General features: G+C 73.5%; 44 protein-coding genes and 1 pseudogene. 23 read left to right on the top strand and 22 right to left on the bottom strand.

Translation table 11 applies throughout. The features are described 5' to 3' along the window. Positions 1–289, bottom strand: a pseudogene (locus tag ACIRFH_RS09095) (hypothetical protein); the annotation flags it as partial. 335 nt (positions 290–624) lie between these two features. Further along, positions 625–1,824, bottom strand: a complete 1,200-nt coding sequence (locus ACIRFH_RS09090) for a YncE family protein (RefSeq protein ID WP_403518380.1) — start codon at positions 1,822–1,824, stop codon at positions 625–627. 85 nt (positions 1,825–1,909) lie between these two features. On the opposite strand from ACIRFH_RS09090, the gene ACIRFH_RS09085 reads away from it, so the two are divergent. The 11 genes from ACIRFH_RS09085 to ACIRFH_RS09035 all read left to right on the top strand — a co-directional run bounded on the left by ACIRFH_RS09085 (position 1,910) and on the right by ACIRFH_RS09035 (position 14,574). After that, positions 1,910–2,887: an ABC transporter substrate-binding protein gene (locus ACIRFH_RS09085; RefSeq protein WP_403518378.1), complete on the top strand. Its 978-nt coding sequence runs from the start codon at positions 1,910–1,912 to the stop codon at positions 2,885–2,887. Positions 2,888–2,955: 68 nt separating this feature from the next. Then, entirely contained in the window at positions 2,956–4,098 is a 1,143-nt protein-coding gene (locus ACIRFH_RS09080) for an iron chelate uptake ABC transporter family permease subunit (RefSeq protein WP_403518695.1), read from the top strand. Then, complete coding sequence (locus ACIRFH_RS09075; protein WP_403518376.1) at positions 4,095–5,102, top strand: FecCD family ABC transporter permease; 1,008 nt, start codon at positions 4,095–4,097, stop codon at positions 5,100–5,102. Before ACIRFH_RS09080 ends, ACIRFH_RS09075 begins: the two co-directional genes overlap by 4 nt. A gap of 20 nt (positions 5,103–5,122) precedes the next feature. After that, a complete protein-coding gene (locus tag ACIRFH_RS09070) occupies positions 5,123–5,944 on the top strand; it encodes an ABC transporter ATP-binding protein (protein WP_403518374.1) in 822 nt (273 codons plus the stop codon). Between the two features lie 57 nt (positions 5,945–6,001). Further along, on the top strand, positions 6,002–6,115 hold the full coding sequence (gene amiA, locus ACIRFH_RS09065) for a streptamidine family RiPP (protein ID WP_403518372.1): 114 nt from the start codon (positions 6,002–6,004) through the stop codon (positions 6,113–6,115). Between the two features lie 91 nt (positions 6,116–6,206). Then, complete coding sequence (locus tag ACIRFH_RS09060; RefSeq protein ID WP_403518371.1) at positions 6,207–7,064, top strand: hypothetical protein; 858 nt, start codon at positions 6,207–6,209, stop codon at positions 7,062–7,064. Further along, positions 7,061–8,542, top strand: coding sequence for a CocE/NonD family hydrolase (locus ACIRFH_RS09055; protein WP_403518369.1), 1,482 nt, complete (start codon positions 7,061–7,063; stop codon positions 8,540–8,542). Before ACIRFH_RS09060 ends, ACIRFH_RS09055 begins: the two co-directional genes overlap by 4 nt. Then, positions 8,539–9,918: a YcaO-like family protein gene (locus tag ACIRFH_RS09050; RefSeq protein WP_403518367.1), complete on the top strand. Its 1,380-nt coding sequence runs from the start codon at positions 8,539–8,541 to the stop codon at positions 9,916–9,918. The genes ACIRFH_RS09055 and ACIRFH_RS09050 overlap by 4 nt, the downstream gene beginning before the upstream one ends. Positions 9,919–9,926: 8 nt before the next feature. Continuing rightward, entirely contained in the window at positions 9,927–11,078 is a 1,152-nt protein-coding gene (locus ACIRFH_RS09045) for a SagB/ThcOx family dehydrogenase (protein WP_403518365.1), read from the top strand. Continuing rightward, positions 11,075–12,817, top strand: coding sequence for an ABC transporter ATP-binding protein/permease (locus tag ACIRFH_RS09040; RefSeq protein WP_403518363.1), 1,743 nt, complete (start codon positions 11,075–11,077; stop codon positions 12,815–12,817). Before ACIRFH_RS09045 ends, ACIRFH_RS09040 begins: the two co-directional genes overlap by 4 nt. Further along, on the top strand, positions 12,814–14,574 hold the full coding sequence (locus ACIRFH_RS09035) for an ABC transporter ATP-binding protein (RefSeq protein ID WP_403518361.1): 1,761 nt from the start codon (positions 12,814–12,816) through the stop codon (positions 14,572–14,574). Before ACIRFH_RS09040 ends, ACIRFH_RS09035 begins: the two co-directional genes overlap by 4 nt. Positions 14,575–14,735: 161 nt before the next feature. Here ACIRFH_RS09035 and ACIRFH_RS09030 read toward each other — a convergent pair whose 3' ends face one another. The 4 genes from ACIRFH_RS09030 to ACIRFH_RS09015 all read right to left on the bottom strand — a co-directional run bounded on the left by ACIRFH_RS09030 (position 14,736) and on the right by ACIRFH_RS09015 (position 18,105). Further along, positions 14,736–15,440 (bottom strand): DUF4232 domain-containing protein, encoded by a 705-nt coding sequence (locus ACIRFH_RS09030; RefSeq protein WP_403518359.1) that lies wholly within the window; start codon positions 15,438–15,440, stop codon positions 14,736–14,738. 417 nt (positions 15,441–15,857) lie between these two features. Further along, on the bottom strand, positions 15,858–16,712 hold the full coding sequence (locus tag ACIRFH_RS09025) for a biotin-dependent carboxyltransferase family protein (protein ID WP_403518357.1): 855 nt from the start codon (positions 16,710–16,712) through the stop codon (positions 15,858–15,860). Beyond that, on the bottom strand, positions 16,709–17,356 hold the full coding sequence (locus tag ACIRFH_RS09020; protein ID WP_403518356.1) for an allophanate hydrolase subunit 1: 648 nt from the start codon (positions 17,354–17,356) through the stop codon (positions 16,709–16,711). The genes ACIRFH_RS09025 and ACIRFH_RS09020 overlap by 4 nt, the downstream gene beginning before the upstream one ends. Continuing rightward, positions 17,353–18,105: a LamB/YcsF family protein gene (locus ACIRFH_RS09015; protein ID WP_403518354.1), complete on the bottom strand. Its 753-nt coding sequence runs from the start codon at positions 18,103–18,105 to the stop codon at positions 17,353–17,355. The genes ACIRFH_RS09020 and ACIRFH_RS09015 overlap by 4 nt, the downstream gene beginning before the upstream one ends. Positions 18,106–18,716: 611 nt before the next feature. Between ACIRFH_RS09015 and dnaK the strand changes: the two genes are divergently transcribed. After that, positions 18,717–20,570: a molecular chaperone DnaK gene (gene dnaK, locus ACIRFH_RS09010; RefSeq protein ID WP_403518352.1), complete on the top strand. Its 1,854-nt coding sequence runs from the start codon at positions 18,717–18,719 to the stop codon at positions 20,568–20,570. Then, positions 20,567–21,112 carry a nucleotide exchange factor GrpE gene (gene grpE / locus ACIRFH_RS09005; protein ID WP_403518350.1) on the top strand — a complete coding sequence of 182 codons (546 nt, stop codon included), beginning with the start codon at positions 20,567–20,569 and terminating at the stop codon, positions 21,110–21,112. Before dnaK ends, grpE begins: the two co-directional genes overlap by 4 nt. A gap of 5 nt (positions 21,113–21,117) precedes the next feature. Here grpE and ACIRFH_RS09000 read toward each other — a convergent pair whose 3' ends face one another. Then, positions 21,118–21,801, bottom strand: a complete 684-nt coding sequence (locus tag ACIRFH_RS09000) for a type III effector protein (RefSeq protein ID WP_403518349.1) — start codon at positions 21,799–21,801, stop codon at positions 21,118–21,120. Between the two features lie 149 nt (positions 21,802–21,950). On the opposite strand from ACIRFH_RS09000, the gene ACIRFH_RS08995 reads away from it, so the two are divergent. The 3 genes from ACIRFH_RS08995 to ACIRFH_RS08985 all read left to right on the top strand — a co-directional run bounded on the left by ACIRFH_RS08995 (position 21,951) and on the right by ACIRFH_RS08985 (position 23,427). After that, positions 21,951–22,388: an Hsp20/alpha crystallin family protein gene (locus tag ACIRFH_RS08995; protein WP_403518347.1), complete on the top strand. Its 438-nt coding sequence runs from the start codon at positions 21,951–21,953 to the stop codon at positions 22,386–22,388. Between the two features lie 98 nt (positions 22,389–22,486). Then, positions 22,487–22,909 (top strand): DUF2267 domain-containing protein, encoded by a 423-nt coding sequence (locus tag ACIRFH_RS08990; RefSeq protein ID WP_403518345.1) that lies wholly within the window; start codon positions 22,487–22,489, stop codon positions 22,907–22,909. 77 nt (positions 22,910–22,986) lie between these two features. After that, positions 22,987–23,427: a DUF2267 domain-containing protein gene (locus ACIRFH_RS08985; protein ID WP_403518343.1), complete on the top strand. Its 441-nt coding sequence runs from the start codon at positions 22,987–22,989 to the stop codon at positions 23,425–23,427. Between the two features lie 11 nt (positions 23,428–23,438). On the opposite strand, the gene ACIRFH_RS08980 is transcribed toward ACIRFH_RS08985, so the two are convergent. The 5 genes from ACIRFH_RS08980 to ACIRFH_RS08960 form a co-directional block, all read right to left on the bottom strand. Then, the gene (locus ACIRFH_RS08980; RefSeq protein WP_403518341.1) at positions 23,439–23,777 is read right to left on the bottom strand and encodes a MerR family transcriptional regulator; all 339 of its coding nucleotides are present in this window, start codon (positions 23,775–23,777) and stop codon (positions 23,439–23,441) included. A 415-nt stretch (positions 23,778–24,192) separates the two neighbouring features. Further along, positions 24,193–26,397: a PI-PLC domain-containing protein gene (locus ACIRFH_RS08975; protein ID WP_403518338.1), complete on the bottom strand. Its 2,205-nt coding sequence runs from the start codon at positions 26,395–26,397 to the stop codon at positions 24,193–24,195. 96 nt (positions 26,398–26,493) lie between these two features. Next, positions 26,494–27,939: a glyceraldehyde-3-phosphate dehydrogenase gene (locus ACIRFH_RS08970; RefSeq protein ID WP_403518336.1), complete on the bottom strand. Its 1,446-nt coding sequence runs from the start codon at positions 27,937–27,939 to the stop codon at positions 26,494–26,496. Between the two features lie 128 nt (positions 27,940–28,067). Next, positions 28,068–28,640, bottom strand: a complete 573-nt coding sequence (locus tag ACIRFH_RS08965; protein ID WP_403518335.1) for a hypothetical protein — start codon at positions 28,638–28,640, stop codon at positions 28,068–28,070. A gap of 129 nt (positions 28,641–28,769) precedes the next feature. After that, on the bottom strand, positions 28,770–29,093 hold the full coding sequence (locus tag ACIRFH_RS08960) for a DUF2795 domain-containing protein (protein WP_403518334.1): 324 nt from the start codon (positions 29,091–29,093) through the stop codon (positions 28,770–28,772). A 254-nt stretch (positions 29,094–29,347) separates the two neighbouring features. Between ACIRFH_RS08960 and ACIRFH_RS08955 the strand changes: the two genes are divergently transcribed. After that, positions 29,348–29,749 (top strand): SseB family protein, encoded by a 402-nt coding sequence (locus tag ACIRFH_RS08955; protein WP_403518332.1) that lies wholly within the window; start codon positions 29,348–29,350, stop codon positions 29,747–29,749. Between the two features lie 286 nt (positions 29,750–30,035). Here the strand turns inward: ACIRFH_RS08955 and ACIRFH_RS08950 are convergent, their stop codons facing one another. The 5 genes from ACIRFH_RS08950 to ACIRFH_RS08930 form a co-directional block, all read right to left on the bottom strand. Next, positions 30,036–30,428, bottom strand: a complete 393-nt coding sequence (locus ACIRFH_RS08950) for a MarR family winged helix-turn-helix transcriptional regulator (protein WP_403518330.1) — start codon at positions 30,426–30,428, stop codon at positions 30,036–30,038. Positions 30,429–30,532: 104 nt separating this feature from the next. Then, positions 30,533–31,564, bottom strand: a complete 1,032-nt coding sequence (locus ACIRFH_RS08945) for a LacI family DNA-binding transcriptional regulator (RefSeq protein ID WP_403518328.1) — start codon at positions 31,562–31,564, stop codon at positions 30,533–30,535. Further along, a complete protein-coding gene (locus ACIRFH_RS08940) occupies positions 31,561–32,466 on the bottom strand; it encodes a carbohydrate ABC transporter permease (protein ID WP_403518326.1) in 906 nt (301 codons plus the stop codon). The genes ACIRFH_RS08945 and ACIRFH_RS08940 overlap by 4 nt, the downstream gene beginning before the upstream one ends. Beyond that, positions 32,463–33,443 carry a carbohydrate ABC transporter permease gene (locus ACIRFH_RS08935; RefSeq protein ID WP_403518324.1) on the bottom strand — a complete coding sequence of 327 codons (981 nt, stop codon included), beginning with the start codon at positions 33,441–33,443 and terminating at the stop codon, positions 32,463–32,465. Before ACIRFH_RS08935 ends, ACIRFH_RS08940 begins: the two co-directional genes overlap by 4 nt. Next, entirely contained in the window at positions 33,440–34,759 is a 1,320-nt protein-coding gene (locus ACIRFH_RS08930; RefSeq protein ID WP_403518322.1) for an ABC transporter substrate-binding protein, read from the bottom strand. The genes ACIRFH_RS08935 and ACIRFH_RS08930 overlap by 4 nt, the downstream gene beginning before the upstream one ends. A gap of 185 nt (positions 34,760–34,944) precedes the next feature. Between ACIRFH_RS08930 and ACIRFH_RS08925 the strand changes: the two genes are divergently transcribed. The 4 genes from ACIRFH_RS08925 (at position 34,945) to crcB (ending at position 38,461) form a co-directional block, all read left to right on the top strand. Then, complete coding sequence (locus tag ACIRFH_RS08925; protein WP_403518320.1) at positions 34,945–36,966, top strand: beta-galactosidase; 2,022 nt, start codon at positions 34,945–34,947, stop codon at positions 36,964–36,966. A 273-nt stretch (positions 36,967–37,239) separates the two neighbouring features. Further along, a complete protein-coding gene (locus ACIRFH_RS08920) occupies positions 37,240–37,704 on the top strand; it encodes a fluoride efflux transporter FluC (protein WP_403518318.1) in 465 nt (154 codons plus the stop codon). Then, positions 37,701–38,090, top strand: coding sequence for a DUF190 domain-containing protein (locus tag ACIRFH_RS08915; RefSeq protein ID WP_403518316.1), 390 nt, complete (start codon positions 37,701–37,703; stop codon positions 38,088–38,090). The genes ACIRFH_RS08920 and ACIRFH_RS08915 overlap by 4 nt, the downstream gene beginning before the upstream one ends. Further along, complete coding sequence (gene crcB / locus ACIRFH_RS08910) at positions 38,087–38,461, top strand: fluoride efflux transporter CrcB (protein ID WP_403518315.1); 375 nt, start codon at positions 38,087–38,089, stop codon at positions 38,459–38,461. The genes ACIRFH_RS08915 and crcB overlap by 4 nt, the downstream gene beginning before the upstream one ends. Positions 38,462–38,520: 59 nt before the next feature. Here the strand turns inward: crcB and ACIRFH_RS08905 are convergent, their stop codons facing one another. Continuing rightward, positions 38,521–39,591 (bottom strand): fatty acid desaturase family protein, encoded by a 1,071-nt coding sequence (locus tag ACIRFH_RS08905; RefSeq protein WP_403518313.1) that lies wholly within the window; start codon positions 39,589–39,591, stop codon positions 38,521–38,523. A 106-nt stretch (positions 39,592–39,697) separates the two neighbouring features. Here ACIRFH_RS08905 and ACIRFH_RS08900 point away from each other — a divergent pair, with 106 nt between their 5' ends. Next, positions 39,698–40,630, top strand: coding sequence for a glutaminase (locus tag ACIRFH_RS08900; RefSeq protein ID WP_403518311.1), 933 nt, complete (start codon positions 39,698–39,700; stop codon positions 40,628–40,630). 15 nt (positions 40,631–40,645) lie between these two features. Here the strand turns inward: ACIRFH_RS08900 and ACIRFH_RS08895 are convergent, their stop codons facing one another. Together ACIRFH_RS08895 and rho are read right to left on the bottom strand one after the other, a co-directional pair. Next, on the bottom strand, positions 40,646–41,842 hold the full coding sequence (locus ACIRFH_RS08895; protein WP_403518309.1) for a D-alanyl-D-alanine carboxypeptidase family protein: 1,197 nt from the start codon (positions 41,840–41,842) through the stop codon (positions 40,646–40,648). A 118-nt stretch (positions 41,843–41,960) separates the two neighbouring features. Then, positions 41,961–43,100 carry a transcription termination factor Rho gene (gene rho / locus ACIRFH_RS08890; protein WP_403518307.1) on the bottom strand — a complete coding sequence of 380 codons (1,140 nt, stop codon included), beginning with the start codon at positions 43,098–43,100 and terminating at the stop codon, positions 41,961–41,963. A gap of 574 nt (positions 43,101–43,674) precedes the next feature. Here rho and ACIRFH_RS08885 point away from each other — a divergent pair. Further along, positions 43,675–44,400 (top strand): class I SAM-dependent methyltransferase, encoded by a 726-nt coding sequence (locus ACIRFH_RS08885; RefSeq protein WP_403518305.1) that lies wholly within the window; start codon positions 43,675–43,677, stop codon positions 44,398–44,400. Positions 44,401–44,450: 50 nt separating this feature from the next. Here ACIRFH_RS08885 and ACIRFH_RS08880 read toward each other — a convergent pair whose 3' ends face one another. Beyond that, complete coding sequence (locus ACIRFH_RS08880) at positions 44,451–45,617, bottom strand: serine hydrolase domain-containing protein (protein ID WP_403518303.1); 1,167 nt, start codon at positions 45,615–45,617, stop codon at positions 44,451–44,453. Positions 45,618–45,728: 111 nt separating this feature from the next. Beyond that, the gene (locus ACIRFH_RS08875) at positions 45,729–46,697 is read right to left on the bottom strand and encodes an acetylxylan esterase (protein WP_403518301.1); all 969 of its coding nucleotides are present in this window, start codon (positions 46,695–46,697) and stop codon (positions 45,729–45,731) included. Positions 46,698–46,857 lie beyond the last annotated feature (160 nt).

Genomic DNA, 46,857 nt, shown 5'->3' with positions numbered 1-46,857 from the left:
GCTTGTCCAGTTTCTTAGTGTACCCGACCCCATGTGAGAGTACTGTCAACTTGCCCTGGATCAGGTCGAGTTCACCGCCGAAGCTTGCTGAGATCGCCAGATCCACCGGAGTCGAAAGCGCCTGCCCCCAAGGCAGCTCAGGCAGCTGCAGTTCATGGAAGAGTTCGCGGATGCCGCTCTGGAAGGCGGAGGAGCCCGTCGAAGTGACCAGTGTCTGGACGCGGAAGTCGTCGTGGAACAGCGGCACCAGATCCATCAGACGGACGGCTGAGGTGACGTTGTGGACCACCAGCAGGACTCGGCGCTGGGTGCTTCGGCTGGTCCACTGACCGGACCCTTCCCCGACCGGTACGCGAATCGCCGGGGATTCTGGCCCCACTCCTGACCTCCTGAACGAGTACGGTGTCGTCGCGCGCACACCCTATCCGCGATCAAGACGTCGCTGTCATGCCACCTGTGTGCTGATTCGAGCCCGGCGACGCGATGGTGCACGCCCTGTTCCAGCTCGGCGGACTCTTCCGGCCGCCCGTCATGGTCGGTCCGCCGGCCTCGGTGGGCGATACCGCGGTGCTACGGGGGAGCCGACCGGTTCTTCAGGCCCGGTCGGCCCTTGGTCCGAGGCTGTCACCGGCCCACGGGATCCCCGTCGGCACCGTCGTTCCGGCTGCGCAGTGCCATGTGGCCACCGTGGTGCAGCGGTGTGCCCAGCCGCACCCGGGTCGCCTCGTGGCCGGTCTCCGCGTCGACGATGTGCACCTCGCCGTGGCCGCCCCGGGTGACGGCGATCCAGTCGGAGCCCGGTGAGGCGGCCACCGCTCGGCGCTGGACGCCTTCCCACGGGGTGCCGCCGCGTCGCGGAGCGCCGTCCATGGCCGGCAGGGGGAAGCGGCGGGCGATGTCGTCGGCGCCCAGGAGGACCAGTTCGTCGCCGGCGGGATGGATGCGGGTGAATGCGGTGTGGCGCCGGGCGAGGGCCAGCCGGAAGACGAGCCCGGGGCCGAGGTCCGTGAGCAGCGTGCGGCCTGTCTCCAGGTCGTGGCGCCATGCCTGGTTGGTCCACTCCGGCCACCGCAGCGGATCCGGGTCACCGCCGCGCAGCGTGGTCCACAACGCCTGCCGACGGGTGTCGAACCGGAGGTACCAGCCCCGGGCGGACGGTCCCCACGGGACGACCGCCTCGGCGACGAGTGTGTCGCCCTTCCTCCGGGCCCGGTGCACTCCCTCGCCCGTGGCCGCGAACACGTGTCCCGAGCCGGGTGCGTGTGCGTCCCCGTGACCGTCGTCCGGCAGCGGCAGGAGCGCGTGAGGGGGGACCGGAGGGCAGCCGGGCGGGGCCGCGAGGAGGTCCGCGAACCGGTGGACGGCCAGCGCACCGGGCTCCCGGTGTCGCAGCACGACCAGCGGGTCGCCGCCGCCCAGGACCGTCACGCCCGGTTCACCGACGCGCGTGCGCACCCGCGCGGCCTCTCCGGTGGCCAGGTCGAGGACCGTCAGCAGATCCGACCACGGCTCGCCGTTCTTGCCCAGGCCGGTGGTCACGGCCAGTCGGCGGCCGGACGGGTCGCAGGCGAGGTGCTCGGCCGGCACGGCGACCGGGACCGTGCGTTCGACGAGCTTCCCGGCGAACGGATCGAGTACCAGCAGTTCCCCCCGGCGGTCGTCGACGCAGGCCACCCGTCCTTCCGGCAGCGCCAGGAACCCGGCGTGCTCGGAGAGATGACGGCCGGTGAGGCGTCCCACGACGGCGCCGTCCGGCACGGTCAGCACATGGACGGATCCGTCCACGTGGTCGGAGACGAGCAGAACGGGTGTGGCAGCGGGCATGGATCCTCCAGGAACCGATCTGATGAAAATGATTATCATGTATCTTCGGTGCGTTCCCGGTCCCTGAGAAGAAGCGAGGGCATCGATGCTGCGCTCACCGTCGAGAATCGTCCGCAGTTGGCTCACCGCAGTGGTGGTGGGTTCCGTCCTGACCGGCTGCGGCTCGTCGTCCGAAGGACCCGCGGGTGGTGAGGCCGAGCCCGCGGCGAGGACCGAGGTCACCGTCGAACCCATCAGAGCGGCCACGGAGTTGACCGACACGAACGGCACCAAGGTCTCTCTGGAGAAGCAACCCGAGCGCATCGTCTGCCTGTTCGCGCTCTGCGACGACATCCTGACCGAACTGGGCATCGTCCCGACGGCCACCAACAGCGCGTTGCTCGCCCATCCGGACTTCCTGGGGAAGGCGAGGGCCGAGGAGGTCGGCGTCGTCCCCGGTGGTTTCATCGCCCCGGAGGTGGAGGCGATCCTCTCCCACAAACCCGACCTCGTGATCGGACTGGGGGACGCCCACGGCAAGCTCGCCCCGGCGCTCGAGGGCGCCACCACGTTCTGGGCCATGCAGCCCGAGACGTGGGAGGACAGCGTGGGGTACCTGCGCGACGTCGCCGCGCTCACCGGCCGCACCGCCGAGGGGGAGAAGGCCGAGAGGGCCTTCCGGACCAAGCTGGCCGCGGCCGAGAAGACCCCGAGCGACAGGACCGCGCTCGTCATCTACGGCAGCGACGAGAACTTCGGCGTCGCGACCCCGGAGGGCGACGTGGCCGCCAGCCTGTTCCCCAGGATCGCCGATTACCCGTGGAAGTCCCGGGGCGTGGAGGGCAGTTACAGTCTCGAGGAGATCCTCGCCCAGGGCGTGGACGTGCTCTTCGTCGAGACCATGAGCTTCGGTGACGCGGACGGCAAGCTCTCGGAGAAGCTGGCCGGGAACCCGCTCTGGGGCAGGATCCCGGCAGTGCGGAACGGCGACGTCCACGAGGTGGACCCGGAGGTCTGGGCCAAGGGGCGCGGCACCCGTTCGCTGGGTATCGTCCTCGACGAGGCCACGGCCGCGCTGCGGTGAGGACGTCCCCGTCGGTGCCCGTGTCGCGCGGCGCGCGGAGGTGGCAACCGCTCCTCGTGGGCGTGCTGCTGGCCGCCTCCTCGGTCTGTCTGCTCAGCCTCGGCACCCCGTACGTTCCCCCGCACCGGCTGGTCGCCGCGGTGTTGGACGGGGACACCACCCTCGCCGGGATCGTCGTCACCGAACTCCGCGTGCCCCGCCTGGTGCTGGCGCTCGTCGCCGGAGCCTGTCTGGGAGCGGCCGGACTGGTGCTCCAGGAGGCGCTGCGCAATCCCCTGGCGGTGCCGGAGATGCTGGGCGTGTCGTCCGGGGCCGCGCTCGGGGTGGCCGCGCCGCTGGTGCTGACCCTGTCCCTGCCCGCCGCCGTCCAGCCCCTGCCGGCCATCGGCGGGGCCGCGCTCGGCGGCGGACTCACGCTCCTCACCGCCGGGCTGGGCCGCAGCCCGTCCGCCGTGCTGCTGACCGGCGCCGCGGTCGCGGCCGCCCTGCAGGCCGCGCTGCTCGTCCTGATGGTCATGGCCGACCAGCTCGACCTCCAGCTCGTCTACCGCTACCTGCTCGGCTCCCTCTCCGCCCGGACCTGGGACGACGTGACGGGCCTGTGGCCGTGGCTGCTCGTCGCGGTGCCCGCCCTCGTGCTGTGCGCGCCGGTGCTGTCGGTGATGCGGCTGGGCGACGAGGACGCCGAGGCGCTGGGCGTGCGCGCTCATCGCGCCCGGCTGGCCGCGCTGGCCATCGCCGTGGCGCTGATCGCCCCGGTGACGGCCGTGTGCGGGCCCGTCGCGTGGGTGGGCTTCCTCGCCCCGCACCTGGCCCGCTGGTTCGACCCTGCGGCGGGGGCGGTGCGATGGCTGCCCTGGTCCGCCGCCTGGGGCGCTGCCGTCGTGACGGTCGCCGATGTCCCGGCCAGACTGGCGCTGGCGCCCGTGGAGACGCCCGCCGGTGCCTGGACGGCCCTGCTGGGGGTGCCGGCCGGGGTCGCGCTGATGCGGTCGGGTGGCCGGGGCCGGGCGCACCGGCGTGGACCGGCCGCTCCGGCTGCTGTGCGCGAGTCACCGCGCGGACCGAGGAGGCCGGTTTCCGGTACGGCGACCGAAGCCCCCCGCACCGGGGCATCGGCCGGCACCCGCCGAGACGACCCCGGGCACGACGGGCCCGTCGGTGCCCGCCCGGCCCCGTCCGGGACGACCGGAACGGAGGACGCGCGGTGACCCGGCGTTTCACGGCGCTCGCGGCACTGGCCGTCGTGTGCGCCGGTGTGGAACTGGTGGCCGGGCGCGGCATGTCCCCGGGCGCGGCCTGGGACGTCCTGAACGGGGGCGGTGACGCGACGGAACACCACATTCTCTTCCACCTGCGCCTGCCCAGGTTGCTGGTGTCCCTCGGGGCGGGCGCGTGCCTGGCGGTGGCGGGGCTGGTCCTGCAGTCCGCCCTGCGCAACCCCCTCGCCGGACCGGAAGTGACGGGGGTGACCCCCGGGGCGGTGCTCGGAGCCGTCACCGCGACGGCCCTGGGAATCGGCGGATGGGACTCTCCCCTGGCCGTGGTCCTCGCCGCCTGCGCGGGTGGGTGTGCCGGAGCGGCGCTCCTGTGGCTGCTCACCGGTCGCGGGCGCGGTGACCCCGCGCAGACCGCCGTGCACGGGGTGCTGGTATCGGCCGTGCTCGGCGGGCTCACCGCCGTGGTGCTGCTCGTGGAGCCGGGCGAACTCGGCGGCGTCGTGCAGTGGCTGGTGGGCACCACCGAGGGCCGGGTGTGGCAGCACTGGCACCTGCTGTGGCCCTGGGCGCTCGTCTGGGGGGCCGCGGCCTGGCTGCTGGCCGGGCCGTTGACCCTGCTGCGCTGCGGGGACGACATCGCCCTGGCCGCCGGCCTCTCCGCTCGCCGGGCCCGGACCCTGGCCCTGCTGTGCGCGGTGGCGCTGACGGCGGGCGCGGTGGCGGCCGTCGGGGCGCTGGGCTTCGTGGGGCTGCTCGTCCCGCACCTGGCCGTGGCCGTCTTCGGCGCGGACCTGCGGACGAGCCTTCCCGGCGCCGCCCTGACGGGCGCGGTCGTGGTGTGCGGGGCGGACGCGGCGGCGCAGCTGTCCTCGCGGCTGCTGGCGGCGGCGCTGGACTCCGGACGGCTCACGCTGCCGGTCGGAGCGCTCACCGCCTGCCTCGGCGCCGCCCTGCTGCTGGTCGTCGTGCGCCGCACGCCGAACCGTTCGTTCTGAAGTCGACGTAAGGACAGAGCATGACCGAGTCCGTGGGGATCCATGTCGAGGGGGTCCGCTTCGGCTACCCCGGACGGCCCGTGCTGCGGGGCGTCGACATGACCGTCCGGCCGGGCGAACTGACCGCCCTCATCGGCCTGAACGGCTGCGGCAAGTCCACCCTGCTGCGGCTGGCCGCCGGGCTGCTGCGACCCGATGAGGGGCGCGTTCGGCTCGGCGGGGACGACCTGGCCCGCCTCTCCAGGCGCGCCACGGCCCGGAGGGTGGCGCTGCTGCACCAGTCCGCCCCCGCCGTCCCGGGCATGACGGTGAGTCACCTCGTCCGTCAGGGGCGGTACGCCGCACGCGGCCCGCTGGGCATGCTGCGGGAGGGCGACGACCCGGTCGTGCGCCGGGCGCTGCGCGACGTCGGGGTGGAGGAGTGGGCCGACCGCGACGTCGACGCGCTGTCGGGCGGCGAGCGGCAACGGGTCCGGCTCGCGATGGCACTCGCCCAGGACACCCGCGTCCTGCTCCTCGACGAGCCGACCACCTACCTCGACCTGCACCACCAGCTCGACGTGCTGCAGTCGGTGGTCCGCCTCCGCGAGGAACGCGGGCTCACCGTGGTGATGGTGCTGCACGACCTGGCCCACGCCGCCCGCTTCGCCGAACGCGTCGTCGCCCTGCGCGACGGCCGCGTGGTGGCCGACGGGGCACCGAAGGAGGTCGTGACACCGGGGCTGCTGGCGGACGTGCTGAAGGTGGCCGGCCGGGTCGGCCGGGACCCCGAGGGGGGCTGGCCGGTGTGTTATCCAGATCACCCTCTTCCCGCTCTAGAATATGAAAATCAGATTCATTAGTGTGGCGTCACGGCGCTCGACCGAACGCCGTATCTCCCCACTGATGAAGGAGAGTTCATGGACGACGAGCAGGTATTCGCGCCGATCGCCGACCCCGGCCAGCTGGCGCACGACTCGGCCTCCCACTCCAACGCCCTCGTCGAGAACCCCTTCGAGGACGCCGAGGAGTAAGCGGGGTCCGGCCACCCTCGTCCGTGGGTCCGCCCGTCGCCTTCCGGGTGGGCCCACTCCCGTCCCAGCCCCCGCCGTCAGGAGGATCACCGTGTCCCACAGCCGACTCGCCCCCGGTGTCGAGGTCGTCACCGTGCCCGGACGAGGGCTCGCCGTCCGTACCCCGGAGGGGGAGTTCCTCGGCGTCAGGACAGGGGACGCGGACGAGGACGTCCTGCTCTCCCTGCTCAGGGGCGAGTCCGCGGCGGCCCCGGTCGGCAGGGAGCTCGAGCGTGTCGTGCGGGCGTTCGAGAAGGCCGGTTATCTGACGGAGGAGCCGCCGCACGCGGAGTGGCCCGCCGCCCGCCGGGACATCAGGATCCTCGGCGACCCGGTCCTGACCGAACCGCTCGCCGGACAACTGGCCGCCCTGGGCGCGCGGCCGCGCACGACTCCGGGAGCGACCGCCTCAGGCAGATCACCGGCGGGTGTCGAGGACCTGCTCGACGGAGAGCCCTCCGCGGTCGTGTGGTGCCTCGACGGGCCCGTGCCGGACGGGCTGTGGGACGCCGCCGACACCTTGGCCGGCCACGGCGTCGCATGGCTGCGCTGCCACCGCGAGGGCCGGCAGGCGTACGTCGAGCCGGTGGCTGCCGCTCCCGGAGACGTCACCTCGGCACACGTCCGCTCCCGTCGGCTCGCCGCCACGCCCGCTCACCGCGAACTGGCCGCCTACTGGGGCGGCCCCCGCACCTTTGGCACGCCGGTCCGGCTCGCCCCTCCCGCCGCCACGCTGCTCGCGGCACTGCTCGCGGACGATCTCCACCGGTGGGCCACCGGCACCCCCGACACGGCCGGCCTCCCCGCCCGGCGCCGGCTCCGACGCGTGGACCTGCGCACGCTGACCGTCACCGAGCACCCCGTCCTCCCGGTGCCCGAGGTCGCACCGCTGCCGAAGCAGGACGGATGACGGCGTTCAGCACGGCGGTGGGGGAACTCGCCACCGACGTCCGCCTCCCGGCCGGCGACGGCCCCTTCCCGGCCGTCCTGGTGCGCACCCCCTACGACCGGACACGGCACCGGGCCGAGGCGCGCGGCTGGGCCCGCCGCGGGTTCGCCGCCGTCGTCCAGGACGTGCGGGGCCGGTTCGCGTCGCCGGGGGAGTGGCACCCGTACGCGGACGAGGCCACCGACGGAGCGGCGGCCGTCCGCTGGATCCGGCGGCGGCCGTGGAGCGACGGCCGCCTGGTGGCCGCCGGCGCCTCCTACGCGGCCCACTGCGCCCTCGTCCTCGCCCTCGACGCGTCCGAGGACGCCCGGCCGGACGCCGTCGTCGCCGCCGTGCCCGCCCTCGGCCCCGCGGAGACCGCACGCGAGGCGTCCGGCGCGGAGCGGCTGCTGTCCCGCGCCGGATGGTGGGCCGCCCACGGCGACCGGCGGGACTCCGACGAGAGCGCGCTGGACAAGGCCCTCGCCGCGGACCCCGGACTCCTCACCCACCTGCCGCTCACCGGCCTCCCCGAACGGCTGGGCCGCGACCTGCCCTCCTGGGCGGACCTGTGGCGGCACCGCGACCGCGGCCGCCTCCTCGCGCGGGCGGCCCACGCCACCGTGCCCCTGCTCACGGTGGGCGGCCACCACGACCACTTCACCGAGGAGACCGTCGCCCTGTGGCGCACCTGGGGCGGACCCTCCGCCCGGATGCTGCTGGGCCCCTGGGGGCATGGCCTCGGCACCACGCCCGGACCCGGCGCCGGCCCGGCCCACCGGGTGAACCTCGGCGAGCTGTACGTGCGCTGGGCCCGCCGCGCCCTGACCGGCGCGCTCGCCCCCGGCCGCCGCGGCGCACAGGCACTGGGCGGCGCGGACCTGTGGCTGTCCGCCGACGCGAACGGTGAACCGCGTGCACGACGGCCGCGACTGCTGCACGGGTCGGCCTTCACCGCCGACCCCGGCCGGCCCGCCCGCTCCGACGACCTGACCGTCCCCGTCGACGGCCCGCCCGACCGCTGCCTGCTGGCCACCCCGCCGCTGCCACGCCCGCTCGACGTGGTCGGTCCCGTGAGCGTCCGGCTGCGGGCCACCGCCCACACGCCGTCCGCCGACTGGGCCGCCCGGCTCGTCGCGCTCACGCCGGAAGGGACCGCCGAGCGGCTCGCCGCCGGCATCGTCCGGCGTGCCGGACCGGCCGGCCGGGAAGCCGCGTTCACCGTCGGCCTCGGCAGGCTCGCGCGTCGGCTCCGGGCCGGCACCCGGCTGCGCCTGGAGATCGCCGGACACCACTTCCCGGCCCACGCCCGCAACCCCCACACCGGCGACGACCCGGTGACGGCCGACCGGCTGCTCGCCTCCCGGCGCGAGGTCGATCCGGACAGCGTGGTGCTGGACCTGCCCGTGCTCCCGACCCGCCCCACCCCCACCGACCCCGCCGAGGAGATCCTGCGATGACGACGCTGCCGCTGGAAGCACTCGTCGACCCCGTCTGCGGCATCGTCCGCAAGGTCAAGCCCGTCGAGCACCCCACGGGCGCCCCACCCCGCTACACCGCGCTCACCGCCGAGATCTCCGACGCCCGCAGACTCGGACCGTGGCCCGCCGACCGGGTCTCCCTCGGCACGACCTTCGGCGACCCCGGGCAGGCCCGCGTCGCCGCGATAGCCGAGGGGATGGAGCGGTACTGCGGCAACCGCGTGCCGCCGCCCGGCCATCCCCACGCCCCCGTGCGCGCGACCGCCGCCGCACTGGCCGAGAAGGGACTGCGGCTCTACGGCCCCGGCGACCTGCCCGCGTACGCCGACTGGCAGTACGCCCGGGAGAAGTTCCCCTACCGCCCCCTCGGCCCCGACACCCCGGCCCTGTGGACGCGCGGCACCGAACTGCTGCCCGGCGGACGGACGACGGAGGTCTGGGCACCCGTCGCGCTCACCCACCTCAACTGGCGCCAGGGCGGACTGCGCGAACTGCCCCGCACCCACCACCTCAACTACGCGGGGATCGCCGCCGGACAGGGCCTCGACGACGCCGTCGAACGCGGCCTGCTGGAGACCGTCGAACGCGACGCCCTGGAACTGTGGTGGCACCTGGACGGCCCGGCCCGGGGCATCGACCCGGCGAGCGTGCCCGGCCTCGCCGACGACCTGGCCGGCTCCGCGCTCGACGTCCACCTCGTCGAGATGCCCTCGGAGTTCGCCCCCTGCGTGGCCGCGCTCGTCCACGACCCGCGCCTGGGCCTGTACGCCGCCGGGTTCGCCTGCAAGCACGACCCGGCCGAGGCCGCCCGCAAGGCCGTTCTCGAAGCCGTCCACACCTGGGTCTTCACCCAGGGCCTGACCGACCCCGACGGCTGGGTGTTCCAGGCCGTCGAAGCCGGGCTGCTCGCCCGCGGGCTCTACCTGGAGCACCGCGCCGACCGCCGCTACCTCGACGCGTGCGGCGAGCGGTTCGAGCACGTGCGGGACCTGGGAGCGCACGTGCAGGTGTGGCTGGACGAGCGGATGGCGGCCGAGTCCCGGCGCTTCACCGCACCCTCGCTCGGGACCGTGTCCGTCGACGAGGTCGAGCCCGGCGGCCGGGAACGGCTGGAGAGCGCGCTGCGCGCGGGCGGCCACCGCGTCATGACCTTCGACCTCACCACCGAGGACGTGGCCGAGACACCCCTGCGCGTCGCCCGGGTCCTCGTCTCCGGACTCCTGCCCAACGCCCCCGCCGCCTTCGGCTACTTCGGCTGCCCCCGCCTCGCCGGGGCCGCCGTCGCCCGCGGCTGGCGCACCACCCCGCCGAGCGCGCCGGAGGACTTCACGCTGGCGCCTCCGCCGCACATGTGAGGGCCGCCGTGGAAGACCTCCGCGAGGACCGGCCGGTGGACCTCGTCACCGCCCTCGCCCGCGCCCGCTCCCCGGAGCGCCCCGGCCCCGGCACGCCCGCCGGAACGGCCGTCCGCACCTGGCCGGGGCCGCCGCTCCCGATCCCGGAGGCAGGCCCGGCGGACCTCGATCTGCGGACCCTGCTGCGTCTCTCCCTGGCGGCCTCGGACGACTCCGGACGCCTCCGGCCGGCGCCCTCCGCCGGCGCGCTGCACCCGGTGGACGCCGAACTGGTCGTGGGCGCCGGCTGCTCCCTGCCGCCCGGCCGCTACGGCTACGACCCGCTGCGCCACCACGTCCACCGCATCGGCCGTTCACCCGACGGCACGCCGCCGGGCGTGACGGCCGGACTCTCCGTCACCGCGCGGCGCACGGTGTCCCACTACGGCCACCGTGCCTGGCCCCTGTTGCTGCTGGACACCGGGCACGCCGCCGCGGCGCTGGTCCTCGCGGCCCGCGCCCTGGGCGCGGCCGAGCCCAGGGTACGGCTGGACGGACTCACCGACACCCCCCTGGCCGCCGTGCACGTCCCGCCCCCCGGCGGGCGGAGCCCGCTGCACCCGGCCGGCAGCGCCCGTGTCCCGGGGCTGACGGAAGGCCCGCCCACGTCCGCGGAGCTGCTGGCGCGCCGCAGCGCCCCGCCGCCGTTGCCGGGCGCCCCCTCCCCGGACGCCCTGCGGGCGGTCCTCACCACCGCCGTACGGGCCGGCGCCGGAGACCTGCGCTGGTGCGCCGCGCTCGGCCCGCCCCGGCCCGGCCTCGTGGAACTGGCCGCCGACGGAACGACCCTGCGGCCGTACGCGACGGGAGAGGCCCGCCCGACGCTCGCGCACTGGGCCGCGGGCCAGGCGTGGGTCGCGGACGCGGGCGCCGTCCTGCTCGCCCACGGCTGCCCCGCCGACGCCGACGCCCCGCACATCCGCCGCGCCCACCTGCGGGCCGGCTTCGCCGTCCACCTGGCCCAGGTCACCGCCCGGCGCCACGGGCTGGCCGCCCGGCCCGTCGGCTCCTGGCAGCAGGCGGACCTCGGCGCCGCGCTCGGCGCCGCGCGGGGCCGGGACTGGATCGTCCACGCCCTGGCCCTCGGCACCCGCCACGCCGACGAGGAGAACACCACGTGATCGTCCACCCCGAGCTGCGCCGCGCCGCCCGGCGCGCCCGGTGCCCCCTGCTCACGGCCACCCTCCTGCAGGGCGCCGTCACCCTCACCCACCTGGCGCAGGCCGCGCTGCTGGCCCTGGCGCTCGCGGACCTGGCCCGCGGTGAGACCGGCCGGCTTCCGTGGCTGCTGGCCGCGGTGCTCGCCGTCGTCGCCGCCCGTGCCGGGCTCGCCGTGGGGCAGCGGCGCACCGCCACCCGTGCCGGAGCCCGGGTCAGGACGGCTCTGAGGGACGAACTCCTGTCCCGCCTGGGCCGGTCGGGGCCCGCGCACCTGACCGCCGCGCGGGCCGGTGCCGTCCGCACCACCCTCGTCGACGGGGTGGAGGGCGTCGACGCCTACGTCTCCCGCTACCTGCCCCAGCTCCTGGTCACCCTCACCGTGCCGCCCCTGGTACTGGCCGCCCTGGCCCTGGTCGAACCGTGGGCCCTCCTCGGGCTCGTCCCCGCCCTGCTCCTGGCGCTGGCCGGGCCGCGCGCCTGGGACCGGGCCCTCGCCACCCGCGGCAAGGAGCACTGGGACACGTACGAAGGACTGGGGGCCGACTACCTGGAGGCCCTCCAGGGCATGCCCGCCCTGCGCGCCGCCGGCGCGGTCGGCCGCACCCGCGCACGCCTGGAGGAGCGGTCCGCTGCGCTGCACCGCGCGACCGTCGCCAAACTGCGGGTGTCCCTGGTCGACACCGGCATCACCGACCTCGCCGTCCAGGGCGGCACCGCCACCGCGGCCCTGCTGGCGTGCCGGTCGGCCGTCACCGGTTCCGCCACGGCGACCGCCACCTACCTGGCGCTGCTGCTGGCCTCCGAGTGCTTCCGGCCGGTCCGCGACCTGGCCCGCGAGTGGCACGCCGGATACCTGGGCGCCTCGGCCGCGGACGGGCTCGCGGCCCTGCGCACGGCCGAGCCGGCCGTCCCCGACACCGGAACGGCACCCGCGCACTGGCCGACACCGCCCGAACTGCGCTTTCACGACGTCCGGTTCACCTATGACGGCGCACCGACGCCCGCCCTGGACGGCGTCTCCTTCACCGCGCGGGCGGGACGGACGACCGCGATCGTCGGCCCCTCCGGCGCGGGCAAGTCCACCCTGCTGGCCCTGCTCCTGCGCCACCACGACCCGCAGGAGGGCCGGATCGTCCTCGACGGGCGCCCCACGACCGCGTACGCACTCGACTCACTGCGGAGGGGCATCGCCGTCGTCTCGCAGGACACGTACCTCTTCCACGCCACCATCGCCGACAACCTGCGCCTGGCCCGGCCGGACGCCACCGACGACGACCTGACCCGGGCCGCGCGCGCCGCCGGCGTCCACGACGAGATCACCGCCCTCCCCGACGGCTACGCCACCCTCCTCGGCGAACGCGGCGCCACCCTCTCGGGCGGCCAGCGCCAGCGGCTCGCCCTCGCGCGGGCCCTGCTGGCCGACGCCCCGGTCCTCGTCCTCGACGAAGCCACCAGCGCGGTCGACGAACGCCGCGAGGCGGACATCGTCCGCGAACTGCTGAACGCCGCCGCCGGCGGGCGCACCGTGCTGCTGGTCGCCCACCGGCTCGCCGCCGTCCGGCACGCCGACCGCATCGTCGTCCTCGACGCGGGACGGGTGGACGCCGTCGGCGAGCACGCCGACCTGGCCGGAGCCGGCGGCGTCTACACACGGCTCGTCGAAGCCGGCCGCGCCCACCGAGGAGAACTCGCCGCATGAGCACCGCCACCACCGGCACCGCAGCCACCGACGCGGACGTACCCGCGCGAGGCGCACTGCGTGCCCTCCTCCCCGCCCTCTCCTCACACCGCGCCATGACGGCCCGCACCTGCGCCGCCGCCCTCCTCGAACAGGGTTCCCTCGTCGCACTGCTGACCCTGGCCGCGCACACCGTGGGCACCGCCGTCATCGAAGGACGCGCGCCCGCGGCCGGCACCGTCACCGCGCTCGCCGTCCTCGTCCTCGTACGCGCCCTGACGACCTGGCGGGAGATGGACCTCTCGCACGACCTGGCCTACCGGGTGCTCGCCGCACTGCGGGTACGCGTCTTCGACGGGCTCGCCCGCAGCGCGCCCGCCCGGGTCGCGGGCCGGCGCAGCGGCGACCTCGCCGCCACCGCCATGGCCGACGTGGAGGCGCTGGAGTTCTTCTACGCCCACACCACCGCCCAACTGCTGGCGGCGGGCACGGTCCTCACCGGCGGCACCGTGGTCCTCGCCGCGGTCGAGCCGTGGCTGCTGACGGCCGTGCTGCCGGTCGCGGCCCTGCTCGCGGCGGTGCCCTTCGCCGACGCACGCGCCCGCGCGGCGCGCGGCAGCCGCACCCGCACGGCCATGGCGAGGCTGTCGGCCGACACGGTGGAGGCCGTCGACGGGCTGCGCGAACTGCTCGCCTTCGACGCTCTGGGGGAACGCCGCCGCAAGCTCGCCGAGCGGGGACGGCAGGTGGGCGAGGCCCAGCGCGCCGAGGCCACGGGGGAGGCGGTCGCCGCCGCGGTCCGCGACCTCCTCATCGTGGCCGCGGTCCTCGGCACGGTCGCCGCGGCGGCGCAGTCCGTGACCTCCGGACGGCTGCACGGCGCATGGGCCCCGGCGGCGATGGCCCTCGCCCTGTCCGTCCTCGGCCCGGTCGCGGAATCGGCCCGCGCACTGAGCCAGGCCGTGGCGCTGCGCACCGCCGCCGCCCGCGTCGGCGCGGCCGTCGACGCACCCGCCCTCGCCCCGCCGCCCGCCGCGCCCCGCGCCCTGCCGCCCGGCCCGCTGGGCGTCCGGCTGCACCGGGTGCGGTTCGACTACGGCGGCGGGCCCGTGCTGGACGGCGTCGACCTGACCGTCCGCCCGGGGCGGACACTCGCGCTGGTCGGAGCCTCCGGCGCCGGCAAGTCGACCTGCGCCCACCTGCTGGCCCGGTTCTGGGACCCGTCCGCCGGCACCGTCCAGCTGGTGCCCGTCCACGGCGACCCCGTGGACGTGCGGGAGGTGAGCGACGCGGAACTGCGGCGCGCGGTCGTCCTCGTGGGACAGGAGACACCCCTCTTCCACGGCACCCTGGCCGAGAACCTGCGGCTCGCCGCGCCCGAGGCGGACGACGGCCTGCTCGCCACGGTGGCGCGGCTGTGCGGCGTCGACCGGATCGCACCGATGGACACCCTCGTGGGGGAGCGCGGCGCGACGCTCTCGGGGGGTCAGCGGGCCCGCGTCGCCCTCGCCCGCGCCCTGCTGGTCCGCCCGAGAGTCCTGGTCCTCGACGAGTCCACCGCCCACCTGGACAACACCGGCGACGCCCAACTCGCCGACGCGCTGCGGGAGGAGGGGCGCACCACGATCGTCATCGCCCACCGGCCGGCCACCATCCGCCGCGCCGACCGCATCGCCGTCCTCGAGAAGGGCCGCATCACGGAAGAGGGGACCTGGGAGGAACTCACCGGCCGCCCCGACAGCGCGCTCAACCGCATACTCACCACCACCCCGCCCTGAGCCCGGGCGTCGGGACGGCGATCCCGCCGGTGAGCCGTCGGGCCGTGAAGGGGTCATGGTCGCGGACCGGACGGCGGTGGAGCAGCAGCCGACCGCAGGTCCGCTCGACCGCCCGGTGTCTCGGGAACGGGACGGAACCCTCGGTGCCGTCGGGGAGCGGTTCAGCCGCCCTGGCCGGCGCTTCCGATCGGGCCGACCTTCACCGAGGAGCCGGAACCGTCCGTGACGGGCAGCGTGGCGGCGCCCGGCCAGTCGAGGGAGACCGACTTCGTCTCGTCCGGCGGGGTCACCACCAGGCCCGTGATGCGGACACCGGAACCGCCCGAGTCGTTGAGCGGGTAGGTGAGGGAGAAGGCCACCGACTCGCCGTCCTTGAGGACGGTCGAGGCCGGCTGCTCGCCGGTGCGCTTCGCGGACAGTTCTCCCGCGCTGGTCTTCAGGTCGACACCCGCGTAACCCGAGATCGCGCAGTCCCGGCCGCCGCCGTTCGTGAACTCCACCGCGACGAAGCCGTACGGGTCGCCGTCGCTGGTGTGGTCCACCGCCTTGACCTCGAGTTCGTCGGTGCGGCACTTGCCGATCTTGCCGTTCTCGTTGGTGCCGGTTCCGGCGACCGAGCCCTGCCCCTCGTTCGAGCCCTGTCCCTCGTTCGAGCTCTTCCCCGCGGAAGAGCCCCCCGCGGTGTCCCGGGCCGAGCCGTCCGAGCCCGAGCCGCCCGAGCCGGAACCGCCGTTCGAAGAGGTCGCGGTGGACGCGGCGGACGAGTTGCTGCTCTGCCCCGTGGCGTCATCGTCGTTCTGGCAGGCCGTGAGCGAGAGACCCGCGACAACGGCAAGGGCTGCGACAGTGATCTTGTTAACGCGCATCGTGCGCTCCTCGGTATCGGTTCGGGTGCCGGCCCGTCGGTACGAGCGAGCCTTTCCGGACATCAGGAGTCGCCCGGCCCCGTCCGCCGTTCCCTCCAACCGCCCGCTACGACATGCCTGTTACACACAAGATCGGGAACCGTGCACATCGCCACCGGGCGCACGCCCGTCCGCACCGCGCCGTTCCTCCGGCGCTCATGACGCCGTCGGGCAGGAGAGACAAGGACCGCACCCGGAGCGCTCCACCGCACCGGGCCACGCCGCCGATCCGGCCGGAACGCCGGTTCCCGCATCGTTCCGCGCCGTGTCCGTGGCCGTACCCGCCGGGACAGAACCGTTACCCGGCGGATCTTGACAGCAACCGGCATGCGTCGGCAGCGCGGACCGGGCGAAGCCCGTCCGGACGCCCGCCCCGCGTCACGCGGGTGTGAAGCGTACCGGTGTCCCCACCGCGGCCTGGGCCGCCGCGGCGAGGGCCGGTTCGGTGACGACCGCGATCACCGGGTAACCGCCTGTCGTCGGATGGTCGCGCAGGAACACCACGGGACGTCCGTCCGGCGGGACCTGGACGGCCCCGAGGACCATGCCCTCGCTGGGCAGTTCGCCCGCCGACGCCCGTTGCAGCGCGGGCCCCTCGGTGCGCAGGCCGATGCGATTGCTGTGCGGGGAGACACGGTACGTCGCCGACGTGAAGGCGTGCAGCGCGGCCGCGGTGAACCAGTCGGCGCGGGGGCCGTAGCGCACCGGGAGGACCAGTTCGGCGGGCGGACCCGGCCAGGGGGCGGTGACGGGCGGTGCCGGCCGGGCGGGCGTGCCCACCGGGAGGACGTCCCCGTCGCGCAGTGGTGCCGGGCCCAGCCCGGAGAGCAGGTCCGTGGAGCGGCTGCCGAGGACCGGTTCGACGGCGATGCCTCCGCAGACCGCCACGTACGAGCGCACGCCCGCGGTCACCGCCCCCACGTCCAGGACGGCGCCCGCCGGCACCCGCACCGGCGCGCCCCAGGCCACCGGCCGCCGGTCCACCGTCACCGGGCAGGGCGCGCCGCCGACCACGACGGTGACGGCACGGTCGGGCCGCACGGCGCAGCCGGTCAGGGTGGTCTCCAGGACGGCGGCGTCGGCGTCGTTGCCGGCCAGCCGGTTGGCGAGCCGCATCGCGGGCGCGTCCAGCGCGCCGGAGCGGGGAACCCCCAGGTGGGCGTGGCCGCGTCGGCCCGCGTCCTGCACCGTGGTCAGGGCACCGGCGCGCACGGCCGTGAGCGTGGCGTTCATGCCGCGTCCTCCGCCGCCACGAAACGCACCCGGGTGCCCGGTGCGAGGAGCGCCGCCCGTTCCCTCGCGGGGTCCCACAGGAGACCCGGGTCCGGCACGGTGCCGATCAGCTGCCAGCCGCCGGGGGTGGAGCGGGGGTAGACCGCGCTGTAGGGACCGGCGAGCGCGACCGCTCCGGCCGGGACCCGGGTCCGCGGTGTGGCCCGGCGGGGCACGTGCAACTCCGGGGGCAGTCCGGTGAGATAGCCGAAGCCCGGCGCGAAACCGCAGAACGCGACACGGTACGTACGGGAGGAATGGAGGGCCGCCACCTCGTGCGGTGCGACCCCCCACAGGGCCGCCACGTCGGACAGGTCGGGGCCGTCGTAGCGCACGGCGATGTCCACGACGGCCCCGTCGTCCGCGGCACCCGCCGGGACCTCCCAGCCCGCGAGCCGGCGGGCCAGCGCCTCGGGGTCTCGCACTCCGTCCAGGAGCACGGTCCGCGCCCCCGGCACGATCTCCTCCACCGGCGGCAGGGTCCCCGCCGCGCGCCGCCGCAGCAGTTCGGCGTGGAAGGCCGCGGTCCGCTCGGCGTCGGGCAGTTCGACGAGAAGTGCGTGCCGCCCGGCGGGACGGGCCGTGAGCAGCGGGTTCCGGGTCATGCGAACGCCCCGACCCCGACCCCGGCCGCCTCCAGCGCCTCGCGCACCCGCGCCGCGATCCGGGCCGCGCCCGGGGTGTCGCCGTGCACGCACAGGGAACGGGCGGCGACCGCGACGGTCGTGCCGTCCACCGCCTCGACCGCGCCGTCCACCGCGAACGCCAGCGCCCGCCGTACCACCGCGTCCCCGTCCGTCACCACGGAGTTCGGCTCGCGGCGCGGGACGAGTGTGCCCTCGGGGGTGTAGGCGCGGTCCGCGAAGGCCTCGGGCACGGCGATGAGGCCGGCGTCCTCGGCGGCGGCGAGCAGGCGCGAGCCCGGCAGGCCGAGCACCGGCAGGGCGCCGCCCGCCAGCCGCACGCCCTCCACCACGGCGCCGGCCTGCCCGGGGTCGTGGACGGTGCGGTTGTAGAGCGCGCCGTGCGGCTTCACGTAGGCCACCTCCGCACCGGCGGCCTCGGCGAAGACCCGCAGCGCGCCGATCTGGTACGCCACCTCGGCCGCGAGTTCACCGGCGGGTACGTCCATGGTGCGCCGTCCGAAGCCGGCCAGGTCGCGGTACGACACCTGGGCCCCGATGCGCACCCCGCGCTCGGCGGCGAGGTCGCAGACGCGCCGCATCACCGAGGGGTCGCCGGCGTGGAAACCGCAGGCGACGTTGGCGCTGGTGACGACGGAGAGCAGGGCGTCGTCGTCGGTGAGGGTCCAGCGGCCGAAGCCCTCGCCGAGGTCTGCGTTGAGGTCGATCACCCTTCGAACGTAATGGATTGTTGAACGATTCGACAAGAGGTGGACGGTGGGCGCGCCCGCGGCCCGCGGACCGCCGAAGCACCGGCTCCGGAGCTCCGGGTCCGCATCCCGCCCCGGACGGCTCTCCAGCCATCTCGTCCTTGACTGGAGCGGACTCAAGTTTTATTCAGGACTGTAGGTGAGCGAGTCGGAAATCGCAGCTCGTCGCATGTCCGGAGGTGGCCGGGAATGCAAGGGCGGGACCGGGACCCGGACGTGTACGCGGTACTCGGGGCGGAGCCCTCGACGGCAGCGGAGGCGATCACCTCGGCCTACCGCGCCCGGGTGTGGGACCCGCGCCCCGGCACCCGCGTGGACGCGGTCACCGCCGCACGGTTCGGCGAGTCCCGGACGGCGTACGAGACACCGCGTGATCCCGCGCTGCGGGCGGCCCACGACCACGGCCGCGGGCACGGGCGGGAGCCCGCGGCCGGCCGGCCCGGCCCCGCCCGTGCGGTACGCCGTGGTGCTCGGGGCCGCCCGCCCGGAGCCGCCGCTGCGCGCGGGGCCCGTCCGGTGGGCTCCCCGCCGCTGAGGCGAGAGCCGGGCGGAGGAGGAAGGAGAGAGCGCAGATGACACGTGCGGTCGGTATCGACCTCGGTACGACGAACTCGGTGGTCTCGGTCCTGGAGGGCGGCGAGCCCACCGTCATCACCAACACGGAGGGCGCGCGCACCACACCGTCGGTGGTGGCCTTCGCCAAGAACGGCGAGGTCCTGGTCGGCGAGGTCGCCAAGCGGCAGGCCGTGACGAACGTGGAGCGCACCGCCCGCTCGGTCAAGCGGTACGTGGGCGACCACGGCTGGCGGTTCCCCGAGCACGGCGACATCGACGGCAAGCGGTACACCGCGCAGGAGATCTCCGCACGCGTGCTGCAGAAGCTGAAGCGGGACGCGGAGGCGTATCTCGGCGAGGACGTCACCGACGCGGTGATCACCGTGCCGGCGTACTTCGACGACGCCCAGCGCCAGGCGACCAAGGAGGCCGGTGAGATCGCGGGCCTGAACGTCCTGCGGATCATCAACGAGCCGACCGCGGCGGCGCTGGCGTACGGCCTCGACAAGGAGAACGACCAGACGGTCCTCGTCTTCGACCTGGGCGGTGGCACCTTCGACGTCTCCCTGCTGGAGATGGGCGAGGGCGTCATCGAGGTGAAGGCCACCAACGGCGACACCCGTCTCGGCGGTGACGACTGGGACCAGCGGATCGTCGACCACCTGGTCAAGCAGTTCAAGAACCACTACGGCGTGGACCTGTCCAGGGACAAGATGGCCGTGCAGCGGCTGCGGGAGGCGGCGGAGAAGGCGAAGGTCGAACTGTCGTCGTCCACCGAGACGACCATCAACCTGCCCTACGTCACCGCGTCCGCCGAGGGTCCGCTGCACCTGGACGAGAAGCTCACCCGCGCCCAGCTCCAGCAGCTGACCGCCGACCTGCTGGAGCGCTGCAAGGCCCCGTTCCACAACGCGGTCAAGGACGCCGGGATCAAGGTCTCGGACATCGACCACGTGGTCCTGGTCGGCGGCTCGACCCGGATGCCGGCGGTGACGGAGCTGGTGAGGGAGCTGACCGGCAAGGAGCCGCACAAGGGCGTCAACCCCGACGAGGTGGTGGCCGTCGGCGCCTCGCTGCAGGCCGGTGTCCTCAAGGGCGAGGTCAAGGACGTCCTGCTGCTGGACGTCACCCCGCTGTCGCTGGGCATCGAGACCAAGGGCGGCGTCATGACCAAGCTGATCGAGCGCAACACCACGATCCCCACGAGGCGTTCGGAGATCTTCACCACCGCCGAGGACAACCAGCCCTCGGTGAGCGTGCAGGTCTACCAGGGCGAGCGGGAGATCGCGGCGTACAACAAGAAGCTCGGCATGTTCGAGCTGACCGGTCTGCCGCCGGCGCCGCGCGGGGTGCCGCAGATCGAGGTCGCCTTCGACATCGACGCCAACGGCATCATGCACGTCTCCGCCAAGGACCTGGGCACCGGCAAGGAGCAGAAGATGACCGTGACCGGCGGCTCGGCGCTGCCCAAGGACGACATCGACCGCATGGTGCGGGAGGCCGAGCAGCACGCGGAGGAGGACCGCCTGCGGCGTGAGGCGGCGGAGACCCGCAACCAGGGCGAGCAACTGGTCTACTCCACCGAGAAGCTCCTCGGGGACAACGCCGCGCAGATCCCGGCGGACGCCAGGTCCGAGACGGAAACGGCGCTGGCAGACCTGAAGGAGAAGCTGAAGGGCGAGGACACGACGGCGATCCGGCAGGCGATCGACCGTACGGCGCAGGCCGCGCAGAAGATCGGCACGGCCCTGTACGACAGGTCGCGGACGGAGCAGTCCACCGGTGCGTCCACGGGCGGCGGCCCGGCCGAGGACGACGTGGTGGACGCCGAGATCGTCGACGACGACAAGCCGGAGGCCGGCCGACGATGACCGGGGGCGGGGCGCGGAACACCGAACCGGAACAGCTGCGGCGCCTCGTGGAGGAGCGGACCGCCGACCTGCTGAGGGTGAAGGCCGAGTACGACAACTACCGCAAGCGGGTACGGCGGGACCGCCTGGCCGTGCGCGAGATCGCCGTGGCCAACGTGCTGCGGGCGCTGCTGCCCGTACTGGACGCCGTGGACCGGGCGTGGGAGCACGAGCCGCACACGCCCGGCCTGACGGGCATCGCCGACAGCCTGCGGGAACAGCTCGGCTCGCTGGGCGTCTCGTCGTTCGGCGAGGTGGGCGATCCGTTCGACCCGGCGTGCCACGACGCCCTGACGCACCGCGTCCGTGCCGACGTGGACCGCCTGGTGTGCTCGGCGGTCCTCAGGCCCGGCTACCGTCTGGGCGACCACCTGGTGCGTCCGGCCCAGGTGGAGGTCACCGGGCCGGCTCCGCCCGCGGACGACCCGCGCACAGGGGGCCGAGGTGCATCGCGGGCCTCCGCCCCGACGGGCAGGCCGCCCCTGCCCCTCGCGCGGAACTGACCGCGTCACCGCGCGTGCGCGGCGTCACCCGTCGCCGGGGCGGAAGGCGGTTCGCCGTTCCCCGTCTCGCGGAGCTGGTCGGTGTGGCGGGTGAGGGTGTCGATGCGGGCGGCCAGTTCCGAGTGGTCGGCGGTGAGGTGGTCGCGGGCGCCGGCCAGCGGGCCGAGGAGGCCGGCGGCGTCGTCGTGGCCCAGGGCTTGTACGAGGGGGGTGCGGGCTTCGGTGGGCAGGCCGGTGAGGGCGGTGATCTGGCCGGCGAGTTGTCGCAGGTCGGCGGCGTTGCCACGGGCCCAGGCGGTGACGGCGCGGTCGGCGGCGCGGCGGTCCCGGGTGGCTTGGACGCGTTGCTCGCCGGTGGTGCCGGGGGCTCCGGGGCGCAGGCGCAGGTAGCGGCGTTCGGCGGCCTGGCGGCTGGCGACACCGAGGGGGTGGGCGAGGTCGGCCCAGCTGGCGCCTGCTTCGCGGGCGGTTTCGATCAGCGCCGTCTCCCACTGCGCGAGCCGGGTGCGCACCTCGCGCAGGAGGAGCAGCGCGGCCAGGGCCTGCTCGGAGCTGACCTCGGTGGCGGGCTGCTCGGCGGGCCGGGAAGTCTGTGCGCTGTTGACCGCCTCCTCGATCGCCGCGAGCGCTGCCTGGGCAGCGGGGAAGGAGGCGGGCTGGGGAGGGGAGTGCTGGGGGTCCGCGGTCATGGTCACCTCCGCTCGGTCGGGTCACCTCATGCCGTCCGGCCTTGTCACCGGTTGGATGACGGACTCACTTGTCATCGTTCGGATGACATGCTACAAGAAATACAGGAAGCAGCGCATGAGCGGATTGCTCGGACTGGAGGTGTTTCCCGATGCTGATGCGCACCGATCCCTTCCGTGAGTTCGACCGGCTCACCCAGCAGCTGTTCGGCAATGCGTCCGGCACCTGGTCGCGTCCGACGGCGATGCCCATGGACGCCTACCGCGAGGGCGACGCGTACGTGATCGCCCTGGACCTGCCCGGTGTCGACCCGGACGCGATCGACATCGACGTCGAACGGAACATGCTGACCGTCAAGGCCGAACGCCGTCCCGTCGCCAGGGGCGACGACGTCCAGATGGAGCTCTCGGAACGCCCCCTGGGTGTCTTCTCCCGTCAGGTGATGCTGGCGGACACCCTCGACACCGAGCACATCGGCGCGGACTACGAGGCGGGCGTCCTCACACTGCGCATCCCGATCGCCGAGCGGGCCAAGCCCCGCAAGATCACCATCGGCGGCGGCGCGGACCGCAAGGAGATCTCCGGCTGAGCCGGAGACGGCAGCGACAGGTGACGGAGGGCGGCCGCCGTCCCGACGGCGCGCCCTCCGCCCGCGGGCACCCATCGTCCGGGGCAAGGAGGATCCCGATGGCCATGCACTGGGACGTGTTCCTCGACCAGGTACAAGAACGCGGCCAGTACGAGACGCGTGCGGAAGCGGACCGTGCCGCGCGCACCGTGCTGGCACTCCTGGGCGCGCACCTGGTGGGCGAGGTGCGCGCCGAGCTGGCCGCCAGGCTTCCGGAGACCTTCGCCCTGATCCTCCTCAACCCGCTGCAGGCCGCCGAGCCGCTGTCCGCGGACCGGTTCGTGCGGGCCACCGCGGCGTGGATCGAGGGCGCCACCGAGAAGACCGCGGCCTGGGACGTCGGCGCCGTGCTCAGCGTGGCTGCCGACGCGGCGGGCGAGGAGCTGACCCGCCGCATCCTGCTGCAGCTCCCGCCCGGATACGACCTGCTCCTCGGCCGGCCGCAGGACACCACGATCGGGCATCCCCCGAACACCCGGTGACCGGCGCGCGTCCGTGTCCGCGGACCCCGGTCGGCCGCATCAGACCATCCCACGAGCGAGAAAGGCCTCATTCACCGATGCAGACCACGACGGCCCCGACGACGGTCACCACCATCCCGGCCATGTCGTACGGCCAGATGCTGGAGCAGGTCCGCTACAACGGCGCCTATGCCACCCGGGAGCGGGCCGAACAGGTCGTCCACGCCGTCCTGTCCGCCCTCGGCCGTCGCGTCACCGGAGAGGAGCGCGTCGAGCTGGCCGCCCGCCTTCCCCGCGAAGCGGCCCGGATCTTCGCCGCACAGATCCCCGGGGCCGACGAGATGACCGGCTGGGCCTTCGTCAGGGACCTCGCCACCCGTACGGGGGGCAGTCTGGCCACCACCCGCTGGGACGTCGGCTCCGTCCTGGGCGTCGTCGCCCGCCTGGCCGGTCCCGACCTGCTCGACCGCCTCCTCGCCCAGCTCCCCTCCGGCTACGCGATCCTCTTCGGCCGCGCGGAACTCATCCAGGCGGCCTGACCCCGGTGGGTTCAGGCGTCGGCCCTGTCGCGGGGACCGGCGGGGCGGCGCCGCAGTTCCTCGTTGATGCGGCGGGCCTCTTCGAGCTGGTCCTCCAGGATGATGATGCGGCAGGCCGCCTCGACGGAGGTGCCCTGGTCGACGAGTTCGCGGGCGCGGGCGGCGATGCGCAGCTGGTAACGGGAGTAGCGGCGATGGCCGCCCTCGGAACGTAGGGGTGTGATCAGCCGGGCTTCGCCGATGGCGCGCAGGAAGGCGGGTGTGGTGCCGAGCATCTCGGCCGCCCGCCCCATGGTGAAGGCGGGGTAGTCGTCGTCGTCGATACGGCCGAGCGGGGTGTCTGCGGTCATCTGCACCTCTGGTCGATACGTGTGTCGGGAGAACCGGGAGAACCCGGGAAAACGTCGAGGGGCCTTGGTGCCGTCCGGCACCAAGGCCCCGAGGGATTTGCAACACCATCTGCCGGCCTACTGCGGTGCCGGCCTTCTGTTTCCGCACCGGCCCCCGTCGGGGGGCGGGAAGTGCGGGGATCGCGGATGCGTGACCGTGGGACCACCTTCCGTTCCGGGGCCTGCGGTACCCGGGCGTACCGTTCTCGCCCGGGCGATCCTGATGGCGTCCGCCTCCTTCTCGCGTTTCACCGACTTTCTGGCTGTGTCACGACGGTAACCCCGCCGACGGCCGTATGTCTACACCGCCCACGATAGATTTTGCTTCAAACGGGTGGGCGATTTCCTGTCACCACGCTTCCCGGTGCGTGGTTCGTCATCGCTTCCCGGGGAACCGCGGATCGTCCCGGAGCCGCTCGGTATTGAGGTCGTCGACCGCGCCCCGGGCGTCCCCGACCGTGGCGTAGTCCACGGCGACGAAGTTGACCGGCCTGCCTCGCCGTCGCTCGCAGTCGTGCGCCCGTTCCAGCACGCGCTGCCGGGAGTTGACCGTACCGGCGTCCAGCCGCCGGCCGCCGCCGGCCGTGACGAAGTGGTTGAGCAGGAACAGCCGCTTGTCCGTGCCGCCCCGGTTGGGCAGACAGGTCATCGCGTCGGGGCTGCTGAAGGCGAACGGCGTCTCCATGCCGTACCGGTAGAAGTTCCGGTACCACGGGGCGGGACCGTCCGCCTTCTCCGCGAACACCACCAGACGCCGACCGCTGTCGATCATGTCCTTCAGTTTCGGCCACGGGCGCTCCGGATCCTTGGCCGGCACGTACAGCAGGTCCGCGAGTCCGGCCTGCTCGAAGGCGCGCCGGGTGGCCTCGGCGTCGACTCCGTCCTGCAGGATCAGGGTGACGATCTCCGAGGGGTGCGCGCGCAGCCAGTAGCCGATCTGACGCACCGTGGGCGTGAGTTCCAGCGCCCCCGCGCCGCACACCGAGTGACACAGCCACAGGCCCGGGTGGGGCGGATTCACCCGCTCCAGAATCCGGGTGAGCCGCCGGCGCAGCTCCGGGGAGAACTCGGAGGTGCTCAGCCGGTCCGCCACCTCCTCGGGGCGCTCCCAGCGGTGGGTGTCGACGAGGAGGGCGCGCACCCCGGCGTCCAACTGGCCGACGAGGTCGGGATCCTGGAGGGGGCCGATGAAGCGGTCCGCCGTCGTGGCCATGGCGTTGTGCGCCGCGAGCTGGGCGATCTCGTCGTAGCGGGCGTCGCACAGCTCGACACCGCCCTGGCAGATCCGCGGGGAGGGGCCCGTCAGCGCCACGGGGGCGAACACCGTCCCGGCCAGCGCGCACGCCGACACGACGAAGGTCAGCGCCGGCCCGTGCCGCGGATCGGTGAACACGGGCACCGTCGGCCTGGTCTGCCAGACCCAGCCGACGGTGATCAGCAGCGCTCCCGCGGCGAGCAGGATCACGGCGACGACGGTGGCCGTGGTCAGCAGCCGGTCGAGAGCGGTGGCCTGGACGTCGGCGAGGAGACGGGCGGCCGTCGGAGGCCACGACGGCGGTGCCCTGAAGAGCGCCTCGCCCGGCGCGAGCCGCAGGAGGAACACCGCCAGCGCCGTGAGCGAAGCGGCGGCGGCCAGTACCCAGCCCAGCGGCATCAGCCGCCGCTTGACGGGGGACGGCGTGGAGAACCACAGCAGCGAGAGCGCGGCCGCGCACAGGAGCGCGGCGGTCGGCTCCACGACCTCCTGGAACAGCCGTGTGACCGCGCGCGCCCGGTGCACCGGGGCCAGCTCGTCGCGGGACGGATCGAGGCGCACGGTGATGACCCACGTGCCGTCGCGCGCCTCCCGCAGCAGTTCGGCCGCGGTCGTCCGCACCTGGTCCGTCAGGGCGACCGGCGTGAGGGCGGCCAGGGCCGCGGCCACGTCGCCCCGGTCCAGCGCGGTCTCCACGGTGGGCGCGACGCCGGCGCGCTCGCCCTCCGGTACCAGCCGCAGCAGCGCCTGGGTGGCCGCGACGGCCTGGTCGTGGGAGAGCGGCAGCGTCGGCAGGTTCTCGAGCGGGGCCTCGCCCGCGATCACCTGTGCGGCCACGTCGGACAGGCGTTGCACGAAAGCCTGGAAATCGGGCTCGGCGCGCTGCTGCAGGGCGGCGACGGCATCACCGAAGTACGCCCGGCTGAGCCTCTCGAGGTTCGCGACGACGGGTTCGAGGTCCACGGTGACACGCAGTTCGTCGCGGTCGCCCTCCAGGTAGTGGATCACCTCGGCGATCTGCCGGTCGCCCATGGTCCGCAGCGTCTCCGGCGGGATCACGACCTTGATGTTCGAGGTGATGGTGGACTGCGGAACGGGCAGCCGGTCCAGCAGTTCCTGGGTGAGCGGCGTGCTGTGCGGATCGACCAGCACCTCGTCGTAGAACCGCTGGTAGGCGTGCTCGTCCTCGAGCACCCGGCCGTAGAAGGAGGGATCGAGCACGGTGCTCCGCACGACGGCGGCCGCGGCCAGGACGGTCAGGTTCAGCACGGCCACGGTCCAGACCAGCGCATGGACCCACGCCGAGCGGCGAACCAGTCCTTCCATGGCCCCATTCTCGTCCCCGCGGCCGGTCCGGCACGCGCGAGGGGCGGTGGGGAGCACTGTCCCACCGCCCCTCGCGCCTGCGCGCCGTGCTCCGGATCAGACCGCCGGCGACGGGTACGTCGGGTACTCCACCCCGGAGACGTGCTGGACGACCCGGACGACCTGGCAGGAGTAGCCGAACTCGTTGTCGTACCAGAGGTAGAGGATGGCGTTGTCGCCCTCGACCTTGAGCGCGCCCGCGTCGACGATCGAGGCGTGGCGCGAGCCGATGAAGTCGCTGGAGACCGCGTCGGGAGCGCTGATGAAGTCGATCTGGCGCTTGAGCGGCGAGGTCAGCGACACCTCGCGCAGGTGGTCGAGGACGTCCTCGCGGGTCGTCTCGCGGGCCAGCTGGAGGTTGAGGATCGCGATCGAGACGTCCGGCACCGGGACGCGGATCGAGCTGCCGGTGATCTTCGCCTTGAGGTCGGGCAGCGCCTTGGCGACGGCGGAGGCGGCGCCGGTCTCGGTGATGACCATGTTCAGCGGCGCCGACCGGCCGCGGCGGTCCGACTTGTGGTAATTGTCCAGCAGGTTCTGGTCGTTGGTGAACGAGTGGACCGTCTCCACGTGACCGCGCAGCACACCGTACTCGTCGGCCATGGCCTTCAGCGGCGGCACGATCGCGTTGGTGGTGCAGGACGCGCAGGACAGGATCTGCTCGTCCGGCTTGATGGTGTCGTGGTTGACGCCGTGCACGATGTTCGGGACGTCGCCCTTGCCCGGCGCGGTCAGGACGACCTTGTCGATGCCGGGGCGCAGGTGCTTCGACAGGCCCTCGCGGTCGCGCCACTTGCCGGTGTTGTCGATGAGGATGGCGTTCTTGATGCCGTACGCCGTGTAGTCGACCTGCGTCGGGTCGTCGGCGTAGATCACCTTGATGGCGTTGCCGTTGGCGAGGATCGTGCTGTTGTCCTCGTCGACGGTGATCGTGCCCTGGAACTGGCCGTGCACCGAGTCGCGGCGCAGCAGCGAGGCGCGCTTGACGAGATCCTGGTCGCCGCCGCCCCGGACGACGATGGCGCGCAGCCGCAGGCCGTTGCCCGAGCCGGCCTTCTCGATGAGCAGGCGGGCGACGAGACGGCCGATGCGGCCGAAGCCGTACAGGACGACGTCGCGCGGCTCGCGACGGTCGATCTTGTTGGCGCCGGTGGCACCGGCGACGGCCTCGGCGGTGAACTCCGCCACCGACAGGCCGCGGTCGTCGTCCTTGTAGGTCGCGGCCAGCATGCCGATGTCGATCTGCGAGGGACCGAGGTCGAGAGCGGTGAGGGCCTCGAGGAAGGGGAGCGTCTCGGTGACCGACAGCTCCGCGCCGGCGATCTGCCGGGCGAAGCGGTGCGTCTTGAGGATGCTGACCACCGACTTGTTCACCAGGGAGCGGCTGTGCAGCAGGACGGTGACGTCCCGCTCGCGGTGCAGCTTCCCGATCATCGGGATCATCGATTCCGCGATCTCCTCGCGGTTCTTCCAATTGGTGAACGAGTCGTCGTTGACAGTCACGTCTCTATCTTTCGAGCTAGGCGGCGCTCATATGCTAACCCCACTGTTCCTGTGATCGATCAAGTGGGCCCCTCCTTGATCAGATGAGTGCCGGATCGTGCCCGGTCCGGGCCGCGGCCGCATGTCCGTCAGTGTGCGGCACCCCAGGAGTGGGCGACGTCCACCACGACACGGCCGTCCAGGACCTGTACCCGGAACGGCAGCCGGGTCCGGACGCCGAGCCCGATCTGCGTCTCGCCCTCGAAGCTGCCGGCGAAGCGGGCGTCCCGGAAGGTGCGGTAGCCCGTGAGGTCGACACCGGGCAGCGGCCGTCCGGCCCGTCCGGGATACGTGGCGGCGCCGGTCTCGGGCCGGTAGCCGGGCGCGGCGACCCGGACCTCCAGCACGGCTCCGCCGCCGACCGCGATCGTCCGGCCCGAGCCGTCCTGGTGGAGCCGGTCGACGTACCGGACCCGGTAGCCGAGACGGCCGGCCTTCGCGCCCGGCACGTCGACGGTCATCCGGTCGAAGCACGCGTGCCGGCCCGTCCTGACGTCCCGCACCGGCACGGTCGTCGCCGTGGCGCGGGACTCGTCGAGGCTGCCCCAGCCGGTGGGGCACGCCGTGATCCGCGTGGGGGCGGCGTCCGCGGTGACCGCGGCCGTCGCCAGGGCGCCGGTCGTGAGCACGACCGCCATGAGAGCCGCACTGGTTCGTCGCATGATGTCCCCCCGAGGTGAACATATTCGGTTATGAGGTGAGACGGCCCGATTGCCCAAAAGGTTGCGGTGGTCCGGCCGGGCCGCGACGGGGACCCGGCGGACCGGGCCCCGTCCCCTCCGCCTTCGCCGTCAGCGGTCCAGTTCCTCCTGGACGGGCGGCTTGGGCACGTCGCGCAGGTGCTGCGACTGGCCCGGCCTGCCGCCCGCGCGGGCCTGCTGGGCGCGCTGCGCGGGCGAGGTGCCGAGGTCGGAGGCGGGGTCCACGCGGACCGACCGGGCCACCTCCTCGCGGTTGGCGTAGTTCTCCGGCGGGATGCCGCGCAGCGCGGCGACCGCGTCCTTCGAGGCGCCCGACCTGCGCGCCGCCTCGATCAGTTCGTCCTTGCCCGCGGGGAAGTCGACGTCCTTGATGGCGTCGACCACCTCATGGGCGCTGGTGTGGTGGTGGGACATGAGTGCTTCTCCCAGTCCGTGGTTCGACTCCGGAGGACTTCCGGGTAACCGCCTGGGCCCCAGTACTCATATTCCGGCCATTTCGCCCTCTCGCCGCCGTCACGCCTTCCGGTGCCCCGGCCGGATCCGACCGCGGGTCCGGGTGGCCCTCGAACAGGATTGCGCCGTGGGCGATCGGGTACGCGAGGCTGGACCGCGCCCGCGCCGATCACCCGCGCGGGCCCCACCCCACCGCCGCTACCAGGGAATCTGTCATGGAGACACCCGCGAACGACCACCCCGCCACGCCCGCCCAGCGGGCACTGGACGCGCTCGCCGAGAACACCGAGGACACGGCGGCGCTCGACACGCTCGCGAGCAGCGACGTGCTCGTGCCGGTACCGGACGACGCGAACGAGCAGGACGCCGCCGACCCCGGGATGCTGGCCCTGCCGGTGCTGGAGCAGCAGGGCGGCCACCAGGTGGTACCCGTGTTCACCTCGGAGCTGGAGATGGCCGACCTGCTGCCGTACGTCTCGCGCTACCGCATGGTGCCGCTCGGCGCACTCGCCGCACAGTGGCCGGCCGACGACCTGTCACTGTCCATCGACGCCGGCTCGGAGCACCGCCTGACGCTCACGTCGGACGGCGTCCGCACCCTGCTGGCGCGCCCCTAGGCCCTGTCGTCGAACTCCCGTCCGCTTGGCGCCGCCCTGCACGCTCCCCCAGAGGGGCCCACTCGCCGCACCGGCCCCTGACCCGAGTGCGTCCAGTACGAGGGTCAGGGGCCGGCACTCCCCCCAGCCTCCGGCCGGGGGGACCCCCGGAGCACGCACCTGACGCCGCCAGACCCGCCCTCCGGGCGGACGACGGGAGTTTGACGACAGGACCCAGGAGCGCCGGAGCCGGCTCGCCCCCGGGCGGCACGGGGTACCGGGCCGGCCCACCCCGGGCGGCGGCCGGTCAGGAGTCGCCCAGCATGCGGGCCAGTACGGACCGCTGCAGCGGCAGCACCTCGGCGTGCAGGTCGCGGCCCCGGCGGGTCAGGGCGACCCACACGCCGCGCCGGTCCTCCGCGCACATGGAGCGCTCCACCAGTCCCTCCTTCTCCAGTCGGGCGATGAGACGGGACAGCGCGCTCTGACTGAGATGGACCCGGCCGACCAGGTTCTGCACCCGGCACTGGGCGCCTTCCTCCGGCGCCTCGGACACCAGGATGTCGAGCACCTCGAAGTCGCTCGCGCCCAGGCCGTGCGGATGCAGCGCGCGGTCGATCTCGCACATCGTGCGGGCGTGCACCGAGAGGATCTCCCGCCACCGTTCCTCGAGCCGCGCCCCGGCCGTCTTGACTGCCATACCTGCACGGTAACACCGGACGGACGTTCGTTTACCGTGCAACTACCGGCGTGGGGCTGTCGCGGGCGCGGGGAACGGTCCGCCCCGCCTCCGCCCGGCCGGGCTCAGGTCGACTCGCGCCGCACGAGTTCCGTCGGCAGGATCACGGCCGCCGGGTCCTCGCCGCCGATCTGGGCCAGCAGCACCCGGACCATCTCGGCGCTGATCCGGTCCCAGGGCTGGCGGATGGTGGTCAGTTCGGGGCTGGCGGCGACCGCGGCGGGGGAGTCGTCGAACCCGCCCACCGCCACGTCCTCCGGCACCCGGCGCCCGGCCCGCTGCAGCGCGGCCAGCACCCCCTGCGCCATCAGGTCGGAGGCCACGAACACGGCGTCCACGTCCGGAGCCCGCGCCAGCAGCCGCTCCGCGCCCGCCTCGCCGCTGGCCCGGCTGTAGTCGCCGGAGACGACGAGCCGCTCGTCGACCCCGACGCCCGCCTCGGTGAGCACCTCCTGGTAACCGGCGAGGCGCTCCACACCGCCCGGGGTGTCCAGCGGGCCGGTGACCACACCGATGCGCCGCCGCCCCAGCGACAGCAGATGACGGACCATGTCCCGGGCGCCGTCGCGGTCGTCGGCGGCCACGTAACTCACCTTGGAACCCAACCCGATCGGCTTGCCGCACGCCACCAGGGGCACCCCGGCCGCGCGCAGCTCCTCGGCGACCGGGTCACCGGAGTGGCTGGAGACCAGCAGCACCCCGTCGACGTGCCCCGCCGTGATGTACCGCGTGATGCGCCGCCGTTCGTCCTCCGTGCCCGCCAGCATCAGCAGCAGCGGCACGTCGTGCGCGGCCAGCGCCTGCGTGCAACCGCGCAGCAGGACATTGAAGTTGGGGTCCTCGAAGAACCGCTCCTGCGGCTCGGTGAGCAGGAAGCCCACCGAGTCCGAACGCCCGGTGATCAGAGACCGGGCGTGCCGGTTGACCACGTAACCGGTCTTGCGGATCGCGGCGTTGACGGCCTCCTGCGCGGCCGGGCTGACGTAGTGCCCGCCGTTGAGCACCCGTGACACCGTGCCCCGCGAGACCCCCGCCTCGCGCGCCACGTCGTGGATCGTCGGCGGTCGGCGCCGGCCCCCCGTGTTGCTCATGGTCATGACTTTACGGCCCCGGAGAGCAGGTCGAGGCTCCAGAACCGCTGGACGACCAGGAACAGCGCGACCAGCGGGATCACCGCGAGGAACGCGCCCGTGATCACCAGCGTGTAGAGCGCCGGGGTGTTGGCCCCCTGCTCGAGCAGCGTGTACAGACCGAGCGTGATCGGGAACTTCTCGTCGTCGCTCAGCATGATGTACGGCAGCAGGAAGTTGTTCCACACGGCCACGAACTGGAACAGGAACACCGTCACCAGCCCCGGCACCATCATCGGCAGCGCGACCCGGGTGAAGATGCGCCACTCGCTCGCCCCGTCCATCCGCCCGGCCTCCACCACGTCGGCGGGTACGGCCGCCGACGCGTAGATGCGCGCCAGGTAGACGCCGTAGGGGGAGAGGATCTGGGGGAGCAGCACCGACAGGTACGAGTCCGTGAGGTCCGCCTGTGCCAGCAGCAGGTACTGCGGGACCGCGAGGATCACGGGCGGCATCAGCACGCCGGCGAGCAGCACGTTGAACAGCGTCTCGCGGCCCCGGAAGCGGTAGACGGCCAGCGCGTAGCCGCTGAACGCCGACACGGCCGTCGACAGCAGGGCGCCGAGACCGGCGTAGAGGGCCGAGTTGGCCATCCACCGCCAGTAGACGCCGTCGCGGTAGGCGTTCAGGTCGCCCACGTTGTCGGCGAATCCCGTGCCCGGCAGGAAGGTGAAGGTGGAGAACAGCTCGCTGCCCGACTTGGTGGCCGCGACGACCACCCAGGCCACCGGCAGCAGGCAGTAGACCGCGCCGAGCAGCAGCGTGAGCGTCGGCACCAGCGCGATGCGCCGGCGCCGCGGGGGGCCCTGGGCGGTGCCGGGCGTGGTGCCCGCCGCCGGCTGCGCCTTGCGCACGGCAAGGGAACTCATCGTGCTGCCTCCTGCTTGTTGCGCCGGTTGGCCGCCCGCAGGAACCCGAAGGACAGCAGCAGCGTGGCGAGCGCGATGATCGTCGCCTGCGCGGCGGCGGCGTGGACGTCGCCCTTGCCGAAGGCGTCCTGGTACACCTTCATCAGCGGACTCCAGGTCGTGGGAACGGAGTTGGTGAGGGGTTTGAGGGTGGTCGGCTCGTTGAACACCTGGAGCGTGGCGATGATCGAGAAGAAGAACGTCAGCACCAGCGAGGGCGCCACCATCGGGATCTTGATCCGCAGCGCGATCTGCAGCGGGGAGGCGCCGTCCAGCTTCGCCGCCTCGTACACCTCGGCCGGGATGGCCCGCAGCGAGGTGTAGATGACGATCATGTTGAAGCCGGTGCCGCCCCAGACCGCGATGTTGGACAGGGCCAGGTACAGCGGGCCGCCGTCCAGCAGGTCCGGCTGGGGCAGACCGAGCCGGTCGAGCACGAAGTGGAAGGGGCTGACGTCCGGCAGGTACAGGAAGCCCCACAGCAGTGCTGCCACCACACCGGGGATGGCGTACGGCAGGAAGATCGCGAGCCGGGTGACCGGGGTGAAGCGCACCTTGTCGGAGTCCAGCATCAGCGCGAACAGCAGGGCGAGGCCCAGCATCACCGGCACGACGATGCAGCCGTAGCCGAGGACGCGCAGCGCCCCGTCCAGCAGTTCGCTGTCGCCGAGCGCGTCGGCGTAGTTCTGGAAACCGGCCCAGACCTCCTTCCGCGCCCCGGCGCCGAGTCCCAGCCCGGACACCTCCACCTTGCGGAAGCTGAGCCAGACCGCGTACCCGATGGGCAGCGCGAAGAAGAGCAGGAAGAGCACGGAGGCCGGGACGAGAAAGAAGTAGGGGGCGCGAAGCGCTCCTTTGAGGGCGGTGGTGGGAGACGGGTGGGCGTACGGGGCTCCCTTCACCCCGTACGGCCTGCGGCGTGCCGTCGTGCTGCTCACCGAGCGACCTCGAAGCCCTGCTTCTTCAGGTCGGAGACCGTCTCCTCCTGCATGGTGGCGAGGGCGGCGGCGAAGTCCGACTTGTTCTTGGCGGCGGCACCGAACGCGTCCTTGAAGGCCGTGTAGGCGACGTTGACGTTCGGGCCCCAGGCCGCGGGCGCCGTCGTGTTCGCGATCTCGGCGGCCTTGGTGTAGAAGTCCGGCTGGTTGGAGAAGTACGCCGGCGGGCTGGTGAAGGCGCCGCTGAGCTGGGCCGAGGTGGAGGCGGGGTAGATGCCGCCCTCCTTGGCGAGCGCGTTGAGCGCGTCGCCGTCGGTGTTCAGCCAGGCGGCGAACTTCGCGGCCGCGTCCTTGTGCCTGGAGTCGGTGGTCACGCCGGTGGAGGAGCCGCCCCAGCTGCCGGTGCGGTTCTCGGCGGCCGCCCACTGGGGGAGCGGGGCCATGGCCCACTTGCCCTGGGTGTCCGGCGCGGCGGTGGTCAGCGTGCCGGGCGCCCACACGGCGCTGACCCAGGCGATCTGCTTGCCGGTGTTGAGCGCCTTGTTCCAGGACGGGGTGTACATCGGCTGGTTGTCGACGGCGCCCTCCTCGACGAGGCCGCCCCAGAAGTCGGCGACCTTCTTCGTCGCCGGGTCGTCGATGCCGACCTTCCACTTCTCGCCCTCGGTCGTCCACCACTTGGCGCCGGCCTGCTGGGCCAGGCCCGCGAAGAGACCGGAGTCGTTGGCGGAGAAGGTGGTGAGGGCCTTGTCGGGGGCCGCCTTCTTCAGCTTGCGCGCGGTCTCGGCGAACTCCTCCCAGGTGGCCGGGACCTTGAGGTCGTACTTCTTGAACAGGTCCTCGCGGTAGTAGAACATCATCGGCCCGATGTCCTGCGGGACGGCGTAGACGGCGTCCGTGCCCAGCGTGGTCTGCTGCCACACACCCTTGGCGAACTTGCCCTTCACGTCGCCGACCTCGTCCGATATGTCGGCGAGGGCGTCGTTGCTGACCAGCGTCGGCAGTGCCTGGTACTCGGCCTGGACGAGGTCGGGTGCCTGGCCGGCCTTGTGCGCGGTGAGGATCTTGGTGACCAGGGTGTCGCCGGACGCCTGCTTCTTCACCGTGACGGTGATCTGCTCCTTCTTGCCCGGTCCCTTGTTCCACAGGTCGACGACCTTGTCCATGCCGGGCGTCCACGTCCAGTACGTCAGCGAGACCGGACCCGACTGGGCGTCGCCGCCGTCGTCGGACGAGCCGCAGGCGGCGAGGGTGGTGGCACCGAGCGCGACGGCGACGGCGGTCGTCACCAGGCGGTGGCGCTTCGTGTACGGCATGGATCTCTCCCCTGACCTGGGGTCCCCGCCTGCTGCGAGGACCTGCCATGCTTCTGTGAGCGTTCACAGTAGAGAAACATCCCGGACGCTTGTCAATGGTTGTTGCTGTGCGGTTATGTTGGGCCAGCACCGCCGATCATGTGTGTGCACGTTCCCAATCGATCGATCACACCGGGAGACCATCCATGCCGGAGACCACCCCCAGGGGCCTCACCGGGCTCGCCTTCGGAGGGGACTACAACCCCGAGCAGTGGCCCGAGAGCGTCTGGCAGGAGGACGTCCGGCTGATGCGCGAGGCCGGCGTCACCATGGTGAGCGTCGGGATCTTCTCCTGGGCCCTGCTGGAACCCGCCCCCGGCGCCTACGACTTCGGCTGGCTCGACCGGCTCCTCGACCTGCTGCACGAGAACGGCGTCCGCGTCGACCTCGGCACGCCCACCGTCGCACCGCCCGCCTGGTTCTACCGCGCCCACCCCGAGGCCCTGCCGGTCACCGCCGAGGGCACACGCCACGAGTTCGGCTCCCGGGGCGCCATCTGCCACAGCAACGCCGACTACCGCGCCGCCGCGGCGAACATCACCACCAGGCTCGCCGAGCGCTACGGCAGCCACCCGGCGCTGGCGCTCTGGCACGTCCACAACGAGTACGGCGTTCCCGTCTCCGCCTGCTACTGCGACTCCTGCGCCGCGCACTTCCGCCGCTGGCTCGCGACGACGTACGGCACGGTCGACGCCGTCAACGAGGCGTGGGGCACCGCCTTCTGGGGTCAGCGCTACGCGGACCTCGACCAGATCAACCCGCCGCGCATGACGCCGACGGTCGGCAACCCGGCCCAGGCGCTGGACTACAAGCGCTTCGCCGACGCCACCATGCGCGAGAACTTCCGCGCGGAGCGCGACATCCTGCACCGCCTGTCACCCGGCGTCCCCGTCACCACCAACTTCATGACCGCCCTCAGCCAGTGCGACTCCGTCGACTACTGGGCCTGGGGCCGCGAGGTCGACCTCGTCACCAACGACCACTACCTGATCACCGACGGCCGCCGCACCCACGTCAACCTCGCCATGGCCGCCGACCTGACCCGCTCGGTCGCGGGCGGCGCCCCCTGGCTGCTGCTCGAACACTCCACCTCGGGCGTCAACTGGCAGCCCCGCAACCCCGCCAAGGCGCCCGGCCAGATGGCCCGCAACTCCCTGGCGCACGTGGCCCGCGGCTCCGAGGGCGCCATGTTCTTCCAGTGGCGCCAGTCGAGGCGCGGCGCCGAGAAGTTCCACTCGGCGATGCTGCCGCACGGCGGCACGGACACCCGCGTCTGGCGCGAGGTGGTGGAACTCGGCGCCTCGATCGACTCGCTGAACCCCGTCCGCGGCACCCGCACCGAGGCCGACGTCGCGATGCTCTGGGACTGGCACTCCTGGTGGGCGCAGACCCTCCAGTGGCGCCCCAGCGAGGACCACGACCCCCGCGAACGCGCCGACGCCTTCTACGAGGCCCTCTACGACCGCCACCTCACCGTCGACTTCGCCCACCCGGAGGCCGACCTGTCGGCCTACCCCCTCGTCGTCGTCCCCGCCCTGTACCTGATGACGGAGGCGGCCGGGAACAACCTGCGGGAGTACGTGGAGCGGGGCGGAACCCTGGTCGTCTCCTACTTCTCCGGCATCGTCGACGAGCACGACGCCGTCCACGAGGGCCCCTGCCCCGGCGCGCTGAGGGACGTGCTGGGCCTCACCGTCGAGGAGTTCTCGCCGCTGCTGGCGGGCGAGCGGGTGCGGATCACCGGCCCCGACGGCTCCGAGCTGAGCGGCGACGTGTGGACGGAGTTCGTCGTCCCGCGCGGCGCCGAACCGGTGTGGACGTACGCCGACGGCCTGACCGCCGGCCGCCCCGCCGTCACCCGGCACCGCCTCGGCGAGGGCACCGCCTGGTACGTCTCCACCCGCCTCGGCACCGAGGGTCTGGACGCGGTCCTCGGCTGGGCGTCGGAGGACGCGCGCGTCCCCGCCCGCGCCGGCCTGCCCCGCGACGTCGAAGTGGTGCGCCGCACCGGCGGGTCGGGCACCTTCCTGTTCGCCGTCAACCACACCGCGTCGGACGCCGAGGTGCCCCTGGACACCCACGGCACCGAGCTGCTGACCGGCGAACCCGTAGCGGGCCCCCTCGCGGTCCCGGCTGGATCCGTACGGGTCGTACGACTGGACGACTAGCCGGACGGCCCCTCCCCTCCCCGGCCCACCGGGGAGGGGAGGGGACCGGCACCGGACACGGCGGCCGGAGGCCCGGACGGCGAAGCCCCCTCCGCGCCGCCCCCCGAAGTGCCCCGGACGGGTTCCCGGCGTTAGGCTGGCGGGCAGCCGCGGCCGGTGCGCGCGGCGCGGCGGTGGGGCCCGCCGTACCCGAACCGCGGCACGGGTGCCGCCAACGGTCCCTACTTGCGAACGGGGGCACCCCCATGCCCGGCGAGTAGGAGACGTACGACCATGACAGCCCCGGACACGGACAGCCTCGGCGGTGTACGTCCCGCCGCGCCCCGGCGCCCCGCCCGGCGTACGCAGGCACCGGTCGTCGCGGCCGTCGCGCTCGGCGGCGGCACCGGCGCCGCCGCCCGCTACGCCGTCTCCCTGGGATGGCCCGCGCACGCCGGCGGCTTCCCCTGGGCGACCTTCTGGATCAACGTCACCGGCTGCGCCGTGATCGGCGTGTTCATGGTCGTCATCACCGACGTGTGGGCCGCCCACCGCCTCGTGAGGCCCTTCTTCGGCACCGGCGTGCTCGGCGGCTTCACCACCTTCTCCACCTACGCCGTCGACAGCCGGCAGCTGTTCGCCACCGGCCACGCCCGCACGGGCCTGGCCTACCTCGCCGCGACCCCGCTCGCGGCGCTCACGGCGGTCGGCCTCGCCGCATGGGCGACCCGCCGCGTCCTGAAGCGGAGGCAGCCATGACACGGCTCACCGGCAGCGCCCTGCGCCTGACCGTCCTCGTCGGCGAGAACGACACCTGGCACCACCGGCCCCTGTACTCGGAGATCGTCCACCGGGCCCACCGGGAGGGCCTCGCCGGCGCGAGCGTCTTCCGCGGCATCGAGGGCTTCGGCGCCTCCTCGCTGATCCACACCACCCGGCTGCTGTCCCTGAGCGAGGACCTGCCGGTGGCCGTCGTCGTCGTGGACACCGAGGAGCGCGTACGGGCCTTCCTGCCGCAGCTCGACGAACTGGTCACCGAGGGCCTGGTGATCCTCGACGACTGCGAGGTCATCAGGTACGCCGGCCGTGAGGAGACGCCCGGTGGGCCGGGCGTGAGGGATCCGGAGGGCGGGAAGCCGTCGTGAACTGGCTGCTGGTCGTCGTGGGCGCCATGGTCGGTGCCCCGCTGCGCTACCTCACCGACCGCGCGGTGCAGTCACGGCACGACTCGGTCTTCCCCTGGGGCACCTTCACGGTGAACGTCGTCGGCTGCCTCGTCCTCGGCGTGCTGACCGGCGCGGCGCTCGCCGGAGCCGCCTCCTCCCGTCTCCAGCTGCTGCTCGGCACGGGTCTGTGCGGCGCCCTGACGACGTACTCGACCTTCTCCTACGAGACGCTGCGGCTGGCCGGGACGGGCGCCCGCCTGCACGCCGCCGTCAACGTGGCGGCGAGCGTGGCGGCCGGTCTCGGCGCGGCCTTCGCGGGGGTGACACTGGCCGACGGGCTCTGGGCGTAGGCGTCCTGCTGTCCGGACTGCTCCGCGCAGGCCCGCCGCACAGCCGGCCGCCGGGCGCCTCAGCGGTTGTCGCGCAGCGGCTCTCCGACGCTGCGCAGGTGACGCAGCGCCTCCCGGTGCGAGGCGAGCAGCCCGGTCTGGTGGTAGGGGACGCCCAGCTCGGCGCAGTACCGCTCGGTGATGACCTGGGCCTTGGCGAGGGCGGGCGTCGGCATGCTGGGGAACAGGTGGTGCTCGATCTGGTAGTTGAGGCCACCCATGAAGGCGTCGATGAACGCCCCGCCCCGCACGTTGCGTGAGGTGAGGACCTGCCGGCGCAGGAAGTCGAGCCGCGTGCCCTCCTCGATCATCGGCATGCCCTTGTGGTTGGGCGCGAAGACCGAGCCGAGATAGACCCCGAACAGACCCTGGTGCACGGCGATGAAGGCGAGCGCCTTGCCGGGGGACAGGACGGTGAACAGGCCGCCGAAGTACAGGACGAAATGGGCGACGAGCAGGGTTCCCTCCAGCACCGGCCGTTTCATCGACGGGCTGCGCAGTGCCTTGAAGCTGTTGAAACTCAGATTGAGGCCTTCCAGCGTCAGCAGCGGGAAGAAAAGTGCCGCCTGGTGTTTCCCGACGAACCGGGGAATTCCTCGTGCCCTGCTCGCCTGGCGCCGTGACCAGACCAGGATGTCGGGGGAGACGTCCGGGTCCTTCCCCTCGTGATTGGGATTGGCGTGGTGACGGGTGTGCTTGTTCATCCACCAGCCGTAGCTCATGCCCAGCAGCAGGTTGGCCACCAGCAGACCACCCGCCTCGCTCGGGCGGCGCCGTGAGAAGACCTGGCGGTGGGCGAGGTCGTGGGCGGCGAGCCCGAGCTGGCCGAAGACGACGGCCGACGCCACGGCGACGATCAGCTGGCTCCAGCCGTCCCCCAGCACGGTGAAGGCCGTGACGACGCCGGCGAGCGCGAGGGCGACGGTGCCGAAACGCACCGTGTAATACAGCGGGCGGCGCCGGAGCAGCCCCGCCTCGGATATGCGCCGCGACAGTTCGGAGAAGTCGCTCCCCTTTTCGCCTCCTTTTCCGCGTGCCTTTTCCTTCTCGCGGGCGGGCGACGTTTCGATGAGCACCGTGGGATTGGTCATGAGCCCAGTATGGGAAGGGACGCCCGCCCGCAGAATGACGTCTGCACCCGAAGGCGGGGTGCAGCCAGCCCCACCCCCCGCACACCGGGCCGCACCCGCAGGGAAGATGGTGACCATGAGTACGTCCACGACCTTCCAGCCGGTTCTGGAACGCATCGCCGAAGAGATCGAGCGGACCCCCGGCAGCGGCCGGCCCGCCGACTACATCCCGGCGCTCGCCGCCTGCGACCCGCGCCGCTTCGGCATGGCCGTCGCCGAACCGGACGGCACGGTGTACGGAGTGGGGGAGTGGCGGGAACCGTTCTCCGCGCAGTCCATCACCAAGGTCTTCACCCTCGCCCTCGACCTGGCCCGGGAGGGCGACGCCCTGTGGGAGCACGTGGGCCGCGAACCGTCCGGCAACCCGTTCAACTCCCTGGTGCAGCTGGAGTACGAGAACGGCATCCCGCGCAACCCGTTCATCAACGCGGGCGCCCTGGTCGTCACCGACCGGCTGCACACCCGTACCGGCGACGCGGCGGGCGAACTCCTCGCCTTCCTGCGCGCCGAGAGCGGCAACCCGGACCTGACCTTCGACGAGGAGGTCGCCGCCTCCGAGACCACCCACGGCGACCGGAACGCCGCCCTGGCCCACTTCATGGCGTCCTACGGCAACATCGACAACCCGGTACCGGTCCTGCTGGAGCAGTACTTCCGCCAGTGCTCCGTCGCCGCCTCCTGCGCCGACCTCGCCCTCGCCACCGGGTTCCTCGCCCGGCACGGGATCCGCGCCGACGGCAGCCGGCTGCTGAGCCGCAGCCAGGCCAAGCAGGTCAACGCGGTGATGCTGACCTGCGGGACGTACGACGCGGCCGGTGACTTCGCCTACCGGGTGGGCCTGCCGGGCAAGAGCGGGGTCGGCGGCGGCATCATCGCGGTCGTGCCGGGCCGCTGCACGTTGTGCGTGTGGAGCCCAGGTCTGGACGAGCGGGGCAATTCGGTCGCCGGGGTGTCGGCCCTGGACCGCTTCACGACGCTGACGGGACTGTCGGTCTTCTGACCCGGGCCCGGCCGGTCAGCCCCGTTCCGCCCGCCCCGCCTTGAGCCGCAGGGCCAGCGCCATGACGCCCGCGCCGAGCCCCGCCGTGCCCAGGATCGCGCCGGTCCCCTGCCAGCCCGGCTCGTCCGGGGCCGGCTCCGCGGTCGTGGTCGCCGTCGCCGTCGCGTGAGCGGGTGGAGCGTGGGGGCCCGGCCGCGGCCGGGTGTCCTCGGGCTCCAGCGAACCGACCGGGTCGACCCGTCCGGCGGCGTCGAACCCCCAGTCGAGCAGTGAGCGGGCCTCCTCGTACACGGCGTACCCGTCGCCCTCCTGAGGGTTCATCACGGTCACCACCAGGGTGCGCCCGTCGCGCCGGGCGGCGGCGACGAGCGTGTTGCCGGCGCTGCTCGTGTAGCCGTTCTTGATGCCGATCAGCCCCGGATAGGGCTCCACCCCGTCCGCACCCGTGAGCAGCCGGTTGGTGTTCATGATCCCGTACGAGTCGCCGTCGCCGTCGGGGAACATCGCGTCGATCCTGGCGCAGTACCGCGCGAAGTCGGGGTTGCGCAGCCCCGCCCGCCCGAAGACCGCCAGATCGTACGCCGAGGAGACCTGGCCCGGAGCGTCGTAGCCGTCGGGCGAGCGGACGTGCGTGTCGCGGGCGCCGAGGGCGCGGGCCTCGGCCTGCATCCGGGCGGCGGCGGTGTCCCAGCCGCCGACGAGCGAGGCGAGGACGTGGACGGCGTCGTTGCCGGAGTTGAGGAACACACCGTTCCAGAGGTCGGAGACCCGGTACGTGCGTCCCTCCACGACCCCGACCAGACTGCTGCCGGGCCCGATGCCCGACAGTTCCTCGGTGCTCACCCGGTGGCTGATGCCGCCCGGCAGGACCGGCAGCACCGTGAGCGCGAACAGCGTCTTGAGGGTGCTGGCGGGCGGGAGCGGGCGGTGCGCGTCGTGCGCGGCCAGCACCTCGCCGCTGCCGGCGTCGGCCACCACCCAGGCCAGGGCGGAGACATCGGGGACCTCCGGCGCGCCGGGACGGAGCCGGACCTGGGTACCGGAGCGGTACAGCAGGGACGGCTGCGGTGCCGTGGCCCGTGGCCCGCCGGGCGCCCCGGGGTCCGGCCGCACCATGCGGGCGGCCGCGGCGGCGGGCATGAGCGTCAGAAGGCCCGCCACGCAGAGCACACAGGCTGACCGAGTCGCCCGAGATGAAAATCCGATAGTCATATCGCAAACGTAGGAATGGGACCGCGCAACGCCACCCTGGCCGGGCCGAGTCGCGTCCGAGAGCACCCGGATGGCCGTAGCGGACCCGGACCGCGGCGGACCACCGCCCGCCCGTCCGTCAGCCGGAGGGCAGCGTCGGCCGGACGTGCCGCAGGAACGTGGCGTTGTCCGGCGTCCGGCGCATCTGTTCGAGCAGTGTCTCCGTACCGGACTGCCCGTCCCGGGGCCCCAGGGCCCGCCGCAGGCCCCGTACGGCCGCCGACTCGGCGGCGGAGAGCAGGAGTTCCTCACGCCGGGTGCCGGAGCCGGTCAGGTCCACGGCCGGGAAGACGCGGCGCGAGGCGAGCTCCCGGCTGAGCCGCAGCTCCATGTTGCCGGTGCCCTTGAGCTCCTCGAAGTAGAAGTCGTCCGCCCGCGAGCCGGTCTCCACCAGCGCGGTGGCGAGAACGGTGAGCGAGCCGCCCTCCTCCGCCTTCCGGGCGGCCCCGAAGAACCGCTTGGGCCCGATCAGCGCCCCGGCGTCGACACCGCCGCTGAGCGTGCGGCCGCCGGAGGCGGCGGCGTTGTTGTGCGCCCGGCACAGCCGGGTGAGGGAGTCGAGGAGGATCACGACATCCTCGCCGGCCTCGACGAGGCGCTTGGCCCGCTCGATCACCAGGTCGGCGAGCGCGATGTGGTGCCTGGCGCTCAGGTCGAACGTCGAGGCGTACACCTCGCCCCGGACGGAGCGCCGCATGTCGGTGACCTCCTCGGGCCGCTCGTCGAGCAGCACCACCATCAGGTGCGCCTCGGGGTGGTTGCCGGCGACGGCGGCGGCGATCTGCTGGAGCAGAATGGTCTTTCCGGTCTTGGGCGGGGCGACGATCAGACCGCGCTGGCCCTTGCCGACCGGGGCGACCAGGTCGGCGACGCGCCCGGTCAGCCCGGCCGCGGGGTGCTCCAGGCGCAGCCGCTCGTGCGGGTGCAGCGGGGTCAGGTCCCGGAAGTGCCGTCGGCCGCCGGGCCCCGCGGGCATCCGCCCGTTGACCCGGACGACGTCGGTCAGGGCGCGGCGGTCGCCGAGCACGCCCTCGACCAGGTCGCCCTTGCGCAGTCCGTGCCGGCGGACCAGCGCGGGGGGCAGGGACAGGTCGGAGGGTTCGGGAAGCAGGTTCCCGCCGCGCAGGTGGCCCCTGCCTCCCGCGTCGACGTCGAGGACACCGGAGGCGATCTCGGCCGGGGAATGCTGCACAGGAGGGTGTTCGAGTGTGGTGGTCATGGTGTTCGGTCCTTTCACGGACGCGGGCATGAGACATGCGGAAGGAAGGGGGAGAAGCCGTGCGGGGGGTCGGACGACACCCTGGGAGCGGCGGGGAACGGCAGCTCGGACGCCGGGGAAAGGCCCTGCTCACGAGGTTGTGCCGGGAAGCGGACGCGCCGGTCGCGTCATGACGGGCGGGTCGGCGAATCGAAGGGGAAACCGCACCGGAGCCCCGAGGGGGCGTACGCAGGTGCTGACCGCACTGTACCACCGCGAGCGGTGGAGCGGGGGGAAGCGGACGGCCGTACCGTCACACTGCGCACAACGCGGCCGGTGCCGCGTGTATTCCGTGCCGCGGTCGCCGACCCGCTCGTCGGCCGGGCGGCGGAGGTCCTGGTCGGGGCCGGCCCGCCCGCCGCGAACGCGTCCGCGAGCACGACCGTGAGCGCCTCCACCCCCTCGGCGGCCGCGCGGAGCAGGACCATCCGCGCGACGCCGACCGCGTCGGCCCCTGCCCCACGCCTGCCGCCGGGCCCGCCTCCGAACAGCGCGTTCCCGCCGGGTGGAGCCGACAGGCTCTAGGCTGACCCGAATGTTCAGCCCCGAAGGCCCCACCCTGCGTGAACTCGCCGTCCAGGCGCTGTCGTCGGTCGAGCGCGGCTACGACCTGCTCGCCCCGAAGTTCGACCACACCCCGTACCGCACGCCCGACCGGGTCCTGGACGCCGTGGCGTCGGCGCTGGAGCCGGTCGGGCCGTTCGGTACCGGCCTCGACCTGTGCTGCGGCACGGGCGCGGCCGTGGGCGTCCTCGGCCGGGTGTGCCGGGACCGGGTCACGGGCGTCGACTTCAGCGCGGGCATGCTGGCGGTCGCGCGCCGGCGCCCCGTGCCCGAGGGCCCCGCGGTCTCCTGGGTGCGCGCGGACGCCCGTGCCCTGCCGTTCGGGCCCGCCTTCGATCTCGTGGTGAGCTTCGGGGCGTTCGGGCACTTCCTGCCCCGCGAACTGCCCGGGCTGTTCACCCAGGTGCGTTCCGTGCTGCGGCCGGGCGGCTGCTTCGCCTTCCCCGTCGGCGCCCCGCCCCGCCCCGGCTCCCGGACGTACTGGACACTGCTGGGCTTCGACACGGCGATGCGCGTGCGCAACGCGCTGTGGAGGCCGCCGTTCGTCATGTACTACCGCACGTTCCGGCTCGGTGACGTGGGCCGCGAGTTGGCGCGCACCGGATTCCGGGTCGACCTGCACGCCCTGCCCGCCCTCGGACGCCGGCCCGACGGCAGCCCGCGTGCCCGGCTGGTCGTGGCCCGGCGGCTGCCGTGAGCGGCGGTCTCCCGGTCCCCCCGTGCCGCCGCCGCACCCTCACCGGGCGCTCACAGGACGCTGTACACGGCCTCCACCAGTGCCATCTTCCGCGGGTCGTCGGCGATGTGCGGCCCCATGCGGTTCATCGCGTAGCCCAGTGACACCCCGGCCTCGGGATCCGCCAGTCCGCAGGACCCGCCGAAGCCGTCGTGACCGAAAGCCCGCGGGTTGGGCCCGTAGGAGCCGTTCGGGCCGCTGAGCCACAGTCCGAGACCGATCTCCGTCTCGTGCGCGAAACCGGCACCGAGGACCAGGTCGCGACAGGCGCCCTGCCCCTCGCGCACCCGCTCGGCGGCCTGCGGGGACAGCAGACGCCGGCCGCCGTACGATCCCCGGCCCGCGAAGATCCCGTAGAGCGCGGCGACCGCCCGCGCCGTGCCGTGTCCGTTCGCCGCGGGGATCTCGGCGGCCCGCCACGCCGCCGTGTTGGCCTCCGCCGCGCCCGCCGGGGGATTGGTCAGCGCGGCGAGGGCCGCGGGCGACAACTGGGCGAAGACCGCCGCCTGTTCGCTGTCGGAATCGGCACGAGGATGCACCAGCTCGGCCGCCCGGCCCGCCTCCCGTTCGGGCAGGCCGATGGTGAAGTCGATACCGAGCGGCCCGGTCACCTCGCGCTCGAGGAACGCCCCGGGCAGCAGCCCCGACACGCGCCGCACGACCTCGCCGACCAGGAATCCGTACGTGACCGCGTGGTAGCCGGACCGGGTGCCCGGCTCCCACCAGGGCTCCATGGCCGCCAGCCGCGAGGTGGTCGACTCCCAGTCGTACAGAGCGGCCAACGGGTGCGGTTCGCGCAGGCCGGACAGGCCGGCGCGGTGCGACAGGAGGTGCCGTACGAGCACCTTCTCCTTCCCCGACGCGGCGAACTCGGGCCAGTAGAGGGCCACCGGCGCGTCGAGGTCGAGCAGGCCCCGGTCGGCGAGGATGTGCGCGCACAGGGCGGTCGGGCCCTTGGTCGTCGACCACAGGTTCACCAGCGTGTCCCGCTGCCAGGGGCGGGTGCGGGCCGCGTCGGCCCAGCCGCCCCACAGGTCCACCACCGTCACGCCGTCGACGGTGACGGTCACCGCGGCGCCCAGCTCGCCCCGGTCCCGGAAGTTCTTCTCGAACGCCGTGCGCACCGCCGTGAAGCGGGCGTCGCAGTGGCCGTCGACCTGTGCCTCGTGTTCGGACATGGGCCCTCCGTCGTACGCCGGGGAACCGGGCCGCGATGTGACGGCCCGGACCCCAAGAACGTACCGACTGGTCGGACCGGGCGGAAGTCCGCGGGCACGGCCCGTCCGGGCTCAGGCGTAGGAGCGCAGCCAGCGCAGCTTCGCGGCGTCCTGGAAGGGGCCGCCGCCCTCGTGGTCGTTGAAGTCGTACACCTCGATCGCCTTGTCCTCGTGCGCCCACGCGTTGAACGCCGCGAAGACGGTCGACGGCGGGCAGGTCTGGTCCTCCAGGGCCGCCGAGAACAGGGCGGGAGCACGACCGCGTGCCGCGAAGTGCACGCCGTCGAAGTAGGACAGCGTGCGCAGGGCGTCCTCCGTGCGGCCGCGATGCGTCTTCAGGTACAGGCCGACCTCCCGGTACGGGTGCCGGTCGGTGAGCGTCACCGCGCGCGGGAAGTCGCAGAGGAACGGCACGTCCGGCGCGACGGCCGTCAGGTCCGGCACCAGACCGCCGACCGCGATCGTGATGCCGCCGCCCTGGCTGCCGCCGAGCGCGACCGTGCGCGCCGGGTCGGTCAGCGGGTGCGAGCGGGCCGCCTCGACCGCGCGCACCGCGTCGGTGAAGACGCGGCGGTAGTAGTAGTTCTCCGGGTCGTCGATGCCGCGGGTCATGAAGCCCGGGTACGCGGGCGCGCCGCCGACCGGGTCCGCGGTCCCGCCGCCGCCGCCCCAGGCGCTGCCCTGGCCTCGGGTGTCCATCACGAAGTGCGCCCGGCCCGTGGACGCCCACAGCAGGTGCTCGTGCGGCAGTCCGCGCCCGCCGCCGTACCCGACGAACTCGACGACCAGCGGCAGCGGCTCCTCGGCCGCGGCGGGCAGGGAAAGCCAGCCCTTCACCGGGTGACCGCCGAACCCGGCGAACGTCACGTCGTACACCCGCAGCGTGGACAGTCCCGTGTCGACCGGTTCGAAGCGCGCGTCGAGGTCGTGCGCGCGGGCCTCCTGGAGCGTCTTGCTCCAGAACGCGTCGAAGTCCTCGGGCTCGGTGGACTCGCTGCGGTACTCGCGGAGTTCATCGAGCGGAAGGTCGAACAGGGCCATCGATAACCGCCTTTGCGGGTGCGGGGAGACAGTGCCGGACCGTACGGATGATCACACCGTACGTGAGTGGTCGGGCGACTCGCCAGGTCCGGCCCGACGCGGTACCGCGTCGGGCCGGACCTGGCGAGTCGCCGGTCACCGGCACCGGGAACCGGCGGTG

This window comes from Streptomyces sp. NPDC093586 (assembly GCF_044764905.1).
Lineage (GTDB): Bacteria > Actinomycetota > Actinomycetes > Streptomycetales > Streptomycetaceae > Streptomyces.
Note: the sequence above shows the minus strand (reverse complement) of the source record. Positions and strands in the feature narration are given on the sequence as shown.

Bases quoted from the DNA above. Each gene is read 5' to 3' on its own strand.
- ACIRFH_RS08965 (WP_403518335.1), bottom strand. From the start codon at position 28,640: ATGCGACGAACCAGTGCGGCTCTCATGGCGGTCGTGCTCACGACCGGC.
- ACIRFH_RS08990 (WP_403518345.1), top strand. From the start codon at position 22,487: ATGGCCATGCACTGGGACGTGTTCCTCGACCAGGTACAAGAACGCGGC.
- ACIRFH_RS08885 (WP_403518305.1), top strand. From the start codon at position 43,675: ATGTTCAGCCCCGAAGGCCCCACCCTGCGTGAACTCGCCGTCCAGGCG.
- ACIRFH_RS09090 (WP_403518380.1), bottom strand. From the start codon at position 1,824: ATGCCCGCTGCCACACCCGTTCTGCTCGTCTCCGACCACGTGGACGGA.
- ACIRFH_RS09070 (WP_403518374.1), top strand. From the start codon at position 5,123: ATGACCGAGTCCGTGGGGATCCATGTCGAGGGGGTCCGCTTCGGCTAC.
- ACIRFH_RS08955 (WP_403518332.1), top strand. From the start codon at position 29,348: ATGGAGACACCCGCGAACGACCACCCCGCCACGCCCGCCCAGCGGGCA.
- ACIRFH_RS08925 (WP_403518320.1), top strand. From the start codon at position 34,945: ATGCCGGAGACCACCCCCAGGGGCCTCACCGGGCTCGCCTTCGGAGGG.
- amiA (WP_403518372.1), top strand. From the start codon at position 6,002: ATGGACGACGAGCAGGTATTCGCGCCGATCGCCGACCCCGGCCAGCTG.
- ACIRFH_RS08960 (WP_403518334.1), bottom strand. From the start codon at position 29,093: ATGTCCCACCACCACACCAGCGCCCATGAGGTGGTCGACGCCATCAAG.
- grpE (WP_403518350.1), top strand. From the start codon at position 20,567: ATGACCGGGGGCGGGGCGCGGAACACCGAACCGGAACAGCTGCGGCGC.
- ACIRFH_RS08945 (WP_403518328.1), bottom strand. From the start codon at position 31,564: ATGACCATGAGCAACACGGGGGGCCGGCGCCGACCGCCGACGATCCAC.
- ACIRFH_RS08975 (WP_403518338.1), bottom strand. From the start codon at position 26,397: ATGGAAGGACTGGTTCGCCGCTCGGCGTGGGTCCATGCGCTGGTCTGG.
- ACIRFH_RS08915 (WP_403518316.1), top strand. From the start codon at position 37,701: ATGACACGGCTCACCGGCAGCGCCCTGCGCCTGACCGTCCTCGTCGGC.
- ACIRFH_RS09035 (WP_403518361.1), top strand. From the start codon at position 12,814: ATGAGCACCGCCACCACCGGCACCGCAGCCACCGACGCGGACGTACCC.
- ACIRFH_RS08875 (WP_403518301.1), bottom strand. From the start codon at position 46,697: ATGGCCCTGTTCGACCTTCCGCTCGATGAACTCCGCGAGTACCGCAGC.
- ACIRFH_RS08980 (WP_403518341.1), bottom strand. From the start codon at position 23,777: ATGACCGCAGACACCCCGCTCGGCCGTATCGACGACGACGACTACCCC.
- rho (WP_403518307.1), bottom strand. From the start codon at position 43,100: ATGACCACCACACTCGAACACCCTCCTGTGCAGCATTCCCCGGCCGAG.
- ACIRFH_RS08995 (WP_403518347.1), top strand. From the start codon at position 21,951: ATGCTGATGCGCACCGATCCCTTCCGTGAGTTCGACCGGCTCACCCAG.
- ACIRFH_RS08985 (WP_403518343.1), top strand. From the start codon at position 22,987: ATGCAGACCACGACGGCCCCGACGACGGTCACCACCATCCCGGCCATG.
- ACIRFH_RS09030 (WP_403518359.1), bottom strand. From the start codon at position 15,440: ATGCGCGTTAACAAGATCACTGTCGCAGCCCTTGCCGTTGTCGCGGGT.
- ACIRFH_RS09055 (WP_403518369.1), top strand. From the start codon at position 7,061: ATGACGGCGTTCAGCACGGCGGTGGGGGAACTCGCCACCGACGTCCGC.
- ACIRFH_RS08930 (WP_403518322.1), bottom strand. From the start codon at position 34,759: ATGCCGTACACGAAGCGCCACCGCCTGGTGACGACCGCCGTCGCCGTC.
- ACIRFH_RS09000 (WP_403518349.1), bottom strand. From the start codon at position 21,801: ATGACCGCGGACCCCCAGCACTCCCCTCCCCAGCCCGCCTCCTTCCCC.
- ACIRFH_RS08895 (WP_403518309.1), bottom strand. From the start codon at position 41,842: ATGACTATCGGATTTTCATCTCGGGCGACTCGGTCAGCCTGTGTGCTC.
- ACIRFH_RS08920 (WP_403518318.1), top strand. From the start codon at position 37,240: ATGACAGCCCCGGACACGGACAGCCTCGGCGGTGTACGTCCCGCCGCG.
- ACIRFH_RS09020 (WP_403518356.1), bottom strand. From the start codon at position 17,356: ATGACCCGGAACCCGCTGCTCACGGCCCGTCCCGCCGGGCGGCACGCA.
- ACIRFH_RS09050 (WP_403518367.1), top strand. From the start codon at position 8,539: ATGACGACGCTGCCGCTGGAAGCACTCGTCGACCCCGTCTGCGGCATC.
- ACIRFH_RS08900 (WP_403518311.1), top strand. From the start codon at position 39,698: ATGGTGACCATGAGTACGTCCACGACCTTCCAGCCGGTTCTGGAACGC.
- dnaK (WP_403518352.1), top strand. From the start codon at position 18,717: ATGACACGTGCGGTCGGTATCGACCTCGGTACGACGAACTCGGTGGTC.
- ACIRFH_RS08940 (WP_403518326.1), bottom strand. From the start codon at position 32,466: ATGAGTTCCCTTGCCGTGCGCAAGGCGCAGCCGGCGGCGGGCACCACG.
- ACIRFH_RS08950 (WP_403518330.1), bottom strand. From the start codon at position 30,428: ATGGCAGTCAAGACGGCCGGGGCGCGGCTCGAGGAACGGTGGCGGGAG.
- ACIRFH_RS09085 (WP_403518378.1), top strand. From the start codon at position 1,910: ATGCTGCGCTCACCGTCGAGAATCGTCCGCAGTTGGCTCACCGCAGTG.
- ACIRFH_RS08905 (WP_403518313.1), bottom strand. From the start codon at position 39,591: ATGACCAATCCCACGGTGCTCATCGAAACGTCGCCCGCCCGCGAGAAG.
- ACIRFH_RS08880 (WP_403518303.1), bottom strand. From the start codon at position 45,617: ATGTCCGAACACGAGGCACAGGTCGACGGCCACTGCGACGCCCGCTTC.
- ACIRFH_RS09025 (WP_403518357.1), bottom strand. From the start codon at position 16,712: ATGAACGCCACGCTCACGGCCGTGCGCGCCGGTGCCCTGACCACGGTG.